Annotated in this window: 54 protein-coding genes and 4 tRNA genes (2 of these 58 cut by a window edge); 7 read left to right on the top strand and 51 right to left on the bottom strand. The window is 63.1% G+C overall.

Annotation, left to right across the window (positions count from 1 at the left end; all coding sequences use genetic code 11):
- From tsf to proS, 8 genes are all read right to left on the bottom strand, one after another.
- Positions 1-30, bottom strand: the start of a protein-coding gene (gene tsf, locus EPO50_RS04345; RefSeq protein WP_296341422.1) for a translation elongation factor Ts. It extends 897 nt beyond the left edge of the window; only the first 30 of its 927 coding nucleotides appear in the window; it begins with the start codon at positions 28-30; its stop codon lies beyond the left edge, outside the window.
- Positions 31-113: 83 nt separating this feature from the next.
- Entirely contained in the window at positions 114-905 is a 792-nt protein-coding gene (gene rpsB, locus EPO50_RS04340) for a 30S ribosomal protein S2 (protein WP_296341421.1), read from the bottom strand.
- Between the two features lie 163 nt (positions 906-1,068).
- Positions 1,069-1,971, bottom strand: a complete 903-nt coding sequence (locus EPO50_RS04335; RefSeq protein ID WP_296341420.1) for a DUF72 domain-containing protein — start codon at positions 1,969-1,971, stop codon at positions 1,069-1,071.
- Between the two features lie 107 nt (positions 1,972-2,078).
- Positions 2,079-5,525, bottom strand: a complete 3,447-nt coding sequence (gene dnaE / locus EPO50_RS04330) for a DNA polymerase III subunit alpha (RefSeq protein WP_296341419.1) — start codon at positions 5,523-5,525, stop codon at positions 2,079-2,081.
- A gap of 31 nt (positions 5,526-5,556) precedes the next feature.
- Complete coding sequence (locus EPO50_RS04325) at positions 5,557-6,240, bottom strand: ABC transporter ATP-binding protein (RefSeq protein WP_296341418.1); 684 nt, start codon at positions 6,238-6,240, stop codon at positions 5,557-5,559.
- A complete protein-coding gene (locus tag EPO50_RS04320) occupies positions 6,233-7,492 on the bottom strand; it encodes an ABC transporter permease (RefSeq protein WP_296341417.1) in 1,260 nt (419 codons plus the stop codon). Before EPO50_RS04320 ends, EPO50_RS04325 begins: the two co-directional genes overlap by 8 nt.
- A complete protein-coding gene (locus EPO50_RS04315) occupies positions 7,485-8,801 on the bottom strand; it encodes a lipoprotein-releasing ABC transporter permease subunit (RefSeq protein WP_296341416.1) in 1,317 nt (438 codons plus the stop codon). The genes EPO50_RS04320 and EPO50_RS04315 overlap by 8 nt, the downstream gene beginning before the upstream one ends.
- Positions 8,802-8,821: 20 nt before the next feature.
- Complete coding sequence (gene proS / locus EPO50_RS04310) at positions 8,822-10,147, bottom strand: proline--tRNA ligase (protein WP_296341415.1); 1,326 nt, start codon at positions 10,145-10,147, stop codon at positions 8,822-8,824.
- A gap of 168 nt (positions 10,148-10,315) precedes the next feature.
- Here proS and EPO50_RS04305 point away from each other — a divergent pair, with 168 nt between their 5' ends.
- Positions 10,316-11,608, top strand: coding sequence for an NCS2 family permease (locus EPO50_RS04305; protein ID WP_296341414.1), 1,293 nt, complete (start codon positions 10,316-10,318; stop codon positions 11,606-11,608).
- A gap of 270 nt (positions 11,609-11,878) precedes the next feature.
- On the opposite strand, the gene EPO50_RS04300 is transcribed toward EPO50_RS04305, so the two are convergent.
- From EPO50_RS04300 to EPO50_RS04140, 33 genes are all read right to left on the bottom strand, one after another.
- Positions 11,879-12,124 (bottom strand): DUF1467 family protein, encoded by a 246-nt coding sequence (locus EPO50_RS04300; RefSeq protein WP_296341413.1) that lies wholly within the window; start codon positions 12,122-12,124, stop codon positions 11,879-11,881.
- Positions 12,125-12,135: 11 nt separating this feature from the next.
- Positions 12,136-12,540, bottom strand: a complete 405-nt coding sequence (mce, locus tag EPO50_RS04295; protein WP_020696088.1) for a methylmalonyl-CoA epimerase — start codon at positions 12,538-12,540, stop codon at positions 12,136-12,138.
- Positions 12,541-12,562: 22 nt separating this feature from the next.
- Positions 12,563-14,215 carry a ribonuclease J gene (locus EPO50_RS04290; RefSeq protein ID WP_296341412.1) on the bottom strand — a complete coding sequence of 551 codons (1,653 nt, stop codon included), beginning with the start codon at positions 14,213-14,215 and terminating at the stop codon, positions 12,563-12,565.
- The gene (locus EPO50_RS04285) at positions 14,212-14,982 is read right to left on the bottom strand and encodes a type III pantothenate kinase (RefSeq protein ID WP_296341411.1); all 771 of its coding nucleotides are present in this window, start codon (positions 14,980-14,982) and stop codon (positions 14,212-14,214) included. The genes EPO50_RS04290 and EPO50_RS04285 overlap by 4 nt, the downstream gene beginning before the upstream one ends.
- Positions 14,983-14,994: 12 nt before the next feature.
- Positions 14,995-15,729: a biotin--[acetyl-CoA-carboxylase] ligase gene (locus EPO50_RS04280; RefSeq protein ID WP_296341410.1), complete on the bottom strand. Its 735-nt coding sequence runs from the start codon at positions 15,727-15,729 to the stop codon at positions 14,995-14,997.
- Positions 15,726-17,168, bottom strand: coding sequence for an NADH-quinone oxidoreductase subunit NuoN (gene nuoN, locus EPO50_RS04275; RefSeq protein WP_296341409.1), 1,443 nt, complete (start codon positions 17,166-17,168; stop codon positions 15,726-15,728). Before nuoN ends, EPO50_RS04280 begins: the two co-directional genes overlap by 4 nt.
- 19 nt (positions 17,169-17,187) lie before the next feature.
- Positions 17,188-18,702, bottom strand: a complete 1,515-nt coding sequence (locus EPO50_RS04270; protein WP_296341408.1) for an NADH-quinone oxidoreductase subunit M — start codon at positions 18,700-18,702, stop codon at positions 17,188-17,190.
- Positions 18,703-18,708: 6 nt separating this feature from the next.
- Positions 18,709-20,682, bottom strand: a complete 1,974-nt coding sequence (gene nuoL / locus EPO50_RS04265) for an NADH-quinone oxidoreductase subunit L (RefSeq protein ID WP_296341407.1) — start codon at positions 20,680-20,682, stop codon at positions 18,709-18,711.
- A 15-nt stretch (positions 20,683-20,697) separates the two neighbouring features.
- On the bottom strand, positions 20,698-21,006 hold the full coding sequence (gene nuoK / locus EPO50_RS04260) for an NADH-quinone oxidoreductase subunit NuoK (RefSeq protein WP_296341406.1): 309 nt from the start codon (positions 21,004-21,006) through the stop codon (positions 20,698-20,700).
- On the bottom strand, positions 21,006-21,620 hold the full coding sequence (locus tag EPO50_RS04255; protein WP_296341405.1) for an NADH-quinone oxidoreductase subunit J: 615 nt from the start codon (positions 21,618-21,620) through the stop codon (positions 21,006-21,008). The genes nuoK and EPO50_RS04255 overlap by 1 nt, the downstream gene beginning before the upstream one ends.
- Positions 21,621-21,644: 24 nt before the next feature.
- On the bottom strand, positions 21,645-22,133 hold the full coding sequence (gene nuoI, locus EPO50_RS04250) for an NADH-quinone oxidoreductase subunit NuoI (RefSeq protein WP_296341404.1): 489 nt from the start codon (positions 22,131-22,133) through the stop codon (positions 21,645-21,647).
- Positions 22,134-22,144: 11 nt separating this feature from the next.
- Complete coding sequence (gene nuoH, locus EPO50_RS04245; RefSeq protein WP_296342327.1) at positions 22,145-23,170, bottom strand: NADH-quinone oxidoreductase subunit NuoH; 1,026 nt, start codon at positions 23,168-23,170, stop codon at positions 22,145-22,147.
- 15 nt (positions 23,171-23,185) lie between these two features.
- Entirely contained in the window at positions 23,186-25,237 is a 2,052-nt protein-coding gene (gene nuoG, locus EPO50_RS04240) for an NADH-quinone oxidoreductase subunit NuoG (RefSeq protein ID WP_296341403.1), read from the bottom strand.
- Positions 25,238-25,255: 18 nt separating this feature from the next.
- The gene (gene nuoF / locus EPO50_RS04235; RefSeq protein WP_296341402.1) at positions 25,256-26,539 is read right to left on the bottom strand and encodes an NADH-quinone oxidoreductase subunit NuoF; all 1,284 of its coding nucleotides are present in this window, start codon (positions 26,537-26,539) and stop codon (positions 25,256-25,258) included.
- A gap of 4 nt (positions 26,540-26,543) precedes the next feature.
- Positions 26,544-27,125, bottom strand: coding sequence for an NADH-quinone oxidoreductase subunit NuoE (gene nuoE, locus EPO50_RS04230; RefSeq protein WP_296341401.1), 582 nt, complete (start codon positions 27,123-27,125; stop codon positions 26,544-26,546).
- Between the two features lie 11 nt (positions 27,126-27,136).
- Positions 27,137-28,321, bottom strand: a complete 1,185-nt coding sequence (locus tag EPO50_RS04225) for an NADH-quinone oxidoreductase subunit D (RefSeq protein WP_296341400.1) — start codon at positions 28,319-28,321, stop codon at positions 27,137-27,139.
- A 1-nt stretch (position 28,322) separates the two neighbouring features.
- Complete coding sequence (locus EPO50_RS04220) at positions 28,323-28,934, bottom strand: NADH-quinone oxidoreductase subunit C (RefSeq protein ID WP_296341399.1); 612 nt, start codon at positions 28,932-28,934, stop codon at positions 28,323-28,325.
- A complete protein-coding gene (locus EPO50_RS04215) occupies positions 28,934-29,467 on the bottom strand; it encodes an NADH-quinone oxidoreductase subunit B family protein (RefSeq protein ID WP_296341398.1) in 534 nt (177 codons plus the stop codon). Before EPO50_RS04215 ends, EPO50_RS04220 begins: the two co-directional genes overlap by 1 nt.
- Entirely contained in the window at positions 29,458-29,823 is a 366-nt protein-coding gene (locus EPO50_RS04210) for an NADH-quinone oxidoreductase subunit A (protein WP_020696105.1), read from the bottom strand. The genes EPO50_RS04215 and EPO50_RS04210 overlap by 10 nt, the downstream gene beginning before the upstream one ends.
- Before the next feature lie 45 nt (positions 29,824-29,868).
- Positions 29,869-29,945: transfer RNA gene (locus EPO50_RS04205), tRNA-Asp, on the bottom strand.
- A gap of 121 nt (positions 29,946-30,066) precedes the next feature.
- Positions 30,067-30,142 (bottom strand) — tRNA-Val (locus EPO50_RS04200).
- 36 nt (positions 30,143-30,178) lie between these two features.
- A complete protein-coding gene (locus tag EPO50_RS04195; protein ID WP_296342325.1) occupies positions 30,179-30,451 on the bottom strand; it encodes an HU family DNA-binding protein in 273 nt (90 codons plus the stop codon).
- A 176-nt stretch (positions 30,452-30,627) separates the two neighbouring features.
- A complete protein-coding gene (gene lon / locus EPO50_RS04190; protein ID WP_296341397.1) occupies positions 30,628-33,027 on the bottom strand; it encodes an endopeptidase La in 2,400 nt (799 codons plus the stop codon).
- Positions 33,028-33,201: 174 nt separating this feature from the next.
- On the bottom strand, positions 33,202-34,473 hold the full coding sequence (gene clpX / locus EPO50_RS04185) for an ATP-dependent Clp protease ATP-binding subunit ClpX (RefSeq protein ID WP_296341396.1): 1,272 nt from the start codon (positions 34,471-34,473) through the stop codon (positions 33,202-33,204).
- Positions 34,474-34,617: 144 nt separating this feature from the next.
- On the bottom strand, positions 34,618-35,265 hold the full coding sequence (locus EPO50_RS04180) for an ATP-dependent Clp protease proteolytic subunit (RefSeq protein WP_296341395.1): 648 nt from the start codon (positions 35,263-35,265) through the stop codon (positions 34,618-34,620).
- Positions 35,266-35,341: 76 nt separating this feature from the next.
- Positions 35,342-36,688, bottom strand: a complete 1,347-nt coding sequence (tig, locus tag EPO50_RS04175) for a trigger factor (RefSeq protein WP_296341394.1) — start codon at positions 36,686-36,688, stop codon at positions 35,342-35,344.
- A 28-nt stretch (positions 36,689-36,716) separates the two neighbouring features.
- Positions 36,717-36,801 (bottom strand) — tRNA-Leu (locus EPO50_RS04170).
- An 88-nt stretch (positions 36,802-36,889) separates the two neighbouring features.
- Positions 36,890-38,332, bottom strand: coding sequence for an NAD(P)H-hydrate dehydratase (locus EPO50_RS04165; protein WP_296342323.1), 1,443 nt, complete (start codon positions 38,330-38,332; stop codon positions 36,890-36,892).
- 83 nt (positions 38,333-38,415) lie between these two features.
- Positions 38,416-38,492, bottom strand: a tRNA-His gene (locus tag EPO50_RS04160).
- A 56-nt stretch (positions 38,493-38,548) separates the two neighbouring features.
- Positions 38,549-39,175 carry a TetR/AcrR family transcriptional regulator gene (locus EPO50_RS04155; RefSeq protein WP_296341393.1) on the bottom strand — a complete coding sequence of 209 codons (627 nt, stop codon included), beginning with the start codon at positions 39,173-39,175 and terminating at the stop codon, positions 38,549-38,551.
- Between the two features lie 23 nt (positions 39,176-39,198).
- A complete protein-coding gene (locus EPO50_RS04150; protein ID WP_296341392.1) occupies positions 39,199-39,825 on the bottom strand; it encodes a TetR/AcrR family transcriptional regulator in 627 nt (208 codons plus the stop codon).
- 37 nt (positions 39,826-39,862) lie between these two features.
- Complete coding sequence (locus EPO50_RS04145) at positions 39,863-40,603, bottom strand: hypothetical protein (protein ID WP_296341391.1); 741 nt, start codon at positions 40,601-40,603, stop codon at positions 39,863-39,865.
- A gap of 11 nt (positions 40,604-40,614) precedes the next feature.
- Positions 40,615-41,781, bottom strand: coding sequence for an aminotransferase (locus tag EPO50_RS04140; RefSeq protein ID WP_296341390.1), 1,167 nt, complete (start codon positions 41,779-41,781; stop codon positions 40,615-40,617).
- A 221-nt stretch (positions 41,782-42,002) separates the two neighbouring features.
- Here EPO50_RS04140 and EPO50_RS04135 point away from each other — a divergent pair, with 221 nt between their 5' ends.
- From EPO50_RS04135 to EPO50_RS04120, 4 genes are all read left to right on the top strand, one after another.
- Positions 42,003-42,341, top strand: a complete 339-nt coding sequence (locus EPO50_RS04135) for a P-II family nitrogen regulator (protein ID WP_296339444.1) — start codon at positions 42,003-42,005, stop codon at positions 42,339-42,341.
- Between the two features lie 55 nt (positions 42,342-42,396).
- Positions 42,397-43,803 (top strand): type I glutamate--ammonia ligase, encoded by a 1,407-nt coding sequence (gene glnA / locus EPO50_RS04130; protein WP_296341389.1) that lies wholly within the window; start codon positions 42,397-42,399, stop codon positions 43,801-43,803.
- A 105-nt stretch (positions 43,804-43,908) separates the two neighbouring features.
- Entirely contained in the window at positions 43,909-44,778 is an 870-nt protein-coding gene (locus EPO50_RS04125; protein WP_296341388.1) for a hypothetical protein, read from the top strand.
- On the top strand, positions 44,775-45,965 hold the full coding sequence (locus EPO50_RS04120; RefSeq protein ID WP_296341387.1) for a CaiB/BaiF CoA-transferase family protein: 1,191 nt from the start codon (positions 44,775-44,777) through the stop codon (positions 45,963-45,965). Before EPO50_RS04125 ends, EPO50_RS04120 begins: the two co-directional genes overlap by 4 nt.
- 14 nt (positions 45,966-45,979) lie before the next feature.
- Here EPO50_RS04120 and EPO50_RS04115 read toward each other — a convergent pair whose 3' ends face one another.
- The 6 genes from EPO50_RS04115 to EPO50_RS04090 form a co-directional block, all read right to left on the bottom strand.
- Complete coding sequence (locus EPO50_RS04115) at positions 45,980-46,624, bottom strand: TetR/AcrR family transcriptional regulator (protein WP_296341386.1); 645 nt, start codon at positions 46,622-46,624, stop codon at positions 45,980-45,982.
- Positions 46,625-46,694: 70 nt separating this feature from the next.
- Complete coding sequence (locus EPO50_RS04110) at positions 46,695-47,711, bottom strand: tripartite tricarboxylate transporter substrate binding protein (protein WP_296341385.1); 1,017 nt, start codon at positions 47,709-47,711, stop codon at positions 46,695-46,697.
- A 55-nt stretch (positions 47,712-47,766) separates the two neighbouring features.
- Positions 47,767-48,945, bottom strand: coding sequence for a thiolase family protein (locus EPO50_RS04105; RefSeq protein WP_296341384.1), 1,179 nt, complete (start codon positions 48,943-48,945; stop codon positions 47,767-47,769).
- Positions 48,946-48,984: 39 nt separating this feature from the next.
- Positions 48,985-49,803, bottom strand: coding sequence for an enoyl-CoA hydratase-related protein (locus EPO50_RS04100; protein ID WP_296341383.1), 819 nt, complete (start codon positions 49,801-49,803; stop codon positions 48,985-48,987).
- Between the two features lie 201 nt (positions 49,804-50,004).
- Complete coding sequence (locus EPO50_RS04095) at positions 50,005-50,844, bottom strand: TauD/TfdA family dioxygenase (RefSeq protein WP_296341382.1); 840 nt, start codon at positions 50,842-50,844, stop codon at positions 50,005-50,007.
- A gap of 9 nt (positions 50,845-50,853) precedes the next feature.
- Positions 50,854-51,363: a hypothetical protein gene (locus tag EPO50_RS04090; protein WP_296341381.1), complete on the bottom strand. Its 510-nt coding sequence runs from the start codon at positions 51,361-51,363 to the stop codon at positions 50,854-50,856.
- 45 nt (positions 51,364-51,408) lie between these two features.
- Between EPO50_RS04090 and EPO50_RS04085 the strand changes: the two genes are divergently transcribed.
- On the top strand, positions 51,409-52,458 hold the full coding sequence (locus EPO50_RS04085) for an alkaline phosphatase D family protein (protein ID WP_296341380.1): 1,050 nt from the start codon (positions 51,409-51,411) through the stop codon (positions 52,456-52,458).
- 9 nt (positions 52,459-52,467) lie between these two features.
- Here the strand turns inward: EPO50_RS04085 and EPO50_RS04080 are convergent, their stop codons facing one another.
- Together EPO50_RS04080 and EPO50_RS04075 are read right to left on the bottom strand one after the other, a co-directional pair.
- Complete coding sequence (locus EPO50_RS04080; protein WP_296341379.1) at positions 52,468-53,433, bottom strand: tripartite tricarboxylate transporter substrate binding protein; 966 nt, start codon at positions 53,431-53,433, stop codon at positions 52,468-52,470.
- Positions 53,434-53,505: 72 nt separating this feature from the next.
- Entirely contained in the window at positions 53,506-54,396 is an 891-nt protein-coding gene (locus tag EPO50_RS04075) for a TauD/TfdA family dioxygenase (RefSeq protein ID WP_296341378.1), read from the bottom strand.
- A gap of 137 nt (positions 54,397-54,533) precedes the next feature.
- Here EPO50_RS04075 and EPO50_RS04070 point away from each other — a divergent pair, with 137 nt between their 5' ends.
- Positions 54,534-55,388, top strand: coding sequence for a GntR family transcriptional regulator (locus tag EPO50_RS04070; RefSeq protein WP_296341377.1), 855 nt, complete (start codon positions 54,534-54,536; stop codon positions 55,386-55,388).
- Here the strand turns inward: EPO50_RS04070 and EPO50_RS04065 are convergent.
- Positions 55,360-56,343, bottom strand: coding sequence for a tripartite tricarboxylate transporter substrate-binding protein (locus tag EPO50_RS04065; RefSeq protein WP_296341376.1), 984 nt, complete (start codon positions 56,341-56,343; stop codon positions 55,360-55,362). The genes EPO50_RS04070 and EPO50_RS04065 overlap by 29 nt on opposite strands.
- Positions 56,344-56,388: 45 nt before the next feature.
- Positions 56,389-57,158: the 3' portion of a tartrate dehydrogenase gene (locus EPO50_RS04060; protein ID WP_296341375.1), read on the bottom strand. It continues 295 nt past the right edge of the window; the window shows 770 of its 1,065 coding nt (coding positions 296-1,065); the start codon falls outside the window, past its right edge; its stop codon occupies positions 56,389-56,391.

Raw genomic sequence — 57,158 nt, 5'->3', positions numbered from 1 at the left:
CTTGACGAGGGCGGCAGTGATCTCAGCCATTGTCGTGCTCCGTGACTCGTTGGTGTGACAAGGGCCGGTCTTCCGACCGGCCCCGTTCGTCTCTCGTCGATGAGGGGCCAGGCCTACTCGGCCGGCGACGCCTCGGCGCTTGCGCCGTCGTCCGCCGCCGGAATTTCTTCCGCGGGTTGTTCAGTCAGTTCGCCGATGTCGCCACCGGAAGCCGCGATCTCAGCACGGATGCCGTCGAGCACCGAGGCAGCCATCAGATCGCAGTAGAGCGAGACGGCGCGGATGGCGTCGTCGTTGCCCGGGATCGGGAAATCGACGCCGTCCGGATCGGAGTTGCTGTCGAGCACCGCCACGATCGGAATGCCGCGCTTGCGGGCTTCCTGGACGGCGATCGCCTCCTTGTTCGTGTCAATGATGAACAGCATGTCGGGTGTGCCGCCCATTTCCTTGATGCCGCCCAGCGACCGCTCGAGCTTGTCGCGCTCGCGCGTCAGGTCGAGCTGTTCCTTCTTGGTGAGGCCGACGACGTCACCCTTGAGGCGGTCGTCGAGCTCGCGCAGGCGCTTGATCGAGGCAGAGATAGTCTGCCAGTTGGTGATCATGCCGCCCAGCCAGCGGTGATTGACGTAGTACTGGCCGCAGCGCCGAGCCGCATCGGCGACACGGTCTGCCGCTGCCGGCTTGGTGCCAACAAACAGCACGCGGCCGCCGCTGGCGACGACGTCGCGAACCTGCCTCAGCGCCTGCTCGAGGAGCGGCACGGTCTTGGTGAGGTCGATGATATGGACCCCGTTGCGCACCCCGAACAGGTACGGCTTCATCTTGGGGTTCCAGCGGCGCGTGTGATGGCCGAAGTGGACGCCGGCTTCGAGCAGCTGGCGCATCGTAAACGTCGGCATGGTCATGATGCCGTTCTCCTTTTCCGGTTGAGCCTCCGCGGGCGTCGTCCATTTCTGGACACCGGAGCGAGCGCCGGGATGTCTCCCCGTCGACCGCAAACCCGCGTGCGAAGTGGCGCGTTTCTAGTGGTTTGTTCTGCCAAATGCAAGCGCCAGTCGAATCAATGGCTTAGGCGATGATTTTGGCGATCTCCTCAGCCAGTTTGAGAAGCGAAAGGGGGGCACTCCCCTCGGCCTTGTTGTTGGCCGTGATCCAGATCCTGCGGCCGGCCTTGAAAGCTGCAGCCGCCATGCGGGCCAGGATCCGGCGGGTCTCGCTGTCCTCGTCGACCAGCTTATCGAACGGCTCGTAACGCTGCTTGGCAGCCTGGTAGAGGAACCCTCGGTGCAGGTTCCAGCGCACCACCAGGTCGCCCGGCGTATCCCCGTCCAAGGCCTTGAGAGCAGCTTCCTGGCGCTCGACCTCGGGCATACGGTCATGCAGGCCAACGCAGTAGCGCACCCCTTCCCGGCCCAGCATGCGCATCAGCCGAGGGGTCAGCAGTTCCGGATTTCGCAATTCCAGGGCGTAAATTGGCCGTTGCTTCCCCAATTCTTGTGGGAGGGCAGCGAAGAAGGCTTCAAGTCTGTCCACGAGCAAGGAGGCATCCTCGACCAGCCCGCGCGGCAACGGCGAGACCTGGAATACCAATGGCCCCGCTTTGGCCTTCAGCCCTTCGAGGCACGGCAGGACGAACTCCCGAGCGGCAATGGCGGCATCGAGGAAATGCGGGTTGGCGACCTTGCCCCTGCCCTCCTCGTCACGCATCACCGCATCGCAGACGATCGCCGGCGCCTTGACCACGAAGCTGAAATGCTCGGGCACCTGGCTGGCATAGCGCGCGTAGTCGACGGCGGAGATCGGCGCATAGAAGGTGCGATCGAGGCTGACGGTGCGCAGCAACGGAATTTCACCGTAGGCGGCCAGTCCTTTGCGGCTGAGTGTCACCTGCGGATGAATGCCGTCGTAGACCAGGCCGCGCCACCCCGGGAAGAACCACGAGGACGTGCCCAGCCGGATGTCGGTCGGCAACACGGGCGCCTGCAGCAGCGGCGAATCCATCGCCGGCCGGACATCGCCGGCGGTAGCCTTACGTCGTACAGGCGGCGCCGAAGTCTCGAAGAGGCCGGGCTGGCGGCTCAAATCTCCTCCACCTGCGCAATTCCCGGCAGGCTGCCGATGACATCGCGTAGGCCGCCTGCGATCGAATAGGTGCCCGGCAGGGTGACTTCGGCTTCGGACTCGTCGGTCATGGGCACGACGAGAGTCACGCGCCCACGCCCGCGCTTGCCGTCGAGCGCCTTGCGCAGCGCTTCGAGTGCCACCGGATCGGAGATCACGATGCGCAAACCCGCCGCAGCGTTTGCCACGGCGTCGTCGAGCTTCTCGACGGTCTGCGCCGTCAGCTTCACCTGCTCACCGTCGAGCCGTCCGTCGGCCGAGATCAGCACCGCCTGCCCTGCTTCGAGGAGATTGCGCTTGCTGCCCAACAACTCGCTGAAGACGGTGAGCTCAAAGGCGCCGGACTGATCCGAGCATTGAACGAAGGCAAAGCGATTGCCCTTGGCCGAGGTGCGCTCCATGCGGTCGATGACGGTGCCCGCCAGCTTGATTCGGCCCGGCGTGCCGCGCGCCAGCAAAGCCGGCAGGTCGGCCGCACGGCAGACACCCAGCCGTTGCAGGCTGCGCTCGTAGGCAGCCAGCGGATGAGAAGAGAGATAGAAGCCGATTGCCGAGAACTCTTGCTGTAGCCGCTCCATCGGCGCCCAGTCCGGCACCTTGGGCAACTGAGGCCGGCGTTGGGCGGTGTCGTCGCCGAAAAGGCTGTTCTGGTCGCTGCCGCGCGACTCGTGGGTCGCCTGGGAATGACGCGTCAGCGCCTCGACAGCGGCAAAGGTCTGCGCCCGGTTCTTGTTCAAGGTGTCGAAAGCGCCCGCGCGCACCAGGCTCTCGGTCAGACGCTTGTTGATCACGCGCTGGTCCAGCCGTTCGGCAAAGTCGAACAGGTCCTTGAAGGGGCCGTTCTCCTGACGCTCCTCCGTAAGCCGGTTCATCGCCTCGCGGCCTACGCCCTTGATGGCTGCCAACGCATAGCGGATTGCCTTCTTGCCATTGGCATCCCGTTCCACCGTAAACTCGGCGGAGGAACGGTTGACGTCAGGCGGCAGGAGTTCGACGCCGATCTTCTCGAGGTCACGCCGATAGCCGTTCAGCTTTTCGACGTTGCCCATATCGAGGGTCATGGTCGCAGCGAAGAACTCGACCGGATGGTTGGCCTTGAGATAGGCCGTCTGATAGCAGACCAGTGCATAGGCTGCGGCATGGCTCTTGTTGAAGCCGTAGCCTGCGAACTTGTCGACCTGGTCGAAGATCGACGAAGCCTTGTCCTTCTTGACGCCGTTCTTCTCCGCGCCTTCGATGAAGCTCGCGCGCTGCGCGTCCATCTCGGACTGGATCTTCTTGCCCATGGCGCGACGCAGCAGGTCGGCGCCGCCGAGCGTATAGCCGCTCAGCACCTGCGCGATCTGCATGACCTGCTCCTGGTAGATCATGATGCCGTAGGTTTCCTTCAGGATTCCTTCCAGCAAGGGATGCAGGTAGTCGGGTGCTTCTTCGCCGTGCTTGCGCTTGATGTAGCTCGGAATGTTTTCCATCGGACCGGGCCGATAGAGCGCCACCACGGCGATGATGTCCTCGAAGCGGTCCGGCTTCATCTTGCGCAGAACATCGCGCATGCCGTTGCCTTCAAGCTGGAACACACCGGAGCCGTCGCCGCGGGCCAGCAGTTCGAAACTCTTGCGGTCATCGAGTGGCAACCTGGCGATGTTGATCTTGTCGCGGCCAATGAAGTCGCAGGCCTTCTCGATCACCGTAAGCGTCTTGAGGCCGAGGAAGTCGAACTTAACGAGCCCCGCCGTCTCGACCCACTTCATGTTGAACTGGGTGGCCGGCAGGGAGTCCTTGCTGTCGGTATCGCGATAGAGCGCCACTAGCTGTTCGAGCGGCCTGTCGCCGATCACGACACCAGCGGCGTGGGTCGAAGCGTTGCGATAGAGGCCTTCGAGCTGCAGCGCGAGATCGATGAGGCGCTTGATCTCCTCCTCTGCCGAATACTGCTCCTTGAGAAGCTGTTCGGTTTCCAGCGCCTTCGCCAACGTCACCGGATTGGCGGGGTTGTTGGGCACCAGCTTGCAGATACGATCGACCTGGCCGTAAGGCATGCCCAGTACGCGGCCGACGTCGCGCAGCACGGCGCGCGCCTGCAGCTTGCCGAAGGTGATGATGGCGGCGACGCGGTCATGTCCGTATTCGTCGCGTACGTAGCGGATCACCCGGTCGCGCTTGTCCTGGCAGAAGTCGATATCGAAGTCCGGCATCGACACGCGTTCTGGGTTGAGGAAGCGCTCGAACAGCAGCCCCCAGCGCAGCGGATCGAGATCGGTGACCTTGAGCGACCAAGCGACCAAAGAGCCCGCACCAGAGCCACGACCGGGGCCGACGGGCACGCCATTGTCCTTCGCCCACTGGATGAAGTCGGCCACGATCAGGAAGTAGCCGGCGAAGCCCATCTTCTCGATCATGTCGAGTTCGTAGGTCAGCCGTTCCGTGTAGCGCTCGAAGGTGATGTTCTCGGCCAGCCGGCCAAGCTGCTTCAGCTCATCAAGGCCGCGCTTGGCGAGGTCGCGCAAAGCCTCGCCCTCCGACCGACCATCGAGCTTGGTGTAGCTCGGCAGGATCGGCTTGCGCGGCGTCGGCATGTAGGCGCAGCGCTGGGCAATCACCAGGGTGTTGTCGCAGGCCTCCGGCAAGTCAGAGAACAGCTCGCGCATCGCAGCGGCCGGCTTGAAATAATGCTCCGGCGTCAGCCTGCGGCGGTTCGGGTCTTCGATGTGCGCGCCTTGCTCGATACAGAGCAGCACGTCATGGGCCTCATACATCGAGGCCTTCGGGAAATGGACGTCGTTGGTCGCGACCAGCGGCAGGCTACGCTCGTATGCCAGATCAACCAGCGGCTCCTCGATACGGCGCTCGATCTCCTCGCCATGGCGCTGCAGTTCGAGATAGAGCCGGCCGTCAAAAAGCTTCTGCAGCCTTTCCAGCAAGTGCGTGGCAGCCGGCGTCTGCCCGGCCGCGAGCAGGCGGCCCACGCCGCTGCCGACGCTACCCGTCACCGCCAGCAGGCCCTCGGTTGACCCTTCGAGGTCTGCCAGATGGAGGCCCGAGACCGAGCCGACCTTGAATTCGAGATGGGCGCGGCTCACCAGCCGCATCAGGTTGAGATAGCCCGTCTCGTTCTGGACCAGGAGTGTCAGCCAGTCGATCGCGAGCAGCTTGCTCGTGGTCGCGATGCCGCCTTCCTCCTCGCGGCGGATACCGAGGTCGCAACCGACAATCGGCTGGATTCCCGATTTGGAGGCATACTGCGAGAACTCGAGGGCGCCGAAGAGATTGTTGCGGTCAGTAACGGCAACAGCCGGCATGGTCTCCGCCTTGGCGAGAGACACGATGGTGTCGACCTTGTTCGCCCCTTCGGTGAGCGAATAAGCAGAGCGGACTTTGAGATGGATGAAATCGGCGATGGCCACTGCCCATCATCGCCTTCAATCCTGTGGAAAGTTAGGCGCTCAGTACACCATCTTTGAGCACAACCGTGCGATCCATGCGCGCGGCCAGCTCGTGGTTGTGCGTGGCGACCAGCGCCGCCATGCCAGTGTCGCGCACCAGGCTGAGGAGCTGCCGGAACACCGTGTCGGAGGTCGTGGAATCGAGGTTGCCGGTCGGCTCGTCAGCCAGCAATACGCGCGGTGCATTGGCAACGGCGCGTGCGATCGCCACGCGCTGCTGCTCGCCTCCCGACAGGCGACCCGGGCGATGATCCAGCCGGTCCGCCAGTTGCACCATCGACAAGAGGTCGGTCGCACGCTTGCGGGCCTCACCTCGCGAGGCACCAGCCAACATCTGCGGCAGCATCACGTTCTCGACCGCCGAAAACTCCGGCAGCAGGTGGTGATATTGATAGACGAAGCCAAGGAACTGCCGGCGCAAGGCCGTACGTTCCTTGTCGGCGAGCTTGCCGGCCGGTTTGCCGTCAACCATCACTTCGCCTTCGTCCGGTCGCTCCAGCAAGCCGGCTATGTGCAGCAGGGTCGATTTTCCGCTGCCGGACTGGCCGACCAGGGCGACGATCTCGCCGGGTTTCAGTTCGAGCGATACCCCGCGCAGCACGTCGAGGCGTCGATCGCCCTGAATGAAGGTCCGCCGGATGCCCTGCAAGGCGAGCGGAACTATCGGATCATTCATGACGCAATCCTTCGACCGGTTCGATCCTCGTGCTCCGCCAGGCTGGATAGGCCGCCGCCAGCAGTGACAGCACAATCGCCACGGCAACGATCGACGCCACTTCAATGGCCTGCACGCGGACGGGCATGGAGGTGATGAAATCGACTTCCGCGCCACCGCTGCCTGCCGCGCCTGTGATCGTCGAGAGCAAGCGGCCGATTGACGGCATGTTGGCGCAAACCAGGAGCCCCAGCGCCGTTCCGATTGCCGTGCCGACCAATCCAACCGCGGCGGCAGCCAGGAAGAAGGCGCGGACGATGGTTCGGGGCGTTGCGCCCATCGTGCGCAGGATGGCAATGCTGCCCCGCTTGACTCGAACCAGCATGGTGAAACTCGCCACGACGTTCATCGCTGCCACCACGACGATCAAAGTCAGGATGATGAACATCATCACTCGTTCGACCTGCAGGGCACCGACGAAGCGGGCATTGAGGCCCAGCCAATGGGAAATGCGCAGGTCGTCACGACCGAGGGACTGTCGAAGCTCCTGGGCCAACCGTGGCGCGGCCGCCGGATCGACCAGGAAGACGTCGATCGAACTCACGGTTTCGGGGCCGTATTCCAGGTCTTCCTGCAGCATCGCGAGAGGAATGAAGACCAGTGAGCTGTCGAATTCGTAACGGCGAGTCAGGAAGCTCGCCAGGACCTCGTAGTCGGTGTAGCGCGGCGCAATCGTCCCGTTCTCATTCAGGCGATGGGTTACGACCGTCAGCATCTCACCGACCCTGAGATGCAAAGACTGTCGCAGCCGCTCACCGACTACGACACCGGGTTTGTTCCCGAAGTCGTCCAGATTACCCTGAACGATGTTCCCCGAAACGATCTCGCGATTGAGCAGGTCTTCCCTGGGCACGCCACGCAGCGACGCACCACGCGTCTGGCCATGAACACTCACCAAGGCCTGTCGTTCGAGCGTGGGGCGCACCACCGTGACGCCGGGCAAAGCCTGGAGCTTGGCCAGGAGGTCCGGCGTGGCTTTCAGCATACCGTCGCGAGCGGTGACGACGATATGGCCGTTCATGCCGATGATCCGCCCCAGGAGCTGCTCGCGAAAGCCGCCCATCACGGAAAGGACCACGATCAAGGTGGCCACGCCCAGGGCAACGCCGATTAGGGAGAAGATCGCGATGAAAGAGACGAAGCCTTCACGCTGACGAGTCGCGAGATAGCGCCAGGCCAGCCAGCGCTCGACAGCAGGCGCCCGGTCACTCACGACGCAATCCCTCGACAGGATCGAGGCGTGCTGCGCGTGCCGCCGGATAGAGCGAGGCAAGCAAAGCGAAGACCAGTGCCATGACCGCAATGACCGCCACCTCCCCCCACTCGATTCGCGACGGCATTTCGGCCAGCAGGTAGAGCGTTTCGTCGAAGAGGACGATGTCGAACGTGCGCTGCAGCCATTGGCGCAGCGCCTCGATGTTGCGGGCGAAGGCCAGCCCCAGCACGACACCCAGGATCGTCCCGATCCCGCCGATCGCCAGGCCGTCGAGCAGGAAGATCCGCAGAATAGCGGCCCGGCTCGCCCCCATCGTGCGCAGGATGGCGATATCCGCCGTCTTGGTGCGCACGAGCATGACCAGGCTGGAGACGATGTTGAAGGCCGCCACCAGGACGATCAGCGTCAGGACCAGGAACATCACATTGGTCTGAGCCTGGATGGCGGCGAAGAAGCCGATATTGGCTTGCAGCCAGTCGAATACCCAGCCCTCCGATCCGATCACTGTCGAGACCAGCCGACGTGTCTGCGGTACCGATGCGCCATCGGCCACGAAGATCTCGATACCCGTCACATCCGTGCCGAGATTGAGCAGGCGCTGCGCTTCGGCCAGCGGCGCGTAGACGAAGTTCGCATCGTAGTCATACATGCCCGTGCAAAAGATCGCCGCTACCTGGGCCGAGACCGAGCGCGGCATCACGCCGAGCGGCGTGGCGATCGACACTGGTGATACGAGTTGCAGTCGGTCCCCTACTTTCACGTCCATCAGATCGGCCAGCCGCCGCCCGATCGCGACCGTGAAATCGTCGTCGCCAAAGTTCTTGAGACTGCCCCAGTCGATAGGCTTGTCGTCCTCGCCGCGACAAAGGCCACGCTGACGGTTCTGGATATCGGCTGGGCCGTCGATCGCAGCAGCCACAGGCAGACGCTTGCGTAGGTCCTCCGCCGTCATCCCGCGCAGCACCACACCACGGACATTGTCACCGGCCACGGCCATGAGCTGGCCTTCAACCGATGGCGCGGCCGTCGCAACTCCCGGTATTTCAGCAAGCCGTTTCAAGAGGTCGGGCGTAGCCTCGATGGCCCCCCGGTTACCCTGCACGCCGAGTTGACCGCTGATGCTCGACATCTGGCGCAGCATCTCGACGCGAAAGCCGTTCATCACGGCCATAACGACGATCAAGGTGCCGACACCCAGGGTGATGCCGATCAACGAGAAGCCGGCGATCACCGAGATGAAGCCCTCCTCGCGGCGGGCCCGCAGATAGCGGAAGGCGATCAGGCGCTCGACGGCGGCAAAGGCCATGGCGGCGCCCTATTCCCTTCTCAACCGAACTTGCCGATGAGCTGCGTGAGAGCCTGTTCGAGCGGCAGCTCCTCGCGGGCGCCGGTCTTGCGGTTCTTGAGTTCGACCTTGCCGGCCGCCAGTCCCTTGGGACCGATGATCACCTGCCAGGGGATGCCGATCAGATCCATGTCCGCGAACTTGGCGCCCGGCCGCAGATCGCGATCGTCGTGCAGCGCTTCGATGCCCTTGGCCGCCAGCTCATCGTAGAGCTTCTGGCAGGCGCCACCGACCGCCCCATCGTCGGGCTTCAGATTGACGATCGCCACCTTGAACGGCGCCACCGATTCCGGCCAGATGATGCCGGCATCGTCGTGGCTCGCTTCGATGATGCCGCCGACCAGGCGCGACACGCCGATGCCGTAGGAGCCCATCTCGACGGTGACCTGCTCGCCACCGGGGCCGGTCACCACGGCATTCATCGGCTTGGAGTACTTGGTGCCGAAATAGAAGATGTGGCCGACCTCGATGCCGCGAGCTGCCAGGCGGTCGCCCTCAGCCAGCTCCTCGAAGGCCTTGGCATCGTGCATCTCGTCGGTCGCGGCATAGAGCGACGTCCACTCGTTGACGATCGACTGCAGGTCCGACGTGTAGTCGATCTTGCGGCTCAGGATGTCCTTGTCGACCAGCCCCTTGTGGCAGAACACGGCGCTTTCGCCGGTATCGGCCAGGATGATGAATTCGTGGCTGAGATCGCCACCGATCGGGCCGGTGTCGGCGCGCATCGGAATCGCCTTCAGGCCCATGCGGGCGAAGGTGCGCAGATAGGCAACGAACATCCTGTTGTAGGAGTGCACGGCGCCGGCCTTGTCGATGTCGAACGAGTAATTGTCCTTCATCAGGAATTCGCGGCCGCGCATGACACCGAAACGCGGACGCACTTCGTCCCGGAATTTCCACTGGATGTGATAGAGGTTCCTCGGCAGGTCGCGGTAGCTTTTCACCCCGTCACGGAAGAGAACGGTGATCATTTCCTCGTTGGTCGGGCCATAGAGCATCTCGCGATCATGGCGATCCACGATGCGCAGCATCTCGGGGCCATAGGCATCGTAGCGGCCGCTCTCGCGCCACAGGTCGGCCGACTGAATGGTCGGCATCAGTACTTCCTGGGCACCCGCAGCGTTCTGCTCTTCGCGAACGATCTGTTCGATGTTCCTCAACACCCGAAGGCCAAGCGGCAGCCAGGCGTAGATGCCCGCACTGGTCTGGCGGACAAGGCCGGCACGCAGCATCAGGCGGTGAGAGACGATCTGCGCTTCTGAGGGAGTCTCCTTCAGGGTCGGCAGAAAATACTGGCTCATCCGCATGCTGAATTGGTCCTTGCCGCTGTGGCTTTTAGAGGGTCGTCGGGTGGCGGCGGACTGTAGGGAACGGGTCGGATAAAGGCAAACCGCGGCGCACCTGCTGGCCCTGCACGACTGGTTTTGCACAGGGCGATGCCCGCACACTGCAGGCAGCATCAGGGGGAGAGCAGGATGCTCGAGCAAGTCTTCAAGCTGAACGCGAACGGCACGTCCGTCCGCACCGAACTCGTTGCCGGCCTCACGACCTTCCTGACCATGGCCTACATCATCTTCGTCAACCCGGCGATCCTCGCCGACGCGAAGATGCCGTTCGGCGCGGTCTTCACGGCGACCTGCGTCGCCGCGGCCATTGGCTGCTTCCTGATGGCTTTCCTGGCGAACTACCCGATCGCCCTGGCGCCGGGCATGGGGCTCAACGCCTACTTCGCCTACGGCGTCGTCGGCGGCATGGGCTACAGCTGGCAGGTCGCACTGGGGTGCGTCTTCCTCTCGGGCATCCTCTTCCTGATCATCAGCGTGCTGCCGGTCCGCGAATGGATCGTCAATGCGATCCCGAAATCGCTCAAGATGGCGATCGCCGCCGGCATCGGTCTGTTCCTCGCCCTGATCGCTCTGAAGAACGCCGGTATCGTGGTCGCCCATCCCGCGACCCTGGTCACGCACGGCAAGCTCGTGAGCTGGCCGGTGCTCATGGCGGTGGTGGGCTTCGCCCTGATCATCGCCCTCGAATATCGCCGCGTCATGGGCGGCGTGATCATCGGCATCCTGGTTGTCACCGTAATCTCGATCCTGGCCGGTGAGCAGAAGTTTGCCGGCATCTTCGATGTACCGCCCTCGATCGCCCCCGTGTTCCTCCAGATGGACCTCGCGGGTGCCATGAAGGCGGGGCTGGTCACGGTGGTCTTCGCCTTCCTGTTCGTCGACCTGTTCGACAATACCGGCACCTTGATCGGGCTCGCCCATCGCGGCGGCTTCATGCGCCCCGACGGCACGGTGCCCCGGCTGCGCGGCGTGCTGATCTCCGACAGCGCCGCGGCAGCGATCGGCGCCGCCGTCGGCACGTCGACGACCACGAGCTATATCGAGAGCGCTTCGGGCATCAACGCTGGCGGTCGCACCGGCCTGACCGCAGCGGCCGTTGGCGTCCTCTTTCTGCTCGCGCTGTTCGTGGCGCCGCTGGCCGGTTCAATTCCGGCCTACGCAACGGCGCCTGCTCTCCTCTATGTGGCGTGTCTGATGGCGCGCGGTCTTACGGAAATCGAATGGAACGATCTCACCGAAGCCGCGCCCGCAGTGATCACGGCACTCGCCATGCCGTTCACTTTCTCGATTGCCGACGGCATCGCTTTTGGGTTTATCTCGTACGCCGGAATCAAACTCGCCGCGGGTCGCTATCGCGACATTCATCCGGCCGTCGGAATTCTCGCTGTCCTGTTCGTGATCAAATACGTGGTCATCGGATGATCAGCGAAACAGTGCGGACATTTGTTTGTCGACGAACGACCACTGCCCACAACAATTGTTCTGTGGAAGCCCCGGCGCTCGAAAGAAAAGGTCTTGGCAAGGTCCATAACCCAAGGTAAAGAGCCTATGCCTTGGGCGCAGCCCGAGTTTAGGGAGGAGAGCGGCTTAAAGCCGCCTACGACGAGTTTCGGGGGTAGAGGAGCGGCGGATCATCGATCCGCCGTTTCTTTTTGTTTTCAATAGCTTAGGCGCTGAACGTAAGGCCTTGAATCAGCTGCCTTCCAGGCGCCGGAAGCTGAAAAAGTCCGCCTCGTGGAGCACATAAAAACCGACCCACAGCACGGCCGCGACGATGGTCGTAATGATCGCCTTGCGAATGAGATCAGGCTTCTCAGGCGCCCCGTGCTCTTGGCCTCTGCCGGGATTTTCCACACGCCGGACACCCAGTGGCAGGATGCAAAACAGCACCGTCCACCAGATCACGAAATAGACCATGACACCGGTAGCCCAGCTCATGGCGACCGCTCCTAAACCTGCTCGAGCTCGATCAGCGTGCCGTTGAAGTCCTTGGGATGCAGGAATAGGACCGGCTTGTCGTGCGCGCCGATCTTCGGCTCGCCATCGCCCAGGACGCGGGCGCCCTGCGCCTTGAGCTTGTCGCGGGCCGAGTAGATGTCCTCGACCTCGTAGCAGACATGGTGAATGCCGCCATCGGCATTGCGCGCCAGAAAATTCGCGATCGGCGACTTCTCGCCCAGCGGGTGCAGCAGCTCGATCTTGGTGTTGGGCAGTTCGACGAACACCACCGTCACGCCATGCGCCGGCTGCGCCTTGGGCGCACTCACCTTCGCTCCCATCACGGAGCGATAGAGTTCGCTGGCCTTGTCCAGGTCAGGTACGGCAATGGCGATGTGATTGAGGCGTCCGATCATCGGTCTCTCCACGGGCTGGCCCTTAGATGCGGACGATGTGTACGTCCGTCAACGGCTTCTTGCCGAGGTGCGCGCGCACGACGCGCCGTACAGCCTGCCGGGCTGCTTCCTCGATCCGGGCGTCGTCGCCGCGTTCCGAAGCGCTAAGATCGGCCAGCATTTCGCTGAGCCCCGCGACAATCGCCTCGCCAAGTTCGCCCTCAGCGTCGTCGATCCCCCGCAGCGATACCTTGGGCGGCGCAACGGCCCTGCCCCGCCGGTCGATCACCAGAGTCGCCGCGGCCGCACCGTTCCACAGAAGCTTGCGCCGTTCGCGCAGGGAGGCACCGTCGAGCGGCACCAGCCCGTCCCCGTCCCGCGCCAGTCGACCGGAAGGTACGTGGTCGATGATCTCGGCCGGTCCCGGCGCCAGCCGCACGAGAGTGCCGTTGGGCGCCACGACCGTTTCGGGCACCTGGCAGGCGCGCGCGAGCGCTGCATGTTCGACCATATGGCGGACCTCGCCATGGACCGGTAGGGCGATCTTGGGGCGCACCCATTGATAGACCTTCACCAACTCGTCGCGCGCCGGGTGGCCCGAAACGTGGATATCGGCCTCACGGTCAGTGATCACCTCGACGCCACGCGCCATCAACGCATTCTGCAGCCGACCAACAGATCTATCGTTGCCGGGAATGACACGCGACGAGAAGATCGCGGTGTCGCCCTCCTCCAGGACCAGGTCGCGGTGATCGCCGTTGGCGAGCTTGGCCATGGAGGCTCGTGGCTCACCCTGGCTGCCGGTGCAGATGAACAGCACCTTGTCGCGCGGCAGAAAGCCCGCCTGCTGCTCCGGCACGCACTCGGGAAAATCGAGCAGGTAGCCACACTCCTGCGCAGCCTCGACCATGCGCTGCAGGGCGCGTCCAGAAAGAACAGGATGACGGCCCGCCGCAACAGCCGCCAGGGCGACGCTTTCGACACGCGCCAGGTTGGAGGCAAAGCAGGTGACGGCGACGCGGCCCTTGTGGCCCCGTACCAGTTTCTCGAGATTGGCCCGCACCTTGGCCTCGGAGCCCGCTTCACCCTCGACGAATACGTTGGTGCTGTCGCAGATCATGGCGAGCGCACCCTCGTCACCGATGCGCTTCAGCATGGCTTCGTCGGTGGTATCGCCCAGCAGTGGCTCGGGATCGATCTTCCAGTCGCCGGTATGGAACACCGTGCCGAACTTGGTGCGGATCGCCAGCGCGTTGGGCTCCAGGATGGAGTGCGTCATGGTGATCATTTCGAGTTCGAACGGCGCCAGCTTGAACTTGCCGCCGAGTGGAATCTCCGTGACCGGCACAGCGTCACGCAGGCCGGCCTCGATCAGCTTGCGACGCAGGACAGATGCCGCGAAGGGCGTAGCGTAGACCGGCGCCTTGAGCTGGGGCCATAGATCCGCGACGGCGCCGAGATGGTCTTCATGCGCATGCGTCAGCACGATGCCCACCAGATCGGCGCGGCGTTCGACAATGAATGCCGGATCCGGCATCACGACCTCCACGCCCGGCATGGTGTCGTCGGCGAAGCCGATGCCGAGATCGACCATCAGCCATTTGCCAGCATGGCCATAGAGATTGAGGTTCATCCCGATCTCGCCCGCCCCTCCCAGGGCGAGAAACAGCAGCTCGTCGTTCGACGGAATGGTCATCGGCGGTTGCGCCGCCAGATCTCCAGCAGACCAAGCGACATCAGGTCGGGTTCGATCGCATCGAACAGGCCAATCTCGTCCTTGAAGACACTGGCGAGGCCGCCGGTGGCAACCACCTTCATAGGCTCGCCGTACTCGGCCTGGATGCGCCGGATCAGGCTCTCGATCAGCCCGACATAGCCCCAGAAGATGCCGGACTGCATGGCAGGCACCGTCGCCTTGCCGATGACCTTGGCGGGCTTCTCGACGCGGATGCGCGGCAACCGTGCCGTCATCAGGTAGAACGACTCGATGGTGAGTTCGACGCCAGGCGACAGCACGCCGCCGACGAAGTTGCCGTCCTTGTCGGCAAGATCGAAGGTCGTGGCGCTGCCGAAGTCAATGGTGATGAGCGGGCCGCCATATTTCTTGTAGCCAGCGATGATGCCGACCAGGCGGTCAGGACCGGCGTCCTGCGGACGGTCGATCAGGACCTTGATGCCGAGCTCGCAATCCGGCTCGCCTACGATCAACAGCTTGGTCTTGAAATAGATTTCGCACAGACGGCGAATGTTCGGATTCACCTGCGGCACGACGCTCGCCAGGATCGCGCCTTTGATCGACTCCGGGTTGAAGCCCTGCAGGTGCATGAGCTGGGTCAGCCAGGCTGCATATTCGTCGGCAGTACGCTTGGCCTCGGTTCGCAGCCGGAACTGCGACACGAGCGTGTCGCCATCGAAGACCGCGAACTTCGAGTTGGTGTTGCCGACATCGATGGCAAGCAGCATCCCAGGGTCTCCTCAGGCCGCCCGGCCCAGCAACTCGCCCGACACGATCTTGCGCGGACCATCGGCGGTATCCAGCAGCAGGGCGCCTTCATGATCCAGCCCCGCGAAGCGGCCAGACACCAGCCCCTCGCCCAACCGGACATCGACTTCGGCGCCCAGCGGCCCCGCCTGCGCGAGCCAGCCTTCGCGAATGACCCCGAAGCCGTCTCGGCGCCACTGGGCGAGCCGTGTCGCAAGGGCACGCATCAGGCCCTCGAGGGCTGCTTCCACGGTGCCACCCAGCGATGCACCGGGATAGCGCATTTCGGCAAGCTGCGGCGCAAAGGCAACATTAACGCCGATCCCGGCCACGACATGTTCGACCCTGCCGTCCTGGGCAATAGCGCTTTCCAGCAGAATCCCGGCGATCTTTCCACCGTCAACCAGCACATCGTTAGGCCACTTCAAGCGAATGGCGCGAGACGCTGGCACGAGGTCGCCAACGGCAAGGGCGGCCACGAAGCCCAGCTCGGCGGCGCGCGGCGCCGGGCAATCGGGACGCAGGATTGTCGAGCTGTAAAGATTGCCCGGTGGCGAGGCCCAGCGCCGGCCTCGACGGCCACGCCCGCCCTGCTGCTCACGGGCCCAGACGACGGTACCTTCGGACGCCCCGCCGTCAGCCAGCTGCGCAGCCTCGTCATTGGTGCTGCCGACGCTGTCCAGAGCGACCAGCGTCCACCCGTCCGGCAGGACGGGCGTGTGGGTCACGAGAACAGGCCTTTGGCGGCCGCTGCGGCGATCAGGCTGAGCGGTTGCGGGACCAACGAGAAGACAGCCACCAGGAAGGCAGCGGCCAAGGCCACGGCGCGGTTGATGCCGAAGACCGGTCGGTCGAGCGCTTCAGCCGGTTCGTCGAAGTACATCACCTTGACGATGCGCAGGTAATAGTAGGAGGCCACGACCGACGCCAGGACACCCAGCACTGCGGGTATGTAGAGGTTGGCCTCGACGGCCGCGATGAAGATGTAGAGCTTGCCCCAGAAGCCTGCGAGCGGCGGGATGCCGGCCAGCGAGAACATGAAGATCAGCATGGCGAAGGCCATCATCGGCTGGCTGCGCGCGAGGCCAGCGAGATCCGAGACGTTCTCCAGCATCACATCGCGGCGCTTCATCATCAGGATGGTGGCGAACACACCCAGCGTCATCACCAGGTAGATGGCGAGGTAGAAAACCACCGCCTCGATGCCCTTCACGCTGCCGCTGGCGAGCCCCAGCAGCACGTAGCCCACGTTGCCGATCGAGGAATAGGCCATCAGGCGCTTGATGTTCTGCTGGCGGAGAGCTGCGAAGGCACCCAACGCCATTGAAAGCACCGAGGCCACGACGATGATCTGCTGCCACTGGCCGAACAGCGGCTTGAACGGCCCCATGAGGACCGAAACCAGCAGCGACATGGCGGCGATCTTGGGCGCCACGGCAAACAGCGCCGTGACCGGCGTCGGCGCGCCCTCGTAGACGTCGGGCGTCCACATGTGGAACGGCACGGCCGAAACCTTGAAGGCGAGGCCCGCGACCACGAACACCAGGCCGATGGTCGTGCCGATCTCCGCGCCCCTGCCGTCGAGCAGCGCGCGCGAGATCTGCACGAAGGCCGTGCCACCGCAGAATCCGTAGATCAGCGAGGCGCCGAAGAGCAACATGCCCGAGGCGACCGAACCGAGGACGAAATACTTCACGCCCGCTTCGGTCGAACGCACGCTGTCGCGCTGGAAGGCGGCGATGACGTAGAGCGCCAGCGACTGCAGTTCGAGGCCGACATAGAGCGACATCAGGTCGTTGGCTGAAATCATCAGCATCATGCCGAGGGTCGCCAGTGCAACCAGCAGCGGATATTCGAAGCGCCAGGCTTTGACCCGCTCGAAATAGGCGCGCGACATCAGGATGGCGATGGCAGAGCCCACCAGCACCAAAGCCTTCATCGTCGTCGTCAATCGATCGACGATGAACAGGGACGCGAAAGCCGTTCCCTCACGATAGGGCATGAACAGCAGGACAGCCGTCACCAGCAGGACGAGCGACGTCACCACAGAGACGAAGGGCGTCGCCACCTCGCCACGAACAACGCCGTAGATCAGCAACAAGCCTGTCGCAGCAGCGAGGAAGATTTCAGGCCGCGCCAGGACCCAGGATTCGAGACCGAGAATCATCGTTGTCACTCCCGGCCGCTCACGGCACCAACGCCGCGGTGCGGGCGAGCTTCAGAGCTGCCTGATAGTCGCCGATCAGCTTGTCCACGGCCGGCGCCATCGGATCGAGGAAGGAATTAGGATGGATACCCATCCAGAGCGTCAGCAGCACCAGCGGCAGGAACACGGCGATCTCGCGCTTGTTCATGTCAAGGATGCCCTTCAGCGAATCCTTGGTGAGTTCGCCGAAGACGATCTTGCGGTAAAGCCAGAGTGCATAGGCCGCACCCAGGATCAGGCCAGTCGCGGCCAGGAAGGCCACCCAGGTATTGGCCTTGAAGGCGCCGAGCAGGACCAGGAATTCACCCACGAAGCCCGACAGGCCTGGCAGGCCGACGCTCGCCAGGGTGAAGAACAGGAAGGTGAAGGCATAGCGCGGCATGCGGTGCACGAGGCCGCCATAGGCCGCGATCTCACGCGTGTGCATGCGGTCGTAAACCACGCCGACGCAGAGGAAGAGCGCCGCCGAGACGATGCCGTGGCTCAGCATCTGGAAGATCGAGCCCTGGACGCCCTGCATGTTCATGACGAAGGCGCCGATTGTCACGAAGCCCATGTGGGCGACCGACGAATAGGCGATCAGCTTCTTCATGTCCTCCTGCACCAGCGCGACCAGCGAGGTGTAGATGACCGCGACGATCGATAGGCCGAAGACCAGTGGCGCGAAGTATTGCGTCGCCTCGGGCATCAGCGGGATCGAATAACGCAGGAAGCCGTACCCGCCCATCTTCAGCAACACACCGGCCAGGATCACCGAGCCTGCCGTCGGCGCCTCGACGTGGGCGTCGGGCAGCCAGGTATGGACCGGCCACATCGGCACCTTCACCGAGAAGGAGGCGAAGAAGGCCAGCCACAGCCAGCACTGCCAGGTGAACGGCAGGTCGAGCTTCTCCATCGCCGTCGGCAGGTCTGTCGTACCGACATGCCAGTAGATGGCGATGATGGCCAACAGCATCAGCACCGAGCCGAGCAGTGTGTAGAGGAAGAACTTGAAGGCCGCGTAGACGCGCCGCTTGCCGCCCCACACGCCGATGATCAGGAACATCGGGATCAGGACGCCTTCGAAGAAAATATAGAACAGAGCCAGGTCGAGCGCGCAGAACATGCCGACCATGAAGGTCTCGAGCACAAGGAACGCGACCATGTATTCCTTGACGCGAACCTTCACCGATTCCCAGCTCGCCAGGATGCAGATCGGTGTCAGCAAGGTCGCCAGCAGCACGAAGAACAGCGAGATGCCGTCGATGCCGACGTGGTAGCCGATGTTGAGTGCCGGCACCCAGGCGAGATTCTCCTCGAACTGGAAACCGGCCTTGGTCGGATCGAACCGCACCCAGAGCAGGATCGAGATCAGGAAAGTGACCAGCGACGTCAGCAGCGCCACGCTGCGGCAGTTGCGGTCGACGGCCTCTTTGGGACCGTTCACGACCAGGCAGAACAGCGCCCCCACCAGCGGCAGGAACGTGATCAAGGAGAGGATGGGCCAACTCGACATCGGGCCTTACCTCGCCGACAGCATGAAATAGGTGACGAGACCGGCGACACCGACCAGCATCACGAACGCGTAGTGATAGAGATAGCCGCTCTGGAAGCGCATCAGGACACCCGCCATGTCCTGCGCGCGGGCAGCGATATTGTCCGGCCCGAGCCCGTCGATGGTCGCGCCATCGCCCTTCTTCCAGAAGATACGGCCGATCGCCAGCGCCGGCTTCACGAAGACGGCCTCGTAGATCTCGTCGAAGTACCACTTGTTGAAGAACAGGGCGTGCAGGCCCGGGAAGGTCTTTACGGTGCGCGCCGGCAGGTCCGTCTTCACGATGTAGTAGTAGTAGCTGAGCAGGATGCCGGACACGGCCATCACCAGCGGCAGCAGCTTCACCCACAGCGGTACGGCGTGCGCGTGATGCAGAACCTCTTCGGTTGACTTCACGGCGATGGCGTTGCCCCAGAAGGCCTGCCAATCATGGCCGACGAACCAGTCGTAAGCGATCAGACCCGAGAATGCCGCGCCGATTCCCAGCACATAGAGCGGGATCAACATGACCATCGGCGATTCGTGCGCGTGATCCCAGGTATGGTGATCGCCGCGATACTTGCCGTAGAAGGTCATGAACATCAGGCGCGTCGAATAGAAGGCCGTCATGAAGGCCGCGATCGCGCCCAGCCAGAAGGCGATCAGGCCGACGGTCGTGTGCACGCCGTAAGCCGACTCCAGCATGATGTCCTTGGAGTAGAAGCCTGCGAAGCCCAGGCCGTTGCCCAGCAGGAACGGGATGCCGATGCCCGACAGCGCCAGCGTGCCGACCCACATGAGGATGAAGGTCTGTGGCGCCTTCTCCTTCACGCCGCCCATCTGGCGCATGTCCTGCTCGTGATGCAGGCAATGGATCACCGAGCCCGACCCCAGGAACAGCAGTGCCTTGAAGAAGGCGTGGGTCATCAGGTGGAACATCGCAGCCGAATAGGCGCCGACGCCGCACGCGAAGAACATGTAGCCGAGCTGGCTGCAGGTCGAATAGGCAACCACCCGCTTGATGTCGAACTGGGTGAGACCGACCGTGGCGGCGAAGAACGCTGTCGCCGCACCGATGATGGTCACGACCATCAGGGCGATGGGTGCCAGCTCAAAGAGCGGCGACAGGCGGCAGACCATGAACACGCCGGCGGTCACCATCGTTGCGGCGTGGATCAGGGCGGAAACCGGGGTCGGGCCTTCCATGGCATCCGGCAGCCAGGTGTGGAGGCCAAGCTGGGCCGACTTACCCATGGCGCCCACGAACAGCAGCAGGCAGGCCGTCTCCAGCGCCGGCAGGTCCATACCGAGGAACTCGATGCGCATCTGGGCCATCTGCGGCGCCTTGCCGAAGATTTCCTCGAAGCCCACCGAGCCCGACAGCATCCAGACCGCGAAGATGCCCAGCGCGAAGCCGAAATCTCCGACGCGGTTCACGATGAAGGCCTTCATGGCCGCGGCATTGGCTGACGGCTTATCGTACCAGAAGCCGATCAGCAGGTACGAGGCGAGGCCCACCCCTTCCCAGCCGAAGAAGAGCTGCACCAGGTTATCCGCTGTCACCAGCATCAGCATGAAGAAGGTGAACAGGCTGAGATACGCCATGAAGCGCGGAATGCTGGGATCGTCCTCCATGTAGCCGATGGAGTAGACGTGGACCATCGACGACACGCCGGTGACCACGATCAGCATGACCGCCGTCAGCGTATCGACGCGCAGTGCCCAGGCGATGTCGAGCGTGCCCGAATCGATCCAGGAGAACAGCTTCACCACGAAGAGCTTGCTGTCCGCCGGGCCGAAGCCGATGCGGATGAAGACGAATATTGAGAGCGCAGCGGCAATCAGGAGCGCGGCGCAGGTAACGATCTGGGCGGGGCGATCACCGATCACCCGGCAGAACAGGCCCGCAATCGCTGCCGCGACCAGCGGCAGGAAAACGATGAGCTTGATGGCGAGATCCATGATGCGTACGCGCCCCTAGCCCTTCATCGCATTGATGTCTTCGACCGCGATCGTTCCGCGGTTTCGGAAGTAGACCACCAGGATGGCAAGCCCGATGGCTGCCTCCGCGGCGGCCACCGTCAGCACCAGCATGGCGAAGACCTGGCCAACCACGTTGCCCTGGAAGACCGAAAACGCCACGAGGTTGATATTGACGGCGAGCAGCATCAGCTCGACGCACATCAGGATGACGATGACGTTCTTGCGGTTCAGGAAGATGCCCAGAATGCCGAGAGTGAACAGCACCGCTGCGACGGCGAGGTAGTGGCCGAGACCGATCGTCATCACACGCCTCCCCGCGTCGGCACCTTGACGACCGTGACCGCCTGATCCTTCGGCCGGTAGAGCTGGTCGCTGATCTTTTGGCGGCGTACGCCCGGCCGGCTGCGCAAGGTGAGCACGATGGCGCCGATCATGGCGACCAACAGCACGATGCCTGCGACCTGGAAGAGGTAGAAGTACTGCGTATAGAGAACCCGGCCGATGGCCCGGGTATTGTCGACCGCCAGCACCTGGGCGCCCGCCTTGTCGAGGCCAGCAATCGTCACCGAGCCACCGCCCAGCACGCCCAGCCCCAGCAGGATCTCAGCCAGCAGAACCACGCCGATCGCAGCACCAACCGGCAAATACTTCAGGAAGCCTTCGCGTATCTCGGTGAGATTGATGTCGAGCATCATCACAACGAACAGGAAGAGCACCGCGACCGCGCCGACATAGACGATGACCAGGATCATCGCGATGAACTCAGCACCGATCAGGACGAACAATGCGGCCGCGTTGAAGAAGGCCAAGATCAGGAACAACACCGAATAGACCGGGTTGCGTGACACCACGACCATGGCGGCCGAGGCGACCGTCACCGTCGCGAAGACATAGAAGGCCAGAGCCTGGAGCAGCATGTTCTGTTTCTCCCCCTGCCCGGCTCAGCGATACGCCGCGTCGGACTGGAGATTGGCCGCAATCAGGCTCTCCCAGCGGTCGCCGTTCGCGAGCAGCTTGTCCTTGTTGTACATGAGCTCCTCGCGAGTCTCCGTCGAGAACTCGAAGTTCGGCCCCTCGACGATGGCATCGACCGGGCAGGCTTCCTGGCAGAAGCCGCAGTAGATGCACTTGGTCATGTCGATATCGTAACGCGTCGTGCGGCGGCTGCCGTCGTCACGCGGCTCGGCCTCGATGGTAATGGCCTGCGCCGGGCAGATCGCCTCGCAAAGCTTGCATGCGATGCAGCGTTCTTCGCCGTTCGGATATCGGCGCAGCGCATGCTCGCCGCGGAACCGCGGGCTGAGCGGTCCCTTCTCGTAAGGGTAATTCACCGTCACCTTGGGTTTGAACATGTACTTCAAGGTGAGTGCGAAGCCGGCCACCAGCTCGGAGAGCAGGAAAGCGCGGGCGGTACGGTCGAGAGAGGCCATTGTGCGACTCCCTAGTGCTTCGGAACCCAGCCGCCGAACTGCAGAACAGCGGCGGTGAGGACGAGCCAGCCAAGCGACACGGGCAGGAAGACTTTCCAGCCCAGCCGCATGAGCTGGTCGTAACGGTAACGGGGCAGCGTTCCCTTGGTCCAGCTGAAGACGAACAGCAGAAACGCGATCTTGAGGGCAAACCACACGACACCTGGCACCAGGGTGAAGGGCGCGTAGGGTACCGGCGACATCCAGCCACCGAGGAACAACACCGCGCCCATCGCCGAGAGCAAGATCATGTTGGCGTATTCGCCGAGGAAGAACAGGCCGAAGGTCATGGCCGAGTATTCAGTGTGGAACCCCGCCACCAGCTCGGCTTCCGACATCGGCAGATCGAACGGCGTACGGTTGGTCTCAGCCAGGGCCGACACGAAGAAGATCACGAACATCGGCAACAGCGGCAGCCAGAACCAGCTCCAGAACCAGCCGGACTGCGCGAGCACCACCTCCGAGAGGTTGAGCGAGCCGACGCAGAGCATAACGGTGACCAGTACGAAGCCGATCGAGACTTCATAGGACACCATCTGCGCTGCCGAGCGCAGGGCGCCGAGAAAGGCGTACTTCGAGTTCGATGCCCAACCCGCGATGATGATGCCGTAAACGCCGAGCGAAGAGATGGCGAAGAGATAGAGGATGCCGACGTTGATGTCGGCGATGACCCAGCCATCGTCGAACGGTACGACCGCCCAGGCGACCAAAGCGGTCATGAAGGTGATCATCGGCGCCACGATGAACAGCACACCGTTGGCGCTCGAGGGAACGATGGTCTCTTTCAGAACGAGCTTCAGACCGTCAGCGAAGGGCTGCAGCAAGCCGAACGGGCCTACCACGTTGGGACCGCGACGGAGCTGGATCGAGGCCCAGACCTTGCGGTCGACGTAGGTCATATAGGCCACAGCCACGAGCAACGGCACAGTGACGGCGAGGCACTGGGCGAGAATGACAATCGCCTGGCCCAGCCAGTTGGTCGTGAAGAATTGGATCAGGTCGGCGTACATTCCCTACTCCGCCGCCATGAGTTGCGCGCGAGACGCCATGCACTCTGCCATCGTCCGCGAGGCGCGGCTGATCGGGCAGGTCATGTAGAAATTGGCAATCGCCGCGACGAACGGCGCGTCGGTCGTGGCCCCAGCCTTGCCGAACGCACCCCAGGCACCAGGGGCCTGCTGATCGATGGCGGCAAAGGCCTTGTTGATTGAAACGAGGCGCGACCGCACCTGGGCCAGCGTATCGTAGGAGAGCGTCTTGCCCAGCCGCTCGGAGAGTGCGCGAAGGATCGCCCAATCTTCGCGGGCGTCACCCGGCGGATAGCCGGCGCGACGGCCCAGCTGAACGCGGCCCTCGGTGTTCACATAGGTTCCGGGCTTCTCGGTATACGCCGCCCCCGGCAGGATCACGTCAGCGCGATGCGCGCCGGCATCGCCATGATGGCCCTGGTAGATCACGAACGCCTTGCCGAGCCGCTTGGTGTCGATCTCGTCCGCGGCCAGCAGATAGACCGCGCCGATCTCGCCCTTCTCGCAGCCCGCAAGAATGCCGGCCACGTCACGGCCACCCTCACCCGGCACCAGGCCGAGATCGAGGCCGCCGACGCGCGCTGCCGTCGTGTGCAGGACGGCAAAGCCGTTCCAGTCCTCGCGGACGGCATTCAGCTTCTCGGCCAACTCACGTGCCATGGCGAGCACGGCTGCGCCGTCTTCGCGAGCAACGGCACCCATGCCGACGATGATCAGCGGGTTCCTGGCTGCCTTCAGCTTTTCGAAGAAGCCAAGCTTGCCATCGACCAGTTCGCGCAGGGTCGCAGGACCAGCGCCGAGACGCTCCACCGGATAGGTGAGGTCGGCTGCCGGGCCGATGCTGCCGATCGCACAATGATGACCATGCAGGTAGCGCTTGCGAATACGTGCGTTCAGGACCGGCGATTCGGTGCGCGGATTGCTGCCGATCAGCAGGATCGCATCGGCGGAGTCGATGCCATGCACGCCGGCATTGAAGATGTAGCTGCCGCGTGGACCGTCAAGCTTGGCACCATCCTGGCGGCAATCGATGTTGGACGAGCCAAGCGCCGTCATCAGGTCCTTGAGCGCCACCATGGATTCGGCATCGCACTGGTCGCCCGCGATGGCCGCGATCTTGGCGCCGTCCATGCCCTTGAGCCTGGCCGTGATCGCCCCGAACGCCTCATCCCAGGTCGCTTCGACCAGCTTGCCGCCCTTGCGCACATAAGGACGGTCGAGCCGCTGGTGGCGCAGGCCGTCGATTGCGTGCCGGGTCTTGTCGGAGATCCACTCCTCGTTCACGTCGTCGTTCAACCGCGGCAGCACGCGCATCACCTGCGCCCCGCGCGTGTCGACGCGGATGTTGGCGCCGAGCCCGTCCAGCACGTCGATCGATTCGGTCTTGGTCAGTTCCCACGACCGCGCCTCGAAGGCGTAAGGCTTGGAGGTCAGCGCGCCCACCGGGCAGAGATCGACCAGGTTGCCGGCAAGCTCGGTCGACAGCGCGTGCTCGACGTAAGTCGTCACTTCCATGCTCTCACCGCGGCCGGTCGCACCCAGCTCTTCGACACCCGCAACTTCGGTCGCGAAGCGGATGCAGCGCGTGCAATGGATGCAGCGGTTCATCGACGTCTTGACCAGCGGGCCCAGTTCCTTGTCCGGCACCGCCCGCTTGTTTTCGTGATAGCGGCTGCGGTCGAAGCCGTAGGCCATCGCCTGATCCTGCAGATCGCACTCGCCGCCCTGATCGCAGATCGGGCAGTCAAGCGGATGGTTGATCAACAGGAATTCCATCACGCCGTTGCGCGCCTTCTGCACGACCGGCGTCTTGGTGAAGATCTCCTGCTTGTCGGCAACCGGCAGCGCGCAGCTCGCCTGCGGCTTCGGTGGGCCGGGCTTAACCTCGACCAGGCACATGCGGCAGTTGCCGGCGATCGACAGGCGCTCGTGGTAGCAGAAGCGCGGGATCTCGACGCCTGCCAGTTCGCAGGCCTGCAGGACCGTGATGCCGGCCGGCACCTCGATCTCGACGCCGTCGATTTTTACCTTGGGCATTGCCTACTCCCCGCCCGCCTACTCGGCCGCCAGTTTTTCGGTGCGCGCGCGGATGCGGCGCTCCATCTCGGGCCGGAAATGGCGGATCAGGCCCTGGATCGGCCATGCTGCCGCGTCGCCCAGCGCGCAGATCGTATGTCCTTCGACCTGCTTGGTGACGTCCTCGAGCGCGTCGATCTCTTCGAGGCGCGCGTTGCCCGTCACCATGCGTTCCATCACGCGCCACATCCAGCCGGTGCCTTCGCGGCACGGCGTGCACTGGCCGCAGCTCTCGTGTTTGTAGAAGTAGCTGAGCCGCGCGATCGCCTTCACGACGTCGGTCGACTTGTCCATGACGATGACTGCGGCCGTGCCGAGGCCCGACTTCTGGTCGCGCAGCGAGTCGAAATCCATCAGGACCGTATCGCAAATCGACTTTGGCAGCAGCGGCACTGACGCGCCGCCCGGAATCACGGCGAGCAGATTGTCCCAGCCGCCGCGCACGCCCCCGCAATGGCGATCGATGAGCTCCTTAAGAGGAATCCCCATCTCCTCTTCCACGTTGCACGGCTTGTTCACGTGGCCGGAGATGCAGAAGAGCTTGGTGCCCGTGTTGTTCGGACGACCGATACCCGCGAACCAGGCCGCGCCGCGGCGCAGGATCGTCGGCGCAACCGCTATCGACTCGACATTATTCACCGTCGTTGGGCAGCCATAGAGACCAGCGCCGGCCGGAAACGGCGGCTTCAGGCGCGGCATGCCCTTCTTGCCTTCGAGGCTCTCGAGAAGTGCGGTTTCCTCGCCACAAATATAGGCGCCAGCGCCGCGATGGACGTAGAGGTCGAAATCCCAGCCCGAGCCGCAAGCATTCTTGCCGAGCAGGCCCGCGTCATAGGCTTCCTTGATCGCGGCGATGAGGTTCTGCGCCTCGTTGTAGAACTCGCCGCGCACATAGATGTAGCCGGCGTGGGCGCGCATCGCGAAGCCCGCGATCAGACAGCCCTCGACAAGAAGATGCGGATCGTGACGCATGATGTCGCGATCTTTGCAGGTGCCGGGCTCTGACTCGTCGGCGTTGACGACGAGATAGTGCGGCCGGTCCTTCACTTCCTTGGGCATGAAGGACCACTTCATGCCGGTCGGGAAGCCGGCGCCGCCACGGCCACGTAGGCCCGACTTCTTCATCTCGTCGATGATGGCGTCGTGGCCGCGCTCGATCAGCGCCTTGGTGTTGTCCCAGGCGCCGCGTGCACGGGCGCCAGCCAGGCGCCAATCGTGGACGCCGTAGAGGTTGGTGAAGATACGGTCCTTGTCGCCGAGCATCGTTTTACTCGCCCTTCAAGGTGGTGAGGCCGCCTTCCGGCGCCGAGGTCTGACGGTCGACCTGCGGTCCGGGCTTCGGCGTCTCGCCGCGGCGGAACGCGTCGAGCACCTTGTTCATCGAAGCCTCGTCGAGGTCTTCATAGAAGTCGTCGTTGATCTGCACCACCGGCGCATTCACGCAGCCACCGAGGCACTCGACTTCCTGCACGCTGAAGGTTTCGCCGTCGGCGGCATGCTGGCACGCCTTCATCACAGCTTCAGAACCACGCAGCCAGCACGGCGTCGTGGTGCAGACCTGCAGCAGGTACTTACCCTTCGGCTTGAGCTGGAACATCGTATAGAAGGTCGCGATCTCGTAGACGCGGATCGGCGCCATATCGAGAAGCCTCGCCACCTCGTTCATCGCCACGCGCGGCAACCAACCCTGTTGGCGCTGCGCGAGGTCCAGCACGCCGATGACGGCGCTGGCCTGACGGCCCGGCGGATAGTGCGCAATCAGCTCCTGCACCTTCGCCATATATTCCGGCGTGAAGGCGAAGTGCGCGACCTGAGGCACGTCCTTCGGATCGGCGGTGATCATCGCCATCTTGTCGTCTCCTAGCGGTCGATCTCGCCGAACACGATGTCGAGCGAACCGATGTTCGCCGACATGTCGGCGAGCTGGTGGCCCTTGGTCATCATGTCGAGCGCCTGCAAGTGCGGGAAACCCGGAGCGCGGATCTTGCAGCGGTATGGCTTGTTGGTGCCGTCGGACACCAAATAGACGCCGAATTCGCCCTTGGGCGCTTCGACGGCCGTGTAGGTCTCGCCGGCCGGGACCTTGTAGCCCTCGGTGTAGAGCTTGAAGTGGTGAATGAGGGCCTCCATAGAGTCCTTCATCTCGCCACGACGCGGCGGAGAGATCTTGCGATCGTCGACACGCACCGGGCCGCCGACCTTGCGGAGCGCCGCAATGCACTGCTCCATGATCCGCACGCTCTGGTACATCTCCTCGATGCGGACGAGATAACGCGCGAAGCAGTCGCCAGTCTTGCCGACCGGAATGTCGAAATCCATGCGGTCGTAGACATCGTAAGGCTGTGACTTGCGCAGATCCCATGGGATGCCAGACGCGCGGATCAACGGACCGGAGAACCCCCAGTCGAGCGCCTGCTGCTCCGACACCACGCCGATATCGACCGTGCGCTGACGGAAGATGCGGTTCTCGTTCAGCAGATACTCGATGTCCTTCATGAACGGGTAGAACTGCTTGATCCAACCGTCCATCGAGTCGAGCATGCCCGCCGGCAGATCCTGATGAACGCCGCCCGGCCGGAAATAAGCTGCGTGCATACGCGAGCCGCTGACCTGCTCGTAATACTCCATCAGCAGCTCGCGCTGCTCGAAGCCCCAGAGCGGCGGCGTCAATGCACCGACGTCCATCGCGAAGGTCGTGACGTTCAGCAGATGGTTCAGGATGCGCGTGATCTCGGAGAACAGCACACGGATGTACTGCCCCCGCTCCGGCGCCTGGATGCCCAGCAGCTTCTCGACGGCAAGTGCGTAGGCATGCTCCTGGTTCATCGGCGAGACGTAGTCGAGCCGGTCGAAGTACGGCACCGCCTGCAGGTAGCTCTTGTACTCGATCAGCTTCTCGGTGCCGCGGTGCAGCAGACCGATATGCGGATCGCAGCGCTCGACGATCTCGCCGTCCATTTCGACAACGAGGCGTAGCACACCGTGGGCCGCAGGATGCTGCGGTCCGAAGTTCATCGTGAGGGTTTTGATCTCGACGTCGGACATGTCAGCTCGCCTTCGTCGCCTTCTCGTCACCCGGCAGCACGCGATCGATGCCGCCTTCCCAGGGGCTCAGGAAATCGAAGCGGCGGAACTCCTGGGCGAGCTTCACCGGCTCGTAGATCACGCGCTTCTGCACATCGTCCCACCGCAGCTCGACGAAGCCCGTCAGCGGGAAGTCCTTGCGCAGCGGATGTCCTTCGAAACCGTAGTCGGTCAGGATGCGGCGCAGATCGGGATGATCGGAGAACCACACGCCATAGAGGTCATAGGTCTCGCGCTCGAACCAGCCGGCCGAGCTGTAGACCGAGGCGGCTGAGGGCACCGGCGTCGTCTCATCCGTTGCCACTTTCAAGCGGATGCGCAGGTTGTTCTTAAGGCTCAGCAGATTGTAGACGACGTCGAAACGCTTCTCCCGCTCCGGCCAGTCGACGCCGCAAATATCGATGAGCTGCTTGAACAGGCACTTGGGATCGTCACGCAAGAAGGTCAGCAGCGCGACCACCTTGTCGGCCGTGGTTTCCAGCATCAACTCTTCGAGGCGTACCTGCTGCGCGGTCACTGCACCTGAGGTCGCCTGCGCGATATGCTCTCCGAGTTCCGTCAGAGTATCGGCCATCAGCGCACCAATGTTCCGGTGCGGCGGACCTTCTTCTGAAGCTGCAGTACGCCGTAAAGCAGCGCTTCGGCAGTCGGTGGGCAGCCCGGCACATAGACATCGACCGGGACGATACGATCGCAGCCGCGCACGACAGAGTAGCTGTAGTGGTAGTAGCCGCCCCCGTTGGCGCACGATCCCATCGAGATCACGTAGCGCGGCTCGGCCATCTGGTCGTAGACCTTGCGCAGCGCCGGCGCCATCTTGTTGGTCAGCGTTCCCGCCACGATCATGACGTCAGCCGCACGCGGGCTCGGCATCGGCGCAAAGCCGAAGCGATCGAGATCGTAACGGCTCATCCAGCAATGGATCATCTCGACGCCGCAACAGGCGAGACCGAAGGTCAGGCCCCACATCGAGCCGGTACGCGCCCAGGTGATCAGCTTGTCGAGCTGGGCGACGACGAAACCCTTATCGGCCAGCTCGTCGTTGAGCGCCCGCGACAGTGCCGCTTCAGCGGCGCTGTTGGGCTTGGCTGGAGTTATCACTCCCATTCCAGGGCTCCTTTCCGCCACTCGTATATGAAACCAACGGTGAGAACGGCCAGAAAGAGCATCATCGACCAGAAACCGAACAGACCGATGTCACCGAGCGCAACCGCCCAGGGAAACAGGAACGCGACTTCAAGATCGAAGATGATGAAAAGGATGGCGACCAGATAGAAGCGCACATCGAACTGGCCGCGCGCATCATCGAACGGGGCGAAGCCGCACTCGAAGGGCGACAGCTTTTCCGAGTTCGGATTCTGGCGGGCGATCAGATAGGACCCGCCGATCATGGCGCACGTCAGCGCAAAAGCGAGGCCAAGGAAGATCAGGATCGGAAGGTATTCCGTGAGAAGAGCTTCCATCGCCACCCCTTGCGCCCCGTTTTTGTGGGCTGCCAGCGTTGGGGCTGGCGCGAGCGACGGGACTCGAACCCGCGACCTCCGGCGTGACAGGCCGGCGTTCTAACCAACTGAACTACGCCCGCAATAGCCCCCAACGGCGCGCGGAGAGATATAGGAGCCCCTATGGGGTGTCAAGCATACCGCACTCGCGAAGTCGTGCGTAAGTGCCAGATTTCTCAATACTTTCCGCGCCGTGCGAAACAATGGTGGGCGATGACGGACTCGAACCGCCGACAACCTCGGTGTAAACGAGATGCTCTACCAACTGAGCTAATCGCCCCCGTAGCTTTCCTAGCACGTGCGCGCCGGTCGCGCCCTAGTTGATCGCATCCTTCAGGGCTTTGCTCGCCTTGAAGCGCGGCACGATGGCGGCCGGAATCTTGATCTTCTCGCCAGTCTGCGGGTTACGTCCTTCACTCGCCTTGCGTTTGGACACTTGGAACGTCCCGAACCCCACCAGCAGCACCTTTTCCTTCTTCTTCAACGACTTGGTTATGACCGTCAGAACGGAATCGATGGCATTCGCAGCATCGACCTTCGAAAGGTTGGTCGAAGCGGCAACGGCGGCGATCAAATCGTGCTTATTCACGGCGAGCCCCTGCATGGTCCGGCGGCCCAAGTGTAAGGGCGGCCCGAAAACAACGTCAACGTTGAATACCACATTTTGTAGGTTTGGCAGGCCTAAACCCACATGGATTGGGTCCAGACGCAACGAAGCCCCGGATTGCTCCAGGGCTTCGCCTATTCGTTCAGGATTGAGCTGGTTCAGTGCGCCCGGATGGCCTCGCTGCCCTCCGCCGGCTTGGCCGCGACCGTCTCGAGGTCGTTCGGCCATTCAATGGCGACCAACGGCTCCACCAATGCCCGGGCCAGAACCTCGTCCACGGTCGAAACCGGTACGATCTCCAGTCCCTTCTTCACGTTGTCCGGAATCTCCGGCAGATCGCGCTCGTTCTCCTTGGGAATGAGCACGGTCTTGAGACCGCCGCGCAACGCCGCCAGCAGCTTTTCCTTCAGACCGCCGATCGGCAAGACCCGGCCACGCAGGCTGATCTCACCGGTCATGGCCACATCCTTGCGCACCGCCACACCGGTGAGCGCCGAGACGATCGAAGTGATCATGCCGACGCCAGCCGACGGACCATCCTTGGGCGTCGCGCCTTCCGGCACGTGCACATGGATGTCGCGCTTCTCGAAGATGTTCGGCTTGATACCGAATGCCGCCGCACGAGAGCGGACATAGGCATTGGCCGCCTGCACCGACTCCTGCATGACGTCACCCAGCTTGCCGGTGACGGTGACCCGCCCGCGGCCCGGGACCAGCACGGCCTCGATCTGCAGCAACTCGCCGCCGACCTCGGTCCAGGCCAGACCGGTCGTGATGCCCACTAGATCCTCGAGCTCTGCCTCGCCGTAGCGGAAGCGACGGACGCCGGCATACTTGTCGAGGTTCTTGCGGCCGATCTTCACCTTGGTCGTCCCCTTCATGAGGATTTCCTTGGTGGCCTTGCGGGCAAGATTGGCAATCTCACGTTCGAGGTTACGGACACCGGCCTCGCGCGTGTAGTAGCGCACGAGATCGCGCACCGCGTCGTCGTGAATGTCGAGCTCGCCTTCCTTGAGACCGTTCGCTTCGATCTGCTTGGGAATGAGATGCTTGCGCGAGATCGCGACCTTCTCATCCTCGGTGTAGCCGGCCAGCCGGATGATCTCCATGCGGTCCATCAGCGGCTGCGCCATCCGCAGCGAGTTCGCCGTGGTGATGAACATCACGTTCGACAGGTCGTAATCGACTTCGAGGTAATGGTCGTTGAATGACGTGTTCTGTTCGGGATCCAGAACCTCGAGCAGAGCCGACGACGGGTCGCCACGGAAATCCGCACCGAGCTTGTCGATCTCGTCGAGCAGGAAGAGCGGGTTCGACGACTTCGCCTTCTTCATGCTCTGGATGACCTTGCCCGGCAGCGAGCCGATGTAGGTCCGGCGATGGCCACGAATCTCGGCCTCGTCGCGCACGCCGCCCAGCGACATGCGAACGAAGTTGCGGCCCGTCGCCTTGGCGATCGACTTGCCCAGCGAGGTCTTGCCGACGCCCGGCGGTCCGACGAGGCACAGGATCGGCCCCTTCATCTTGTCGACGCGTTGCTGCACCGCGAGGTACTCGAGGATGCGCTCCTTCACCTTCTCGAGGCCGTGATGATCGGCGTTGAGAATGTCCTCGGCGTACTTCAGATCCTTGATGATCTTGGTCGGCTTGCGCCACGGAATCGACAGCAGCCAGTCGAGGTAGTTCCGCACCACCGTCGCCTCGGCCGACATCGGGCTCATGGTCCGGAGCTTCTTCAGCTCGGCATTGGCCTTCTCGCGTGCCTCCTTGCTGAGCCGCGTCTTCTTGATGCGCTTCTCCAGTTCGGAAACCTCGTCGCGACCGTCTTCGGTCTCGCCCAGCTCCTTCTGGATCGCCTTCATCTGCTCATTGAGATAATACTCGCGCTGCGTCTTCTCCATCTGACGCTTCACGCGGTTGCGGATCTTCTTCTCGACCTGCAACACGCCGATCTCGCCTTCCATCAGGCCGAGAATGCGCTCCAGCCGCTTGGACACTGAGTCGAGTTCGAGAAGCTGCTGCTTCTCGGCGACCTTCAGCGCCAAGTGTGCGGAGATGGTGTCGGCGAGCTTGGTCGGCTCTTCGATCTTGTTGATCGAGACGACGACCTCGGGCGGCACCTTCTTGTTCAGCTTCACGTAATTCTCGAATTCCGAGACCACGGTGCGCGCAGCGGCTTGGAGTTCAGCCGACTCACCCGGCGCTTCCTCCATGTCGACAGCACGCGCTTCGAAGAAATCGGCACGGTCGCTGTAGCCGGTGACACGCACGCGGCGGCCACCTTCGACCAGCACCTTCACGGTGTCGTCCGGCAGCTTCAGGAGCTGCAGCACGGTGCCGAGTGTGCCAATCGAATAGATATCGTCGGGGCCGGGATCGTCCTGGCTGGCATTCTTCTGGGCGATCAGCAGGATCTGCTTGTCGTCCTTCATGACCTCTTCGAGCGCCTTGACGCTCTTTTCGCGGCCGACGAAGAGCGGGACGATCATGCCGGGAAACACGACGATGTCGCGCAGTGGCAGGACGGGGTAGACGGTTCCTTGAATGGGGGCGTTCATGATGCCTCGCAACGTACGCTGTTAGAGCTACCCGCACCGCGGCCGTGACCCCCAAATAGGCGATCAACGGCACACAAACGCGTGCACTCGTTAGCAGAGATTGGCCCGAACAGGATCTTGTTCAAGGCCCGTCGGGAAGACCGCCGGCAACGGTTGTCGCCGACGTAGCAAAAATCAGGCCGGCGCAGCAGCGATGCCTTCCTTGCGCTCCCCGTGCACGTAGAGCGGCTGAGCGCGGCCCTCGATGACTTCACGGTTGATCACGACTTCCTCGACTCCGTCGAGTGACGGCAGGTCGTACATGGTATCGAGAAGCACTGTCTCCATGATCGAGCGCAGCCCACGCGCGCCGGTCTTCCGGAGAATCGCCTTCTGGGCGACTGCGCGCAGCGCGTCGTCGGAGAATTTGAGCTTCACATTCTCCATGTCGAACAGCCGCTGATACTGCTTGATCAACGCGTTCTTCGGCCGTGTCAGGATCTCGATCAGCGCGCTCTCATCCAAGTCTTCGAGCGTAGCAACCACCGGCAGACGGCCGACGAACTCGGGGATCAAGCCGTACTTCAGCAGGTCCTCGGGCTCGAGGTCGCGCAACACCTCGCCTGTGCGACGATCCTCAGGCCCCCTCACCTCGGCACCAAAGCCAATCGACGTGCCCTGGCGGCGCATGGAGATGATCTTGTCGAGGCCAGAGAAGGCGCCACCGCAGATGAACAGGATGTTGGTCGTGTCGACCTGCAGGAACTCCTGCTGCGGATGCTTGCGCCCGCCTTGCGGCGGCACAGAAGCCACGGTGCCTTCCATGATCTTCAGGAGAGCCTGCTGTACGCCCTCACCCGACACGTCGCGCGTGATCGACGGGTTGTCGGACTTGCGGCTGATCTTGTCGACTTCGTCGATGTAGACGATGCCGCGCTGTGCCCGCTCGACGTTGTAATCGGCCGACTGCAGCAGCTTCAGGATGATGTTCTCGACATCCTCACCGACATAACCGGCTTCGGTGAGAGTCGTGGCATCGGCCATCGTGAACGGCACGTCGAGCATGCGGGCCAAAGTCTGGGCCAGCAGGGTTTTGCCGCAGCCCGTCGGGCCGATGAGCATGATGTTCGACTTGGCGATCTCGACGTCGTTCGCCTTCCCGCCATGGCTCAACCGCTTGTAATGGTTGTGCACGGCAACGGCGAGAATACGCTTGGCCTGGTCCTGGCCAATTACATAATCATCGAGGATCTGACGAATTTCCTTGGGCGACGGAACGCCGTCCTTGGATTTGACCAGAGTGGTTTTGCTCTCTTCCCGGATTATGTCCATGCAGAGCTCGACGCATTCATCGCAGATGAACACGGTCGGGCCGGCAATAAGCTTCCGGACCTCATGCTGGCTCTTGCCGCAGAAGCTGCAATACAGGGTGTTACGGGAGTCACCCCCGGACTTGGCGGCTGGCATGTCGTTAACGCACCTCCGCTTGGGGGGCCCGTCGACCTGCGAGCCCACACCAAGGTTATGTTAAACGTGCCCCCTAGATCGCGACAACATCAAAATATGGTGTGTCGGCGTGCAAAAGGGAAACAATTGGTCGCGACGGCCGCTTTAGGAGGCAGCCGCCTGGATCGTCGGGGTCGGCCGTCTGTCGAATACTTCGTCAATCAGACCGAATTCCTTGGCCTCCGGCGGGGAGAAGAAGCGGTCGCGCTCCATCCCCTTTTCGATCTCCTCGATCGTCCGGCCGGTGTGTTTGACATAAATCTGGTTGAGGCGGGCACGGGTCAGCAGGATTTCCTTGGCGTGGATTTCAATGTCCGTCGCCTGGCCCTGGGCGCCGCCCGAGGGCTGGTGAATCATGATCCGGGCGTTGGGCAGCGAGAAGCGCTTGCCCTTCTCGCCCGCCATCAGCAGCAGCGAGCCGGCCGACGCGGCCTGGCCGAACACCAAGGTCGAGATGTTGGGACGCACGTACTGCATCGTGTCGTAGATCGCCAACCCCGACGTCACCACGCCACCTGGCGAGTTGATGTAGAAAGAGATGTCCTTGGTGGGGTTCTCGGCCTCGAGATAAAGCAGCTGGGCGCAGACAAGCCCCGCCACGTTGTCCTCGATCGGACCATTCAAGAAGATGATCCGCTCCTTGAGCAGACGCGACCAGATATCGTAGCCGCGCTCACCGCGCGCCGATTGCTCGACGACCATCGGGACGTAGTAGTTGTTGTAGACTTCCAGCGGATCGCGGTCGCGACTCATCGCGGGCCCCCTTGAGTATGATGTCCCTTTGAAAGTGGCAGCGCCGGCGGCCTGGTTCAAGGCCGCCGGCTCTGGATCAATTCGCCGCCTTCTCCGCGGGCTCTTCTTCTTCCGCCTCGCGAGCTGCCTTGAGCAGTTCCTCCGGCGTAACCGACTTCTCGGTGACCTTCGCCAGTTCGAGGATGAAGTCGACGGTCTTCTCTTCGAAGATCGGCGCGCGAAGCTGTTCCTTCAGCTCGGCGTTCTTGCCATAGAACTCCAGCACCTGGCGCTCCTGGCCGGGATAGCGCATCGCCTCGCGCATCACCGCCTGGTTCAGCTCTTCCGGCGTCACTTCGATGTTGTTGGAGCGACCGACATCGGCCAGCAGCAGGCCGAGACGGACCCGGCGCTCGGCGATCTCGCGATACTCCTTCTTCATCTTCTCTTCGTCGTCTTCGAGCTTCTGGCCGTTCTTCTTGGCCTCCTCGATACGCTGCCAGATCGCGCCGAACTCGCCGTCGATCAGGCCTTCCGGCACCTCGAACTTGTGGGTGTCGGCAAGCTTGTCGAGCAGCTGACGCTTCACCATCTGGCGCGAAATCTGGGTGTAGTCCTGGCCGATCCGCTCACCCACAGCCTTGCGCATGGCCTCGAGGTTCTCGAAGTTGTTCTTCTTCGCCAGTTCGTCGTCAGCAGGCTTGTCGACGAACTCATGGATCTCCTTGATCGTGCACTTGAAGACCGCGTCCTTGCCGGCGAGTTCAGCCGCACCGTAGTCGGCCGGGAACGTCACCTTCACGTCGACGGTCTTGCCGACCTCGGCGCCGAGGAGCTGATCCTCGAAGCCCGGGATGAACGAACCCGAGCCAAGCTCCAGCGTGTAGTCGTTGGCGGCGCCGCCCGGAAATTCCGTACCATCGACCGAGCCCACGAAGTCGAGCTTGATCGCGTCGCCCTTCTGGGCCGGACGCGGCGGGTCGACAGGCTTCTGCTCGCGGTTTGCCTTGGCGATACGGTCAAGCGCATCGTCGACATCCTTGTCCGGAACGGCGGCCTTCAGGCGCTCCAGTTCGACGCCCGAGAAGTCGAGCTTGCCGATCTCCGGCAGCACTTCGATCGCCACTTCGAATTCGACGTCCTTGCCCTCTTCGAGCTGCTTCAGGTCGACGCGCGGCTGCAGCGCGGGCCGCAGGCCACGATCTTCGATCGCCTTTGCCGTGCTCGTGTTGACAGCCTGCTCGACGGCCTCGCCGAACAGCGCCTGGCCGTACTGCTTCTTCAGCAGGCTGACCGGCACCTTGCCTGGGCGGAAGCCCGGCATCGCGGCAGTCTGGGCCATCTCGGCCAACCGCTCGTCGACCTTGGCCGACAGATCACCGGCCGGCACGACGATCTTGAATTGCCGCTTCAGCCCTTCGGCCGAGAGTTCCGTCACTTGCATCGTCTCACTTCCATTTCCTGGCATTTCCTGGTGCGGGCGGAGGGACTTGAACCCCCACGCCTTGCGGCACGAGAACCTAAATCTCGCGTGTCTACCAATTTCACCACGCCCGCCCGAATCGGCCCACATCGACGACAAGGGCCATCGGGGCGTGCCTCGAAGGCCGAATCGCGCGCCTCTTAGCCCGGGCCCGTCAAACGGTCAATTGACGCTGAAGGCCAACTGCAGCGCATCCGGAATTAAGTTGGGCAAATCTTCCGCAATCAGCCCCGGACGCGCGAAGCGTCGGGCGCAGTCGCCATGGAGCCATGCAGCTGCGGCAGCGGCGGCAAAGGCGGTCAGCCCCTGCGCCATCAGCCCGCCCGCAACGCCGGCAAGCACGTCACCCGAACCAGCCGTCGCCAGAGCTGCAGAGGCATGCACATTGATGACGACCCTGCCGTCAGGTGCGGCGATAACCGTGTCTGGCCCCTTCAGCAGCACCGTGGCGCCGCTCAACGACGCCGCCTGGCGGGCGCGGGCAACCTTACCGCCCTCGCCGCCCACACCGGGAAACATCCGGCGGAACTCGCCCTCATGCGGCGTGAGCAAAACTTCACCCCGAATGCTCTGGAAGAGATGCTGGGGCTCCCCGGCGAAGCTCGTGATGGCATCGGCGTCCAGCACCACACCACGCTGTGCAGCCAAGGCTGCCAACACGCCGCCCTTCGTTCTGTCGCCGACCCCGGATCCCGGCCCGATCAGGACGGCATTGCGGCGCGGATCTTCGAGAAGCCTAGCAAAAGTGGCTGCGTCATCGGCCTCGACGACGAGGTTGCCGGGCTCGGCGGCTTGGTAGACAGGCAGAGCCGAACGCGGCGTAGCAATGGTCACCAGTCCTGCGCCTGCCCGCCGGCCGGCCAATGCGGCCAAGCGAGCGGCGCCGGTCGCCAGAGGGCCCGCCAGGACGGTGAGATGCCCTCGCGCATATTTGTGGTCGGCAAGATCGTTTCTCAACAGCAATTCCCGCCATAAGGCAGGGGCGTTGAGCCATTGCCGGGGTGCGACAGCGGCAATGGCTGCAGGAGGGATGCCGATGTCGACAACATGCAGGTCGCCGCATCGTTTCAGCCCCTCTTCCGAATAATGGCCGGGCTTGGCGCGAAAGAATGAGACGGTGCAGGCCGCCTTGGGCGCTCGCCCTAGCACCTGACCGCTATCGCCGTGGAGGCCGCTTGGAACATCGACAGAAACGACGGTCAGAAGGCGCTCATTCAAGCGATCAATGACACTGCCAGCAATTCCGGAGATCGGCCGCGACAGGCCGGCACCGAAAAGCGCGTCGACAACCAGCGGATCGCCGTCCAGCAGCGCAACCGACAGGGGGGCGACGGCCCTCTCCCAGGTGCCAGCGGCCCACGCAGCATCCCCCTTCAGGTCGGCAAGTGCTCCGGCAAGGGCCAACCGAACCGGCCAGCCGGCTTCATGCAGAATGCGTGCAGTGACAAAGCCATCACCGCCGTTGTTCCCTGGGCCGCACAGCACCACCACCGGACGACGCGGCCACCGCCTCATGACGGCGGCCGCCACGGCGCGACCGGCTGCCTCCATCAACGCCCTGCCGGGTATGCCGCCGGCGATGGCGAAAGCATCGGCCTTCGCCATTTCCGTACAGCTCAGGAGAGCGAGATCGTCGGAGGGAGTGAGGTCGCGCAACGGCGCACTAAGGGCTATGGCGTGTGGGCGATTGGGGCGGCCGACCGGAATTGAACCGGCGACATCCAGAATCACAATCTGGCGCTCTAACCAACTGAGCTACGGCCGCCATCGTGGATCGCTCCCAACGAAGCGGCGCCTTCCTACGCTGCAGCGACCGGAGCGTCAAGAAACCGGCGGCGTCGCAGGCAGCAAACGGTCGATTGCCCTCTCCCAGATGGCGCATGCCTCCTCGAAGGACTGGCCGAACATTTCCCGCATACGTGCCCAGCTTTCGAAGTCGATCAGTGCCTCGATCGCCAAGACCGTCTGCCGGCGCTCGACGGGTCCAAGGTTCGACAATTCGGGCTCGTACATCGCCTCGAGCCGCCGGATGATCAGTTCCCGGACCTGCCGAATACGTCCTTTGAGCTCATCCGATTCGCCCTGGTTGGCGTTCAACGCCCGCCAGAGCGGCAACCATTCCTCACAGACGCGACCGCGCATCTCGACATGTATCCTGAGGCGCGCGGCGCGGTCACCACGAGGTGGCTGCTCGGCGACCCGCATGGAAGCCTGCGACATCGCGTGATCGGTGGCCGCCACGCGCAACGTATGAAGATCGGTGAAGCGCTCGAACACCGATCGAACCGAGTAGCCGGCGCGCTCCGCGATCGCCGCGGCTGTGGGAATCTGCGGGCTCTCACGGAGCAGCAGCAGGTAGGCCTCGATAATCAGCTGGCGCGTCCGCACGCTGCGCAAACGGCGACCGTCGGTTCGGGCTGCAGGCATGGCATCGGAAAACTTGTTCACCACACCAGTCACCCGAGGCCCATTCAGTCGTTGGTCGCGGCTTGAGGAAGCAACCGGTCGATCGCCTGTACCCATGCGGTGCAGGCCTCGTCGAACGAAAGATCAAAGAACTGGCGCATCCGCGCCCAACACTCGACGTCGGTCAAAGCCTCGAGAGCAATCAAGAGCTGCCGGCGTTCCAGTTCCGACACGGTGGCTAGTTCTGGCTGGAAGGCGATCTCGAGGCGCGCCATGAAGCGCTCGCGCGCCTGCCTAATGCGATCCTTCAACTCTACCGAGTCGCCTTGATTGATGATCAACGAACGCCACAGCGGCAACCATTTCTCGCAGATCAGGGCACGCGAGCGAACCTGTGATTTCAGGCGTGCTTGCCGGTCGCCTTCCAGTTCGCTCGGCGGAGCCAAAGCTGTCACCTGCGCCATCGCATAGTCGACAGAGGCTATCTGAAGGGCACGAATATCCGGAAAACGCTCGAAGATCGATCGTACCGAGTACCCCGCCTTCTCCGCGATCTCGGCAGCTGTCGGAACGCGCGGCGAAAACGCATCGGCAAGAGCCAGATAGGCCTCGATGATGAGCTGCTTCGTCCGTTCGCTGCGCAAACGGCGGCCGTCGATTCGATTGGGTTTCTTTGTCGACGCGTCCGACACGTTGCTCAGTTCCGTTGCGGGTGGTGTGAAGTCAGATCTAAATCGGCGTCGACGGGAGCATCCGGTCGATGGCCCGCGTCCAGACCGCGCAGGACTCTGCAAACGACAGGCCATGCATTTCGCGCATCCGCGCCCAGCTTTCCATATCCGTCAATGCTTCCAGAGCAATCAGCAAGTTCTTCCGATCGATTCCGGACAGGGTCGCAAGTTCGGGCCGATACATGATTTCTATGCGATCGACCGTGCGCTCACGCGCAATGCGGAGGCGAAGCTTGAGCGCATCGTCTTCGTCGACATTGACTGTCAGCGCCCGCCATAGGGCAACACCACGCTCACAGGTTCCTGCTCGAGTTTCCACTTGGGATTTGATCCGGGTCGGACGGTCCGCATCGACGTGGCGGGCAGGCGCAAGCGCAGCCGCATGAGCCAGCCCGTAATCGGCCGCCGCGACACGCAGCGTATGGAGATCTGGAAAACGCTCGAAGATCGATCGCACCGAATAGCCTGCCCGCTCGGCAATCTCCGCGGCGGTTGGCATGGGCGTCAGCGTGTTCTCACGCAGCAAGGCGAGATAGGCCTCGATGATGAGCTGCTTCGTCCGCTCGCTGCGCAAACGGCGGCCATCGATCCTGGTGGGTCTGGGGATGTTTGGTGCTGACACGATCTCGCTGGCGGTAGGTGGATATTGGCAATGCCAATGCAGTAATCTTACGCGCTGGCACTCTTTACCGATCCTGGTGAAGTGTAACAATTGCAGCTTGGCCTCGCCAGACTGCAATTTGTCACTTTCTACCGCCTGAAGTGCGCCGCCAGCCTCTCCACAGCGCTGTCGAGCGTCGCATCGTGCTTGCAAAAGCAGAAGCGCGCGAAATGGCGAGGCGCCTGAACGGACTCGTCATAGAAGGCGCTGACCGGCACGGCAGTCACCCCCGCCTCCACTGTGATGTGCCGGCAGAAATCCTCATCCGTCCCGTTGAAACCAAGGGGCCGGAAATCAGTGGTGACAAAATAGGTCCCGTGAGCTGGCAGAACCTCGAAGCCGATCTCCGAGAGAGCCCCGGCGAGCCGGTCCCGCTTGCGTTGCATGTCCTGGGCGAGCCCGGTGAAATAACTGTCTCCCAGTCGTAAGCCCGTGGCAGCCCCCCACTGCAGGTTCGGCGGCGTCGTGAAGGTCATGAACTGGTGCGTCTTGGCGATCGATCTCATGAGATCGGGGGCTGCTGTGATGTAGCCGACTTTCCAGCCGGTGAGACTGAAACTTTTGCCGGCCGAGCCGATACGCACCGTCCGGTTGCGCATGTTTGGTCGGGTCATCAACGAAACATGGCGGCGATCGTCGAAGATAATGTGCTCATAGACTTCGTCGCAGATGGCATAGGCATCGTGCTTAAGGCAGAGCCCGGCAATGAAATCGAGCTCCTCCTCGTCGAAGACCTTGGAACAGGGATTCATCGGCGTATTGAACAGGATGAGTTTGGTGCGGTCGCTGAAGGCAGCGGCCAGCTCTTCCTTGGGCAGCCGCCAGGTCGGCGGCTCCAGGCGCACCAGCTTCGGAATGCCCCCCGCACGGCGCACCATCGGCAAGTATGAGTCGTAGAGCGGCTCGATGAGGACGACCTCGTCGCCGGGCTCGATGAGACCGAACAGACAATCGCCCAACGCCTCGGTGGCGCCGGAGGTCACCAGCACCTCGCTCTGCCAGTCGACCTCGAGGCCCTGGAAACGCTTGGCATGCTCGGCCACGGCCTGGCGCAGTTCGGCAATCCCCATCATCGGCGGATACTGGTTATGGCCGTTCAGCAAGTAATCGGCGGCCGCCGCTCGGACTTCGTCCGGACCTTTGTCGTCGGGAAACCCTTGGCCAAGATTGACCGACTTGTGCTCGCGGGCCAGCGCCGACATGACTTCGAAGACCGTCGTGCCGAGGCTGGACATCAGCGAATTCGCAGATTTCATCGAAGTTTCCGTCCTGCCTTATCTTTGGGCAACAATTCGCCCCGAAAACAATCAAACCGCCTACGTACTAAACAATCCTGAGACGGCTCCTCTCTCCGCCTATTGAGCAGCCGCCGATTCGCTTGTGGAAAACTATGGCATGAAATTTGCTTCATGCCCGTTCACAACGAGCTCTCCCGACCGGGAGGGCCCGGCGTCTGCGTGCGGAGTGTCTCAAGCCAATGAAGAAGATCGAAGCGATCATCAAGCCCTTCAAGCTGGACGAGGTGAAAGACGCCCTCAACCAGATCGGGCTGAAGGGCATCACCGTTCTGGAAGCCAAGGGCTTCGGCCGGCAGAAGGGCCACACCGAACTTTACCGCGGTGCCGAGTATGTCGTCGACTTCCTGCCCAAGGTGAAGATCGAGCTGATCATCGAGGACGAGATGGTCGAGAAGGCCGTCGAGGCGATCCGCAGTTCGGCACACACCGGCCGCATTGGCGACGGCAAAATCTTCGTGTCGAGCATCGACGATGCAATCCGAATTCGTACTGGCGAGCGTGGTGACGCCGCCGTATGAGGACCAGGCCTTTGGGGGCCGGAGACGTAACCACAAGTAGAGGGACGAGCGACAAATGGATGCCAAGCAAGTTATCGCGATGATCAAGGAAAAGGACGTCAAGTTCGTTGACTTCCGCTTCACCGATCCTCGCGGCAAGTGGCAGCACACGGCCCGTATGGCCACTGCCACCGACGAAGGCACGTTCGTCGACGGCGTGATGTTCGACGGTTCGTCGATCTCCGGCTGGAAGACGATCAATGACTCCGACATGATCCTGATGCCGGATCCCTCGACGGCCGTGCTCGACCCCTTCGCTGCGCAGACCACGCTGATCGTGAGCTGTGACGTTGTCGAACCCTCGACCGGTCAGCTCTACGCCCGTTGCCCGCGCTCGACCGCCAAGCGCGCTGAGGCCTACATGAAGTCGTCCGGCGTTGGCGACACTGCCGTGTTCGGCCCCGAGCTTGAATTCTTCGTGTTCGACGACGTGCGCTACGACGTCCAGATGGGTGGCAGCTTCTACTCGATCTCCTCGAACGAATCGCCGTGGAACAGCGGCGCCGCTATCGAAGGCGGCAACCTCGCCCATCGTCCGGGCATCAAGGGTGGCTACTTCCCGGTGCAGCCGGTCGACACGCATAACGACCTGCGCGCCGAGATGATGTCGGTCTGCGCCGACATGGGCCTGGTCATGGAAATCCACCATCACGAGGTGGCGCCGGCACAGAACGAACTTGGCTTCAAGTTCGACACGCTGGTGAAGACCGCCGACAACGTACAGAAGTACAAGTACACCCTGCACAACGTTGCCCACAGCTACGGCAAGACGCTGACCTTCATGCCGAAGCCGCTCTATGGCGACAACGGCTCGGGCATGCACACCCACCAGTCGATCTGGAAGGACAACAAGCCGCTGTTCGCGGGCTCGGGCTACGCCGACCTGTCGGAGACGGCGCTGTACTACATCGGCGGCATCATCAAGCACGCCAAGGCGCTCAACGCCTTCTGCAACGCCAGCACCAACTCCTACAAGCGCGTCATCCCGGGCTTCGAGGCGCCGGTGCTGCTGGCTTACTCGTCACGTAACCGCTCGGCCTCGTGCCGTATCCCCTACTCGGCGTCGCCGAAGGGCAAGCGCGTCGAAGTCCGCTTCCCGGATCCGTCGGCCAATCCGTACCTCGCCTTCGCGGCGATGCTGATGGCCGGCCTCGACGGCATCCAGAACAAGATCCATCCGGGCGATCCGATGGACAAGAACCTGTACGACCTGCCGCCGGAAGAACTGTCGAAGGTTCCGACCGTCGCCGGTTCGCTGCGTGAGGCGCTCAATTCACTCGACGCCGACCGCACCTTCCTCACCAAGGGCGGCGTGTTCACCGACGACCAGATCGACGCCTACATGGAGCTCAAGTGGGAAGAGGTCTACAACTGGGAACACCAGCCGGCGCCGGTCGAGTACAAGATGTACTACTCGATCTGATCGTCCGATCTTTCGACTGATGAAAGGGCCTGCGAAAGCAGGCCCTTTCTGTTTGCCGGCATGCGTGCGACTCTCCCGCGCGAACAGACATGAGGACGAGACGCGATGAGCGGCTGGATGGACGAAGCGATGAAGGATCTGCGCCCCTGGATCGGGCGCGTGCGCACGGTCGAGGACGATATCGGCATGATGGCCGTCCGTCGGGTCGCTGCGACCTTCGACGTCGACCCCGACAGCATCAAGCGGGGCGATGAACTGCCGCCGCACTGGTTCACGGTGTTCTTCGGCGAGACGATCCGTCAGAGCGAACTCGGCCCCGATGGCCATCCCAACAAGGGCATCGTCCTGCCACCGATCCCGATGCCACGCCGCATGGGTGCCGGCCGCCAGGTCAAGATCTTGGCGCCCCTGCGGGCCGGCGAACCTGCCGTGAAGAAAGCCGAGGTCGCCGACATCGTTCCCAAGACCGGCCGTTCGGGCGACATCTTCGTCCTGACCATGCGCCACACGATCGAGCAGAGCGCCAAGACGATCGCCGTCGACACGTTCGACGCCATCTACCGTCCGGCCGTGCCTCCTGGGCAGAAGACCACCGCAACGGTGGCGACGAAGGCGCGCACGGACCAAGCGTGGAGCGACACGACCCAGCTCACCAATACGATTAATTTTCGCTACGGCGGCATCACTTGGAACGCGCACCGCATTCACTACGACGGTGACTACACGCGCAGCGAAGAAGGCTATCCGGCGATCGTGTCTAACGGCGGCCTCTCCATGCATCTGATGGTCGATGCCGCCCTCAAGCGCGCCAAGGGCAAGCTCACCGGCTACACCGCCCGCCTCGTCCATCCGCTCTGGGTCGGTGATCTGATCGACGTACGCGGCGAGGAGCAGAAGGACGGCAAGCTCAAGATCTGGGCCGCCGACAAGAATGGCGTGCTGTGCGGCGAGATGGACCTGGAGTTCGCGGCGTGAGTGGCCCGCTCGCGGGCGTCCGCGTCGTCGACCTGACCACTGTCGTGGTCGGTCCGATCTGCACGCGCACGCTCGCCGACTATGGCGCCGAGGTTATCAAGGTCGAAGCGCCGGGCGGCGACTTGCTGCGCACCATGGCGCAGGGCAGCCGCAATCCCGGCATGTCGGGCAAGTTCATCAACTTCAACCGCAACAAGCGTTCGATCGTCCTCGACCTCAAGAAGCCGGATGCGTTGGCGGCCCTTCACCGCCTGATCGAACGGGCCGATGTGTTCGTGAGCAACGTGCGGCCCGAAGGTCTCGCCCGTGCTGGCCTCGACCACGCGAGCCTGGCGCCACGGAATCCGAGGCTGATCCACTGCTCCATCCTGGCCTTCGGTCGTGGTGGCCGTTACTACAATCGCCCCGCCTACGATCCCATCGTGCAGAGCCTGTCGGGTGTCGCTGGCACCTTGGAGCGGGCCACCGGCGAGCCGCGCTTCGTGCCGATGGTCATGAGTGATCACACGACCGGCCTGATCGCCGCCCAGTGCATCGGCTTTGCCCTCTATCGTCGCGAGAAGACCGGCCGTGGCGAAGCGATCGACGTGCCCATGCTGGAAAACATGGCCTCCTTCGTCTCCAGCGAGCATCTTGGTGCGGCGACCTTCGATCCGCCGGTCGGTCCTAGCGGCGATGGCCGGCTGTTGAGCCCGGACTATCGGCCCCTGCCCACCAAGGACGGCTACATCACCGTCGGCCCCAATACCAACCCGCAGGCCTTCGCCTTCTTCGACGCCATCGGGCGGCCGGAACTCAAGCAGGATCCGCGCTTCGACAGCGCCGCCTCGCGCACGGCGAATGCCGCCGCCTATTTCGAAGTCCGCAAGAACGGCCTGGCGCAGAAGACCACGGCTGAATGGCTGGAGATCTTCGATCGGCTCGACGTGCCAGCGGCGCGCTACAATTCGATCGACGATCTGCTGACCGATCCACATCTCGATGATGTCGGCTTCTTCCAGCCCGAGGATCATCCGAGCGAAGGCCGCATTCGCCGCTCGCGTCGTGCCAACAAATTCTCCGGCGGCGAACGCCCGGCCGAGACACACGCGCCGCGGCTGGGCGAGCACACCCGTGAAGTGCTCGCGGAAGCAGGTTACGCCAACCCCGAGATCGACGCCCTTCTGGCTGCCGGCGCAGCTCGCTGACCCTCCAGGTTGAGCTACACGTTCCTGACTGGAATCGGTCCCTGCAATGCCTGCGAAATCAGAACCGTGAAGCTTCGCGCAACTTCATCGCCGGATACCTTGCCGTCGGGACGAAACCACGTGGGGATATAGTTGATCGTCCCCATCATGAAAGCGACGATCAGCGCCGGTTCGCCCGGTGCGATATCCCCGGCTTCTATCGCTTCGCGAACCCACTGACGTAGAATCTTGTCATGGTTCCTGCGGCGCTTGAGGATCGTCTCCCGTTCCGGCGCCCGCAGCGACGTGACTGGCTCCGTCAACACCGCATAGTTGCCAAGTTCACTATTGATCATCTGCATGTAGCGGAACACGTACAGCCGGATCTTCTCGAACGCGCTCCGCGGCTCGGCATTGGCTTCCTTCAGGGCCTGGTCGCCGAGATCGAGCGCAATGTTATGGCATTCGAGCAGTATCTCGTTTTTATCTTTGACGTAGTAGTACAAGGCTGTCTTGGTCACGTTCAGTGCCTTCGCGACATCGGTCAGTGACGCGTTGTGGTAACCAAGCTTGCTGAAGGCCTTGCCCGCTTCTCGGATCAGCGCGCGGCGTTTGACTTCGAATTGATCTGCTGGCGTCGGTACATCCGACCCCCAGCGACGAGGCAGACTGACAGACATGTAATACGACCTGGGAGGAACAGCGTCCGCAAGCATAGCATTCGTCTTGCGGACGCCAATGGCCGATCGCCTACTCCAGACGCCTGGCCGCCTTCAGTGCCGTGGCCACCTTGGTCCACGTCGCGAGTTCCTGTGCCTGATAGCGCTGCAGGTCATCGGCTGTGCCAGGCGCCGGTTCCATGCCGCGACTGCGGAGCGCTGCCGCCTGCTGCGGATCCCGCAGATAGTCATTCACGGCGGCGTTCAGCTTGGCGATCACCGCATCGCTAGTGGCGGCGGGCGCATAGAGCGCGAGCCAAGTGTCGGCGGTGTAGCCTCGCAGTGTCTCGGTCGCGAGCGGCACTTCAGGCAACTCGCGGGACTTGCCCGACGAACTGGCGATCGCAAGCGGCACGACCTTGCCCGACTTGATGTAGGGCATTGCCGACACCGTATTGGTCACCATGATGTTGATCTCGTTCGACAGCAACGCCGCCTCGGCCAGCGACGCGCCCTTGTACGGTACGTGCAGCATCTCCACGCCGGCCATGAGGCCCAGCATCTCCCCGGCCAAATGGAATGCGCTGCCCTGCCCGTTCGAACCATAGGTCAGCTTTCCAGGATGCTTCTTGGCGTACTCGATCATGTCGGCCAAAGTCTTGAAGCCGGTCTCCTTGGCCGCGACCACGATCACCTCGACCTTGGCCAGCAACCCGATCGGCTTGAGGTCGCGCACCGTGTCGTAGGAAACCTTGCTGACCAGCGGATTGACGACAATGACGCTACTCGGCGCCACCAGCAGCGTATGTCCGTCGGCGGGCGCTCTTGCGACGAAGCTGGTTCCGATCGCACCAGTGGCGCCAGCCTTGTTGTCGACGACCACGGGCTTGCCCAGCGCCTCGCTCAGATGCTGCGCCACGGTGCGCGCCAGATAGTCCGTGCTGCCGCCCGGCGCCATCGGCACGACGACCGACAACGGCTTGGTTGGAAAGGCCTCCTGAGCATGGGCGGCCGAGGCGAACAGCGCCATCGCAGCCAGGCCGCCAGCGCCAGCGCCAGCCACAAGTTTCCTGCGGGAAAGATGAGACGGGAAATCGGAAGAATGCATTGATATCTCCAAGGAACTACTCACTTGCGAAAGCGCCTTCGGCGGGTCTCTCGGCTCAAACGTGCAGGATCGTCGCAACCGCTGCGGCGGCGTCCGGGCCCATTTGGCCGCCGTTGTTCTCGGCCAGAGCGACCTTGGCAGCAGGGCGCTGGCGCGCGCCCGCGGTGCCGCGCAACTGATAGGTCAGCTCGACCAACTGAGCTGCGCCGGTCGCGCCAACTGGATGTCCCCGGCTCATCAGCCCGCCACTCGGGTTGACCGAGATCCTTCCCCCCATATCCGTGGCACCGCTGCGCAGCAGATCGATTGCGGTACCCGGCGCGCACAACGACAGATTCTCGTAGTGCATGAGCTCGGCCGGCGCGGTCGCATCGTGCAGTTCCACGACGTGCAGGTCGGATGGTCCAATGCCGGAGAGTTCATAGATTGCCGCCGACGCGCGCTCTGCACAAATCGGCTGGGTGGTGTCCCCGGTGCCGGACACCAGCACGGATCCCGCAACCCAGACCGGCTGAGCCACACCGACGCGGCGCGCGGCATCGGCCGAACAGAGCACCAGGGCGGCAGCACCGTCGCTGATCGACGAACACATCGGCAGGGTCAACGGGTCACTGACCATCCGGCTCGACAGCACTTCGTCGACGGTGGTCGGCTTGCGAAACTGAGCGATCGGGTTGGTGGCCCCGGCGTTTCGGCTCTTCACGACGATGCGGGCAAAGTCGGCGGCCGTTGCGCCCGAGGCTTTCATGAACTTGCGGGTCTTCTCGGCGTAGATATCCATGAAAATCGAGCCGCTGCCGGTACCGACATGTGCCGGCGTAGGTTCTTCGAGGTCAACAGCGGTCGCGAAGGCGCCAAATGAGACCCGCTTATCCTCGTGCGTCATCTTCTCGGAGCCAACGACCAACACGACGTCGGCCTGGCCGCTGCGCACGGCATTCCAGGCGAGATAGAACGCCGTGCTGCTGGACGCGCACGCGTTCTCGACATTGATGATCGGCTTGCCCGCCAGCCCTGTGTAGCGCAGTGCTGCCTGTCCACGAATCATCTCCTGCCCCGTTATCAGCCCGGCGACCGCATTCGCGAAATAGACCTGATCGACCTGCTGGGCTTCGATGCCTGCGTCCTGCATTGCTTGCTTCACTGCCGATTCAGCGAGCGTTCGGACAGTCGCTTCCGGATTTTTGCCAAACGGCGTAATGCCGACGCCGGCGATGGCGCATCGAGTAGTCATTGATTTCCGGACTCCGGTTGGATTGACGATCGTAGGGCGCTAGCGCCCCTGGAATTGCGGTGACCGCTTTTCGCGAAATGCGGCGAGGCCTTCAGCACGATCGAATGACAGAGCATGAAGCTCATTGAGGTCACGCTCCCGCCTCAGCGCGATTTCGGCGGGTTGATCCGTCGTATCGTTCAGCGCTTCCTTCATCCGGGCCAGCACCAACGGGCTCTTCACGGCAAGCCTCGCGGCCAGCGCGAGCACTTCGTGTTCCAGGGCCAAATCCGGCACGACGCGATTGACGAGGCCGATGGCGAGTGCGTTCGCAGCCGACAGAAGATCGCCTGTCAGCATCAACTCCTTAGCCTTCGCAAGACCGACACGTCGCGGCAGCCGGACCGTCGCGCCGGCCCCTGGAAACATTGCGTAGTCGGCGTGCGCGTCTCCGAGACGGGCCGATTCCGCGGCCAATACGATGTCGCAGGCGAGCATCAACTCCAGCCCACCAGCGACTGCAATGCCGTTGACTGCGGCGATCACCGGCCGCGGGCATGCCTCGAAGGCCGTCGCGAGCGCGCCCAAGGCGCGGATGAACGCGACGTTGCCCCGCGCGACCTTGCTTCTCTTCTCGCTCTCCTTGAGATCGGCGCCGGCACAGAACGCGCGACCCGCACCAGTGAGCACCACAACCCGCACCTGTGGGTTGGCTCCAGCTACAGCAATGGCCTGCGCCATGCCATCGACGAGGGTCGGCGTCAGCGCGTTCAGCGCAGCCGGCCGGTTCAATCGAAGCCAGAGGACGCAGTCGGCGAATTGGACGTGCAACTCGTCGCAGTGCGGAAGGTTCAGCTCGGTATCAGCATCAATCGTCATATTTACTTTGTAGTAAATAACTAGACTCAATAGTCAATTCACATTTGCAATAGTCAGCCCGGGCGCGCATGGCCAGCCGGTCAGAATCTAAATTCCACGAAAACCCGCGCGCTGTCGGTCCGCAGGCGGACGACTGCTCGCTGGAGCTCTACTTCATTGGACGGCGGGAGGTGGGATCAAGACTCGAGGTACGACGCGACGTCAGAACGGCTTGTCGCCCTCGATCAGCACGCGCTGCATGATGCGAGTCTCCCCCATCGGATAGTCGATCACTACACGATGCATCGTGGCGCGATTGTCCCACACCACGATGTCGCCGACGCTCCAGACATGGCCGTGGTGATGCCGCGGCTTGCGCGCCTCGTCGGCGAGTTCGTCGAGAAGATCGTCGCTCTCCGCTCGTTCAAGCCCGACGATGCGGTCGAGCCTATTGGGATTTAGATAGAGCGCTCTGCGGCCGGTCTCGGGATGCGTCCGCACCAAGGGATGCTCGACGTCGGGTGTCTCGGCGATCTCCTCAGGCGTGCGCGCCGATGGCCGGTTGCGCGCCCGTGGTGTGTCGTAGCCATGGATCGCGCGCAGGCCATCGATGCGCTTGCGCGTCGCCTCCGGCAGGGCCTCGTAGACCGAATGCATGTTGCAGAACCAGGTCGCGCCACCATGGCTCGGAATCTCGATGCCGTGCAGGAGCGTCGCCTTGGCCGGCACCGCGAAATACGAATCATCGGTATGCCAGTCTTCAGCACGGATCGCCGTCTTGTCGGTAGTGCCGTCGGCCATCAGCGTGCTGACCATGATCGACACGTCCGGCACGCCCCCACTGCGCTTGTAGCGCAGGAGCTGCTTCTGCGGCCTGCCAAAGGCCGCCGAGAAGACCCGCGTCTGCTCCGGGGTCATACGATCGCCCGGCACCACGACAAGAAGATGTTCGGCCAGCGCTCGGTTGAGTTTGGCGGCGACGGCAGGCTCGTTAGCACTGGCGCGATCGAGTCCTTCAATGCGAGCGCCCAGCGGCGCGTCGAGAGCAACAACTTCCATCATGGAGAAAGCCTAGCGCGATGTGACTCCGGAAACCAATTCCGCCAGCCAAGCTTTGGTTCGCCGGATCACGGCAACGGTGGCCTGCCAAGCCGGTAGTGCGCGGACGAAGCCATAGACCCGGTCGCGGAAGTCGAACAGCCAGGTCTCGGCCCGCAGGTACCAGGAGAGCCGCAGCAGCGTCGGCCGCAGGATCTTGTAGAGCCGCGCCACAAGCGCCGTCGCCACGACCTTGCCGAACACGATGGCAGCGGTCGCCAGGACGAACTTGCCCTGCATGGCGAACCACACCGCGGCGAGCTTGACCGGCAGTACCAGGGTCGAGGGCGCCACGAAGGCGATCAGGGCGGCCCAGGGCGGCAGGCCTGCAAGCCAGGCCTCGACTCGTGCGATCGGCGGCCAACGCGCAACCGCGGCCATTGCGAGACCGAGATAGTGGAGAAGGACATCCTCGAAGAAAACGATCGCCGCCGCGACGGGCACGAGGAGGACTTCGAGGACGCGTTTGAGGTGGCGCTTCATCAACGTGCAATCTAAACGTTCGATCCTGGCTTTTCAGTGGTCAACATGTTCACGCGCCGTACCCTTGCCCGTCTGATGGCGGCTGCCGCCGTCACTGCCACGCCTGCCCTGTCGCAGAACCGGCCACCGCTGTCGCGGATCGCCTTCGGTTCCTGCGCCAACCAGACCATGGACCAGTCGATCTGGGATGCCGTGCTGTCGTACCGGCCCGACCTCTTCCTCTTCTGCGGCGACAATGTCTACGGCGACTTCAATTCCGCCGATGCAGCCAATCTGAAGCACGCCTATGAAGAAGCTGGAAAGGTCGCGGGTTATTCCAAGCTGCGCGATACGGTGAGCCACCTCGCCGTCTGGGACGACCACGATTACGGCCTCAACGACGGCGGCGTCGAGTTCGCGCACAAGGCCGTGTCCAAGGAACTCTTCCTCGATTTCTGGAACGCGCCCGCCACCGACGTCAGGCGCAAGCGCGACGGCATCTACGACTCGCGGATCATCGGGCCGCCGGGAATGCGCGTGCAGGTCATCCTGCTCGACGTCCGCTGGTTCCGTTCTCCCCTCAAGGTCACCGACCAGCGCGGCGCACCGGGCAAGGAGCGTTACCTGCCGGATCCCGATCCGGCCAAGACCATGCTGGGTCCCGTGCAATGGGCGTGGCTGGCCGAAGAGTTGCGCAAGCCTGCCGAGTTACGTCTGATCGTGTCCAGCACCCAGATACTGGCCGAGGGCCATGGCTGGGAGCGCTGGGGCAACATGCCCCTCGAGAAGCAGAAGCTGATCGACACGATCCGCGCCAGCGGCGCCAAGGGCGTCGTCCTGGTCTCCGGTGACCGCCATATCGGCGCGCTCTATCGCGAGACGCCGGCCGATCTCTACCCGCTGTACGAGGTCACTTCGAGTGGCCTCAACATGGTCTACTGGGCTGCCAAGGAAGCCGGCCCTAACAGGCTGGGCGCCCTCTACGCCGCGGCCAATTTCGGCGTGGTCGATGTCGACTGGTGGGAACGCAGGGTCGTGCTGGCCCTGCGCGACGACGGTGGCAATACGCGTCGGTCCGTGGAGATCGGCTTCGACACGCTGGGCATCACCACCTGATCCGCCGACCTAGTCGAGCTGGATGCCCAGTTCCTTGATGATCGCCGACCAGCGCGCGGTTTCTTCGCGAATCAGGGTCGCCGTCTCCTTGCGGCCGCGGAAGACCGGGAAATAGCCGAGGCTCACGAGCAGCGCGCTGACTTCGGGGTCGGCAACGGCCTGACGGTAGGCGCCTTCCAGTTTGTCGAGGATGGCGGGCGGCGTCTGGGCCGGCGCGACGACACCCTGCCAGACGGAGACGACGAGATTGGGCCAGCCCTGCTCCACGGCGGTCATGACGTCCGGCAGCGCCGGATGACGCTCGCGCGAGAGCACGGCGATGATGCGGACTTTACCCGCATCCACTTGGCCCTTGTACATGCCGAAGCTCGAGATCATGAGCTGGACGCGGCCGCCCAGCATGTCGGCCAGCGCCGGCCCGCCACCGCGATACGGCACGTGCAGAAAGTCGATGCCGGTCTGGCGCTTCACCACCTCGAAGCTCAGATGATCGACGCTGCCGAGGCCGCCTGAGCCGAAGTTCAGCTTGCCGGGCTGCTCCTTCGCCAGCGCCACGAGCTCCCTGAGATTCTTCACCGGCAGCTCGGCCGGGATCGCGAGCACGACCGCTGAATCGGCGACGGTGCAGATCGGCGCGAGGTCGCGCTCTACATTGGTCGTCAGGCTGCGATAGAGCAGCGGATTGGTGACGACGACGCTGCTGTTCACATGGCCGATCGTGTAGCCATCGGGCGGGCTCTTCGCGACCAGTTCGAGGCCGACGCCACCATTGGCACCACCGCGATTGTCGATCACGAAGGACTGGCCGAGCAACGACTGGACCTTCGCCGCGAGCGGGCGCGCGACGAGGTCCGTGCCGCCGCCCGGTGGAAAGCCGACGACGACCTTCACGGGGCGGGACGGATACTCCTGGCCCCAGGCGGCAGCGAGGGGCACGCCCCCGAGAATGGCGGCGAGCAGGCTCCGTCGATGCATGGCATTCCTCCCATGTTGGCCGGCTCATTCAGGCCGGCCTTGTCGTTCTTCAGTTTTATCGGAGACCGAAGCTCAGGCCGCTTCGGCCTGTTCCACGGTGGGACGGTCGCCGCCCAGGGTTGTGCGACGCATGTCGCGCACCTCGTTGCGGTCGAAGCGCTTGGCGCGATGCATGGTGGCGCGATTGTCCCACATCACAAGATCGTACTGGCGCCATTGATGCGAGTAGACGAACTCCCGCTGCGTCGCATGTTCGGTCAGCTCGCGCAGGTAGGAGCGCGCCTCCGGGATCGTCCAGCCGACGATGGCGCCGGCATGGGACGACAGGAACAGCGACTTGCGCCCCGTGGCCTGATGGGTCCGCACGAGACGCTGACGCACCGGCTTGAAGTTGGCGACCTCCTCCGGCGTCAGATCGGTGAAGCCGACGGCCGCGCGCGAAAAGATCAGCGAGTGCTCGCAGATCAGGTCCTCCACCTCGGCCTTCGTGCGGTCGTCCAGCGCATCGTAGGCGGCGCGCATGTCGGCAAAGTCGGTGTTACCGCCCCAAGACGGGATGGCACGCGCCGACAGGGCCGAGAACTTTGCCGGGATCACCGCGTAGGAGCTGTCGGAGTGCCAGAGCCGGTCGCCCAGCTTGAAGAACCACTGCCGGTCGTCCGCCGATATGACCTTGCCATCCTTGGTCAGGTTGGAAAGGTCGCTAATGCCCGCCCCTAACCGGCTTTCTGTCGCTTTGCGGATATTCCCGGGCTTCTCCTTGGCCTCGAGTTCCCCGAAATTGCGCGTAAAGGCGATCTGCTGTTCGTCCGAGATATTCTGATCGCGGAAAACGAGCACCGCGTACTGGTTCATCCCGTCGTCGATCATCTTCGCTTCGTCGCGGCTGAGCGGCTTCGTCAGATCGACGCCGGAAACCTCTCCGGCGAAGACGGGATGGATCTGAGTGATGGTCAGCGCCATGGCGGCCCTTCCTTCCCTAAGATGGTTTCTTTGTTATAACATATGACAGAGTGAGCAGAGGTCGCTTGCCTGTCAAACGTCGTCGTGCACCCTGAGCCGCCGTGCGGCTCCTAAGCGAAACGGCCATCCAACCCGCCATGCAACATGTCGAGCACGTCAGCCTGTCCAATCAGGTGCTGCGCGAGATCCGCTCCGCCATCGTCTTGGGTGACTTGGCGCCGGGTGCGCGACTGACCTTTCGTGACGTCGCGCAACGTCTGAAAGCTAGCGTCACACCGGTACGTGAAGCGCTCCTTCAGCTTGTCGCCGAGCGAGTACTGAGCGTGGGACCTGGGCGCACCATTACCGTCCCTCTTCTCACACGCGCCCAGTTCCTCGAACTCAGGGTGATTCGCGTCGTGCTTGAAGGCATGGCGGCCGAAGCTGCGGCGAGGCAGGCAGAACCGCGTCTCGCCGACGAACTGGAATCGATCCATCGCCAACTGGACGAAGCCAAGATGGCGCGTAATGCACGCCAGGCGACCATCCAGAATCGCGCCTTCCATTTCCGCTTGTACGAGGCGGCGGCTTTGCCGGCGCTGTGCGGCATGATCGAAAATATCTGGCTCCGGACCGGCCCCTATCATCGCTACATATTTGCCGATCCCAGCAAACACATCTTCGACAACCCAAGCCGCAAGCGTGGTGCGCAACAGCATGCACATCGTCGGGTAATCGCGGGCCTCCGGGTCGGCCGACCCGCCGACGTTCGCCTCGCAATCGAAACGGACATCCTGTCCGGCGATCCGATTATTCTTCCCCAGCTACCCGAAGACACACCGGATCGTGTGCGGGAATTGGAAAGAAGCCTGCCTGATCTCGAAATGTTGTCGCGCGCGTTGTCGGACGGGAAAACGAGCTCACCCCCCCAAAAGGAAACGGGCCACCCCAAAGGGCGGCCCGCTTCTCGACGTAAGCTTCTCTCTACTGCGGCTGAACGCCGGCAGCCTTGATCGCGGGCACCCACTTGTCGATCGACGCCTTGAGCTGATCGCGCAGAGCTTCCGGCGTCGCTTCCTTTGCCGTCGGCAGATCGACGGCCTGTTCGATCAGGCGCGCACGCGTCTTCTCGTCGCTCAGCGCTGCGACCAGTGCCTGATTGAGCTTGGTGATGACGTCCTTCGGCGTGTTCTTCGGAACGAAGAAGCCGTTCCAGATCGTGACCTCGTAGCCTTTGAGGCCGGCCTCATCGATGGTCGGCACATCGGGAAGCTGCGGCAGGCGCTTCAGGGTGCTGACACCCAGCGCCTTGATGTTGCCGCCCTGGATCTGCGGCAGCACGTTCACCGCCTGATCGACCATGTAGTCAAACTGGCCGCTGACCAGATCATTCAGCGCCGGGCCGGTTCCCTTGTAGGGGATCTCCAGCACATCGACCTTCATCATGTTGTTCAGCATCAGGCCGCCGAGGTGCGAGGCAGCACCGATGCCGGCCATGCCGTACTGCGCCTTCTTCTGGTTGGCCTTCACGTAAGCCAGGAACTCCTGGAAATTCTTGGCCGGCAGGTCCTTCTTGGTCACCAGAACCATCGGGTTGGTACCACCGAGACCGATCGGTTCGAGGTCCTTCTGGCTGTCATAGGGCAGCGTCTTGTAGAGCGCGATGTTGACCGCCAGCGTGCCCATGTGGGTGAACAGGACCGTGTAGCCGTCCGGCGTCGCCTTGGCAGCCTTGTTGACGCCGATGGTACCGCCGGCGCCACCAAGGTTTTCGACGATCATCGTCTGGCCAAGCGCCTCGCTCATGCGGGCGGTGAGGACACGGGCCAGCGCGTCCGTGGGACCGCCAGCAGCGAAGGGCACGATCACGGTGATCGGCTTGGTCGGATAGGCTTGCGCCATCGCGCCGAGCGGAGCCAGCGCCAGACCGGCCGCCGCTGCGGTAGCGAACAGGTTGCGTCTTTTCATGTGGTTTCCTCCCTGAAGTGTGCAAACGCCATGATAATGCGGCTGCTACACCGTCTTCACGAGCTCTGCAATGGCTGCTCCGACGGTCTTAGTGTCGCCATTGCCGCCCAGGTCGCGGGTCCTCGGACCGCCCTCGACCAGAGACGCCGCAATGGCCCGTTCGATGGCCTCGGCGGCCTCGGGATACCCCAGGTGGCGGACCATCATAGCACCCGACCAGATCTGCCCAATCGGGTTGGCAATCCACTTGCCGGCGATGTCGGGCGCCGAACCATGCACCGGCTCGAACATCGAGGGGAACTTGCGCTCCGGATTGATGTTGCCCGAGGGCGCCACGCCGATTGATCCAGTCAGCGCCGGACCAAGGTCAGACAGGATATCGCCGAACAGGTTGGATCCCACGACGACGTCGAACCAATCCGGATTGCGCACGAAGTGGGCCGTCAGGATATCGATGTGATACTGGTCCGTCTTGATGTCGGGATAGTTCTTCTTCATCTCGGCGAAGCGTTCGTCCCAGAACGGCATCGTGTGGATGATGCCATTGGACTTGGTGGCCGAGGTCACATGCTTCTTCGTGCCGCGCGCGAACTCGAAGGCGAACTTCAACACGCGATCGACGCCTTTACGGGTGAAGACCGCCTCTTGGACGGCGAACTCGTTCTCCGTCCCCTGGAACATGCGGCCGCCGAGCTGGCTGTATTCACCCTCGGTGTTCTCGCGCACCACCCAGAAGTCGATCTCGCCCGGCTTGCGATTGGCCAGCGGCGACGGCACGCCCTCGAACAGCCGCACCGGCCGCAGGTTCACGTACT

It is taken from the genome of Reyranella sp., from assembly GCF_004297405.1.
GTDB lineage: Bacteria > Pseudomonadota > Alphaproteobacteria > Reyranellales > Reyranellaceae > Reyranella.
The sequence above is the reverse complement of the archived record's forward strand: the minus strand, read 5'-3'. Positions and strand labels throughout refer to the sequence as shown.

Coding starts and splice junctions, on each gene's coding strand:
- EPO50_RS04140 (WP_296341390.1), bottom strand. CDS start 41,781: ATGAAATCTGCGAATTCGCTGATGTCCAGCCTCGGCACGACGGTCTTC.
- nuoE (WP_296341401.1), bottom strand. CDS start 27,125: ATGGCGATGATCACCGCCGATCCGAAGGACGTGCCTCAGGTCGCGCAC.
- clpX (WP_296341396.1), bottom strand. CDS start 34,473: ATGCCAGCCGCCAAGTCCGGGGGTGACTCCCGTAACACCCTGTATTGC.
- EPO50_RS04300 (WP_296341413.1), bottom strand. CDS start 12,124: ATGAGCTGGGCTACCGGTGTCATGGTCTATTTCGTGATCTGGTGGACG.
- EPO50_RS04285 (WP_296341411.1), bottom strand. CDS start 14,982: ATGCTGCTTGCCATCGATGTCGGCAACACCAACTCGAAGTTCGCGGTC.
- EPO50_RS04085 (WP_296341380.1), top strand. CDS start 51,409: ATGTTCACGCGCCGTACCCTTGCCCGTCTGATGGCGGCTGCCGCCGTC.
- tig (WP_296341394.1), bottom strand. CDS start 36,688: ATGCAAGTGACGGAACTCTCGGCCGAAGGGCTGAAGCGGCAATTCAAG.
- EPO50_RS04065 (WP_296341376.1), bottom strand. CDS start 56,343: ATGAAAAGACGCAACCTGTTCGCTACCGCAGCGGCGGCCGGTCTGGCG.
- EPO50_RS04125 (WP_296341388.1), top strand. CDS start 43,909: ATGAGCGGCTGGATGGACGAAGCGATGAAGGATCTGCGCCCCTGGATC.
- EPO50_RS04180 (WP_296341395.1), bottom strand. CDS start 35,265: ATGAGTCGCGACCGCGATCCGCTGGAAGTCTACAACAACTACTACGTC.
- glnA (WP_296341389.1), top strand. CDS start 42,397: ATGGATGCCAAGCAAGTTATCGCGATGATCAAGGAAAAGGACGTCAAG.
- nuoF (WP_296341402.1), bottom strand. CDS start 26,539: ATGCTCGGCGACAAGGACCGTATCTTCACCAACCTCTACGGCGTCCAC.
- nuoG (WP_296341403.1), bottom strand. CDS start 25,237: ATGCCCAAGGTAAAAATCGACGGCGTCGAGATCGAGGTGCCGGCCGGC.
- EPO50_RS04210 (WP_020696105.1), bottom strand. CDS start 29,823: ATGGAAGCTCTTCTCACGGAATACCTTCCGATCCTGATCTTCCTTGGC.
- EPO50_RS04225 (WP_296341400.1), bottom strand. CDS start 28,321: ATGTCCGACGTCGAGATCAAAACCCTCACGATGAACTTCGGACCGCAG.
- EPO50_RS04315 (WP_296341416.1), bottom strand. CDS start 8,801: ATGGCCTTTGCCGCCGTCGAGCGCCTGATCGCCTTCCGCTATCTGCGG.
- EPO50_RS04100 (WP_296341383.1), bottom strand. CDS start 49,803: ATGACGATTGATGCTGATACCGAGCTGAACCTTCCGCACTGCGACGAG.
- EPO50_RS04105 (WP_296341384.1), bottom strand. CDS start 48,945: ATGACTACTCGATGCGCCATCGCCGGCGTCGGCATTACGCCGTTTGGC.
- rpsB (WP_296341421.1), bottom strand. CDS start 905: ATGACCATGCCGACGTTTACGATGCGCCAGCTGCTCGAAGCCGGCGTC.
- EPO50_RS04255 (WP_296341405.1), bottom strand. CDS start 21,620: ATGCTGCTCCAGGCTCTGGCCTTCTATGTCTTCGCGACGGTGACGGTC.
- EPO50_RS04075 (WP_296341378.1), bottom strand. CDS start 54,396: ATGGCGCTGACCATCACTCAGATCCATCCCGTCTTCGCCGGAGAGGTT.
- EPO50_RS04305 (WP_296341414.1), top strand. CDS start 10,316: ATGCTCGAGCAAGTCTTCAAGCTGAACGCGAACGGCACGTCCGTCCGC.
- mce (WP_020696088.1), bottom strand. CDS start 12,540: ATGATCGGACGCCTCAATCACATCGCCATTGCCGTACCTGACCTGGAC.
- EPO50_RS04215 (WP_296341398.1), bottom strand. CDS start 29,467: ATGGGAGTGATAACTCCAGCCAAGCCCAACAGCGCCGCTGAAGCGGCA.
- EPO50_RS04325 (WP_296341418.1), bottom strand. CDS start 6,240: ATGAATGATCCGATAGTTCCGCTCGCCTTGCAGGGCATCCGGCGGACC.
- EPO50_RS04095 (WP_296341382.1), bottom strand. CDS start 50,844: ATGATGGAAGTTGTTGCTCTCGACGCGCCGCTGGGCGCTCGCATTGAA.
- EPO50_RS04220 (WP_296341399.1), bottom strand. CDS start 28,934: ATGGCCGATACTCTGACGGAACTCGGAGAGCATATCGCGCAGGCGACC.
- EPO50_RS04165 (WP_296342323.1), bottom strand. CDS start 38,332: ATGGCGAAGGCCGATGCTTTCGCCATCGCCGGCGGCATACCCGGCAGG.
- EPO50_RS04290 (WP_296341412.1), bottom strand. CDS start 14,215: ATGACCATTCCGTCGAACGACGAGCTGCTGTTTCTCGCCCTGGGAGGG.
- lon (WP_296341397.1), bottom strand. CDS start 33,027: ATGAACGCCCCCATTCAAGGAACCGTCTACCCCGTCCTGCCACTGCGC.
- nuoN (WP_296341409.1), bottom strand. CDS start 17,168: ATGATTCTCGGTCTCGAATCCTGGGTCCTGGCGCGGCCTGAAATCTTC.
- EPO50_RS04110 (WP_296341385.1), bottom strand. CDS start 47,711: ATGCATTCTTCCGATTTCCCGTCTCATCTTTCCCGCAGGAAACTTGTG.
- EPO50_RS04115 (WP_296341386.1), bottom strand. CDS start 46,624: ATGTCTGTCAGTCTGCCTCGTCGCTGGGGGTCGGATGTACCGACGCCA.
- EPO50_RS04070 (WP_296341377.1), top strand. CDS start 54,534: ATGCAACATGTCGAGCACGTCAGCCTGTCCAATCAGGTGCTGCGCGAG.
- nuoI (WP_296341404.1), bottom strand. CDS start 22,133: ATGGCCTCTCTCGACCGTACCGCCCGCGCTTTCCTGCTCTCCGAGCTG.
- nuoK (WP_296341406.1), bottom strand. CDS start 21,006: ATGACGATCGGTCTCGGCCACTACCTCGCCGTCGCAGCGGTGCTGTTC.
- EPO50_RS04135 (WP_296339444.1), top strand. CDS start 42,003: ATGAAGAAGATCGAAGCGATCATCAAGCCCTTCAAGCTGGACGAGGTG.
- EPO50_RS04270 (WP_296341408.1), bottom strand. CDS start 18,702: ATGTCGAGTTGGCCCATCCTCTCCTTGATCACGTTCCTGCCGCTGGTG.
- nuoL (WP_296341407.1), bottom strand. CDS start 20,682: ATGGATCTCGCCATCAAGCTCATCGTTTTCCTGCCGCTGGTCGCGGCA.
- EPO50_RS04080 (WP_296341379.1), bottom strand. CDS start 53,433: ATGCATCGACGGAGCCTGCTCGCCGCCATTCTCGGGGGCGTGCCCCTC.
- proS (WP_296341415.1), bottom strand. CDS start 10,147: ATGCGGATGAGCCAGTATTTTCTGCCGACCCTGAAGGAGACTCCCTCA.
- EPO50_RS04090 (WP_296341381.1), bottom strand. CDS start 51,363: ATGAAGCGCCACCTCAAACGCGTCCTCGAAGTCCTCCTCGTGCCCGTC.